The organism is Pectobacterium quasiaquaticum (assembly GCF_014946775.2).
GTDB lineage: Bacteria > Pseudomonadota > Gammaproteobacteria > Enterobacterales > Enterobacteriaceae > Pectobacterium > Pectobacterium aquaticum.
Genome location: NZ_CP065177.1, coordinates 689,821 through 747,491 on the forward strand (window position 1 = coordinate 689,821; position 57,671 = coordinate 747,491).

Consider the following 57,671-nt stretch of genomic DNA (forward strand, 5'->3'; position numbering starts at 1 on the left):
GTGGATAACGGCTACAACATGGTAGAAATCCAGCAGCGGCACAAATACCATCGTCCGGCAGGCGTGTCGTTTGGGCCGATTGATTTTAAAGCCTATGCGGAAGCATTCGGCGCAAAAGGGTTTGCGGTTGAATCTGCGGATGAACTGGTTAGCAAACTCCGTCAGGCGATGGACGTTGACGGCCCCGCCGTGATTGCGATCCCAGTTGATTATTCCGATAACCACTGGCTGATGGAGAATCTGAATATTAGCGTGTTGATTTAGCTTGTATCAATTTTGTGCCCGCTTATTTGTGCCCGCTTAGTAACGATGGCGGGCACAAAACAGAGCCTTGTTATAACGCGTTAATAAATAGACTGATACAGCGCTTTAATCTCATCGATATTCGTATCGCGCGGGTTGCCGCCGGTGCAGACATCGTCAAAGGCGGCCTGTGCCAGTGCCGGAATATCCTCTTCTCTTACTCCGACATCACGCAGTCTCGGTGGAATATCCACATCGTGGGAAAGCTGCCGCACGGCGTTAATCGCGGCTTCCCGCACGTGGGCTATCGGCATCTCAGCCGCGCCTTTTACCCCCATTGCCACGGCGATGTCTCGGAATTTTTCACCCGTATAATCCGCGTTGTAGGCCATGATATGCGGCAGCAGGATCGCGTTAGCAACGCCGTGCGGGGTGTTGTAAAACGCGCCGAGCGGATGCGCCATGCCGTGTACCAGCCCAAGCCCGACGTTCGAGAACCCCATGCCGGCGATGTATTGCCCCAGCGCCATCTCTTCCACGCCTTTCGGCTTCCCAGCAACGGAGTCGCGTAGTGAACGGCTGATAATCTCAATGGCCTTCAGATGCAGCGTATCGGTCAGTTCCCAGGCGGCTTTGGTGGTGAAACCCTCAATGGCATGCGTCAGGGCGTCAATCCCCGTAGCGGCTTTCAGCGAGGCAGGCATGCTCATCATCATGTCGGGATCGACGATAGCGACAATCGGAATATCGTGCGGATCGACACACACGAATTTGCGGCGTTTTTCTTCATCGGTGATGACGTAGTTGATGGTGACTTCTGCGGCCGTGCCGGAGGTGGTCGGGATCGCGATAATCGGGACGGCGGTGCGTCGGGTGGCCGCAACGCCTTCCAGACTGCGGACATCGGCGAATTCAGGGTTATTGATAATAATCCCGATAGCCTTACAGGTATCCTGCGGCGAACCGCCGCCAACCGCGATCAGATAATCGGCCTGTGATGCCTTGAAGCGCTCGACGCCCCTTTCCACAACGGCAATGGTTGGATTGGGAATCACCTCATCGTAGATATCGTAGGGTAAGCCTGCCGCATCCAGTTTCGCCGTGACGTTGGTCACGACGCCAAATTTAACCAAATCCTTGTCCGTCACCAATAGCGCTTTTTTGAACCCTCGCCGCTTCACTTCATCGACAATGTGGGCAATCGCGCCCGTGCCAAAGTAGGACGTTTCGTTAAGGATCATTCTGTTAGCCATCATCTATCTCCTAATCACGTTTGATTTTGATAAAGCGAAAAATACATGTCGCGCAATTCCTTGCTGTTAGTGTGGGATAAGTCGGTTCTCAGCGCCTTCCGTCAGGTGCCATGTCATCTTGTTTGCTGGCACTGAAGTAAAGACGCCTGAGAAACGGTTCACAGAATCGTGATGATGATGGTGGAAGGTAGGGAGTCAGGTAGGGAGTCAGGTTGGGAGTCGTTGTTGGTTTTTGATTGAAAAAATCTAATTTAGGTTTGTTTTTATCATTACATTATCTAATCCGAATGGCGTTTTTAGTTGGGTTTCAATGCCTGCATTAGCCAGTTTTAATGTCATTAATTTGTGTTTTACGCTGATTTAAATAATTTACATGCTTATTTTTGTTAATTATTAAGAATATTACGCTGCTTTGTTTTTTGTGGGTGGCTCGACTTTCTTTGTCTTCTATATAATTTATCTTATGTCTGAGAGAGTGGTTTAACCTGCGCGTCGGTGGTAAGTTCAGTCATAAGATATCGTTTGCGCAGTGTGTTTTATCGCCTGAACGCCATGCGCTGAAGAGGGATGAAGAATGGCAAAGCAGACCCCGTTGTACCAACAACATCTGGCCGATGGTGCCAAAATGGTGGATTTTCACGGCTGGATGATGCCGCTGCATTACGGTTCCCAACTGGATGAGCACCACATTGTGCGTCGGGAAGCCGGTATTTTTGATGTCTCCCACATGACCATCGTCGATTTGCACGGCGTGAGAACGCGTGAATTCCTGCGCTACCTGCTGGCGAATGATGTCGCCAAACTCACACAGCCAGGCAAAGCCTTGTATACCGGCATGCTGAATGCCTCCGGCGGCGTCATCGACGATCTGATCGTTTATTTTCTCACGGAAGACCATTTCCGACTGGTCGTGAACTCCGCGACCCGTGAAAAAGATCTCGCCTGGATCGGGCAGCACGCTGCACCGTTCGGGGTTGAAATCCATGAGCGCGACGACCTGGCGCTGGTCGCGGTGCAAGGTCCGCAGGCGCAGGAAAAAGTGCAAGAACTCCTGAAGGCAAAAGGCCTGAGTGATGCAGACGTGACTGCTGTTGCCAGCATGAAGCCGTTTTTTGGCAAGCAGGCGGGCGATTTCTTCGTTGCCACGACAGGTTATACGGGCGAAGCCGGTTATGAGATCGCGCTGCCGAATGAGCAGGTGGTCGATTTCTGGCAACAACTGCTGGCAGTTGGCGTGAAGCCATGCGGACTGGGCGCACGCGATACGCTGCGGCTGGAAGCGGGGATGAATCTGTACGGTCAGGATATGGATGAGGGCATTTCGCCGCTGGCCGCCAATATGGGCTGGACAATCGCCTGGCAGCCGGAGGATCGCGAGTTTATCGGGCGTGAAGCATTAACGCATCTGCGTGAAAAAGGGACCGATCAACTGGTTGGTTTAGTGCTGACGGAAAAAGGCGTATTGCGCAATGATTTACCTGTGCGCTTTACTGATAGTGATGGCGTGGTGCGAGAAGGGGTCATCACCAGCGGATCGTTCTCGCCGACGCTTGGCGTGAGCATCGCGCTGGCGCGTGTTCCGGTGGGGATTGGTGAGCAGGCGATGGTGCTGATTCGTAACCGCGAACTGCCTGTCCACGTGACCAAACCCGGCTTTGTCCGCGCCGGAAAAGCCATCGTTCAGTATTGAATAACTTCTTATGTCATACCCTAAATAATTCAGGTTGCAGGAAGGCGGCGACACAGTGAATCCCCAGGAGCTTACACAAGTAAGTGACTGGGGTGAGCGAGGAAAGCCAACGCACATGCAGCTTGAAGTATGACGGGTAGCGCACGGGATTAACGACTTTAGTAAAGGGGATGCAATGAGCAACGTACCAGTAGAATTAAAATACACCACGTCGCACGAATGGGTGCTGCACGAGGGCGACGGTATCTACAGCGTGGGCATTACCGAACACGCGCAGGAGCTTCTGGGTGACATGGTTTTTATCGATTTACCGGAAGTGGGCACGGTCGTCGCCGCAGGTGATGACTGCGCGGTGGCGGAGTCGGTAAAAGCGGCATCGGATATTTATGCGCCCATCAGCGGTGAGATCGTGGAAGTTAACGAAGATCTGGAATCCGCCCCTGAGCTGGTCAACAGCGCGCCTTATACCGATGGTTGGCTGTTCCGCATCAGAATTTCTGATGAGTCTGATTTGGACGAACTGCTTGATGCCGAAGGCTATCAGGCGTCGTTAGAAGAAGACGAGTAGTTATCGCGCCCCCGGTTTTGCTGAACCGGGGGCGTTTTGTTTTATTCGCCCGCGTCGTCTTTCAGCGCGGCAGCGATCACGATTGATGCAGGCACGATTGATCCAGGAAATTACTGTAATGACCCAGACACTCAGTCAACTCGAACATGACGGCGCGTTTATCGAGCGCCATATCGGTCCTTCCGTCAGCCAACAGCAGCATATGCTGTCGGTGGTGGGCGCGACGTCGCTGGATGCGCTGATCCGCCAGATTGTCCCGGTGGACATTCAATTGCCCAGCCCGCCAGCGGTGGGAGAGGCGGTGACGGAACATGAGGCGCTAGCTGAGCTGAAGGCCATTGCAGGACGCAATCAACGTTATAAAAGCTACATCGGCATGGGCTACAGCGCGGTGCTGATGCCGCCAGTGATTTTACGCAACCTGCTGGAAAACCCAGGCTGGTACACCGCCTATACGCCGTATCAGCCGGAAGTCTCTCAGGGGCGTCTTGAAGCGCTGCTGAATTTCCAGCAGGTCACACAGGATTTAACTGGTCTGGATTTGGCCTCTGCCTCGCTGCTGGATGAAGCAACCGCAGCGGCGGAAGCGATGGCAATGGCGAAGCGCATCAGCAAGCTCAAACAGGCCGAACGTTTCTTCGTTGCTGACGACGTGCATCCGCAAACGCTGGACGTGGTGCGTACCCGTGCGGAAACCTTCGGTTTTGAAATTGTTGTCGGTAAGGCGGAAGACGCGTTGAAAGACGATGCGGTGTTTGGCGTTCTGCTGCAACAGGCGGGGACAACGGGCGAACTGCACGATTACAGCGACCTGATGGCCGCTCTGAAAGCGCGTAAGGTCGTCAGCTGCGTGGCGTCGGACATCATGGCGCTGGTATTGCTGGCTGCGCCGGGCAAGCAGGGCGCGGATATCGTCTTTGGTTCAGCACAGCGCTTTGGCGTGCCGATGGGCTACGGTGGGCCACACGCGGCGTTCTTCGCCTGCCGTGATGAACATAAACGTGCCATGCCGGGACGTATCATTGGCGTGTCGCGCGATGCAGCGGGCAATACCGCGCTGCGCATGGCGATGCAGACGCGTGAACAGCACATTCGCCGCGAGAAGGCGAACTCCAATATTTGTACCTCGCAGGTGTTGCTGGCCAACATTGCGGGGATGTACGCGGTATTCCACGGGCCGGAAGGGCTCAAACGTATTGCCGGGCGCATCCACCGTCTGACCGATATTCTGGCGGCGGGATTAACGCAGGGCGGGCTGCTGCTGCGCCATCGCAGCTGGTTCGACACGCTGACTATCGAAGTCGCGGACAAGGAAGCGGTGCTGAGTCGGGCATCAAGTTTTGGTATTAACTTGCGCGGCGATTTGGCAAGCGCCGTGGGCATCACGCTGGATGAAGCGACCACGCGTGAAGATGTGCTGGCGCTGTTTGCTGTGCTGTTAGGCGACGATCACGGATTGGATATCGACGTACTTGATGCGGCCATCGGCCAGAAAGCGGCAACGATCCCGGCTGGACTGGTGCGCCACGACGCGATCCTGTCGCATCCGGTGTTCAACCGCTATCACAGCGAAACCGAAATGATGCGCTACCTGCACCGTCTGGCACGTAAAGATCTGGCGCTGAATCAGGCGATGATTCCGCTTGGTTCGTGCACCATGAAACTCAACGCGGCGGCGGAAATGCTGCCGATTACCTGGCCGGAATTTGCCGAACTGCATCCATTCTGCCCGCCGGAACAGGCGCTGGGCTATCGCCAGATGATCGAACAGCTCTCTGGCTGGCTGGTGCAACTGACGGGCTATGATGCGATTTGCATGCAGCCCAACTCGGGTGCGCAGGGTGAATACGCGGGGCTGCTGGCGATCCGTCGCTATCATGAAAGCCGCAATGAAGCCGGCCGTAATCTCTGCCTGATTCCTAGCTCTGCCCACGGTACGAACCCAGCATCGGCGCAGATGGCGGGGATGGACGTGGTGGTGGTCGCCTGTGATAAGCAGGGCAATATCGATCTGCACGATCTGCGTGAGAAAGCGCAGGCGGCGGGCGAACAGCTTTCCTGCATCATGGTGACCTACCCATCCACTCACGGCGTCTATGAAGAGACGATCCGCGAAGTGTGCCAGATCGTGCATCAATACGGCGGTCAGGTGTATCTGGACGGCGCGAACATGAACGCGCAGGTTGGCATCACCACGCCGGGCTACATCGGTGCAGATGTCTCGCATCTGAACCTGCATAAAACCTTCTGTATTCCGCATGGTGGCGGCGGGCCGGGCATGGGACCAATTGGCGTGAAAGCGCATCTGGCACCGTTTGTGCCGGGTCATCAGGTGGTAAAAATCGAGGGTGTACTGACGGAGCAGGGCGCAGTCTCTGCGGCACCGTTCGGCAGCGCTTCTATTCTGCCGATTAGCTGGATGTACATTCGCATGATGGGCGCGGAAGGGCTGAAACAGGCTAGCCAGATGGCGATCCTGAACGCCAACTACATCGCGACGCGCTTGCAGCAGGCCTATCCGGTGCTTTACACCGGCCGTGACGGTCGCGTGGCGCACGAGTGCATTCTGGATATTCGTCCGCTTAAAGAGAGCACCGGCATTAGCGAAATGGATATCGCCAAGCGTCTGATTGACTACGGTTTCCATGCGCCGACCATGTCGTTCCCGGTCGCGGGTACGCTGATGGTGGAGCCAACGGAATCGGAGAGTCAGGTCGAGATCGATCGCTTTATTAATGCGATGCTGGCGATCCGTACCGAAATCAACCGCGTCGCGCAGGGCGAATGGCCGCTGGATGACAACCCGTTGGTTAACGCACCGCACACGCAGGCAGAGCTGGTGGCCGACTGGGCGCATCCATACAGCCGTGAGCTGGCAGTCTTCCCAGCAGGCAGCGAACACAAATACTGGCCGAGCGTGAAGCGTCTGGACGATGTGTACGGCGACCGTAACCTGTTCTGCTCGTGTGTGCCGATGAGCGACTATTAATACGTTCGGTGTGAATATTGGCCTCGCATGTGTTTTAACGTATGCGAGGCTAAATTTATTTGGTTCTGAGGAGAATGTTAAACTGATACCATAAGGCGCGTTTGGTTTATTCAACCATTCCTCAATATTCAGCATCTCTTATTTATAATAAGAGAGTGAATTAAGCTGTCTTTCATTTAGCGACTGAAATTTGCTTTCCGTTATTTTTATAATGGTGGGTAATAGCTTCTTAATTCTTTCATGACCATCTGGCTTAATAATCGCAATCACTTGAATATGCAGAGGATGTATATTATGTATCGCAAACACTAAAAAATTATCACTTACTCTACGATGAAGAAGCTGTAATGCCGGCCACGGGTTCTCTTCTCCTGGAATACGAATATGAGCTTTGTAAATCCCAGAAAGGGTTGATTGAGGTGAACGTTCAAAACCGCCCATCTTTCCAAGATATGCAGAGACTTTGCCGTTGTTTTTATAATTTGCTAATGCTTTAGCAAAGAAATTTTCCAATTGACCTGCGGCGGCATCAACAATAATGCTTACGCGGTTTTCCATGCTGGCGGCTCCATGCCAAGTCTTTTGTGGCTGTCTTCAACTGACTTTTTGAAAGCAGCTAATTCTTCATCACTAAATTCCTCTGCTTCTTCGTATTCAAGAGGAAGAAACTGAGTGCCGAGAGTAGCTAAAGCCATAGTCAACTTCTTGTATTCAATGAACGTGTTGATCGCGTGGTTTTTCATTGTCATAAGCGTGGTGAGATGTGGCAGCCACGCTTTGTTATTTTCGGCAACAAAGAAGGTATAAAGAAGCCTCGTTATGCCATGATCTATTTGATTAACCTGATCGTTTAGCTTGTCGATGTCACTGCGCTGAATGTCTAGTGCCGCAATGTTCTCATCAGTTCCATTGCTAAGAATATCGATAAACTCTTTATATTTCTCACAGCTTCTTTCAACAGGGGCCATGACTCTGTAGATGACTTTCAGTGCATTGGAGGCTTGTTTTTTCGAGATAGAATTCCCGTGACTTCTATCAAAGTCAGATATGGATCGTTCAATAGGCTGAGATACGTTATTGAAAACGTTCTCTATCTTATCCGGCCCTTGGTTGACGATAGCCATAGCTTCAAGCCCTAGCATGATTGATTCCTTATCATTCTACAGGTTAAAAATGATACAGCAAAGTGAGTCACTCTTCCCAGCCGTATTTTTAGGGACTTCGAGCCTTCCCGCAAATCATCTGCCAAAACGGAGATAAATCATTCGCAGGCATATTTTCCCTACCCGAAAATAAATTGTCATTAAACTGACGCCCCACTGACACGCTAGCGTTCTAGGGTAAGGCCTCTGTGTTTCACACTGAGCGGCCTTTGAGTTATGCGTGCAAAATGCTTTCCCTATCTTGTGCTGTTGCCGACGCTGGTTTTTTTGCTTGCCTTCACCTATTTCCCTCTGTTGCGCTCGGTCATCGACAGCCTGTATGACACTCGGCTGAATGCCGATGCGCCGCTGTTCGTCGGGATGGATAATTTTGTGCGTTTGGTGCAGGACGCGGTGTTCTGGCAGGCCCTGCTGAACAACGTGCTGTATATCCTGATGACGGTGGTACCCGGTGTGCTACTGGCGCTGTTGCTGGCAGTGCTGCTGTGGGAAAACACGCGGCTTAACCGCTTGCTGCGTACCGCTTTCTTCTTTCCGATGATTATTCCACTGGTGAGCGCCGCGACGCTGTGGTTGTTCATCTTTATGCCGGGGCTGGGGCTGCTGGATTACTATCTGGCGAAAGTGTTCGGCCCGATGAACAACAACTACCTCGGTATGAGCGACAGCGCGCTGATAGCGGTGAGCGTCATTGGTATCTGGAAATTCGCTGGCTACTACATGCTGTTTTTTCTCGCTGGCCTGCAAGCGGTTTCTGCCTCCGCACGCGAGGCGGCGCTGATGGAAGGGGCTTCCCGGCGTCAGGTGTTTTTCTACGTCACGTTGCCGCTGCTGCGGCCAACCATCGCCTTTGTGGTCACCATCGCTTTTATCTACGCCATTACCCAGATCGACCACGTTGCCGTCATGACGCGCGGCGGGCCGAATAACGCGACAACCGTGCTGCTCTATTACATCCAGGATCTGGCGAATGACACGCACGATCTGGGTAAAGCCTCTGCGGCGACCTTCCTGACGCTGGCGATGCTGTTCGCCTTTTCCATTATGAATCTGAAAGTGCTGGAGAAAGGGGCGCATTATGAGCGTTGAAAATCAGATCGTTGAGGTTCGGAGCCTGAAAAGTCAGCGCCTTGAAAACCGAAGCGTGACTAACCCGCTTCGCATCACGACGCGGTTTACGCTGCCGCTGTTGCTGATGTGCGCCGCGCTGCTGTGGGTCAGCCCGTTTATCTGGATGCTGTCTTCTTCCGTCAGCACCAGCAGTTTTGGCGTGGACATGGCCTCGCTGCTGCCGCGTCTCCCGCTGACATTCGATAACTTCCGCGATGCGTGGGGCAGCGCCGACTGGTTACGGTTTTACACCAATACGCTGATCTTTGCGGTCGGCACGTTTCTGGTACAGCTGGTGACGATCACCACGGCGGGCTACATCTTTGCCTATCACGAATTCCGCGGCAAAACGCTGCTGTTCTACCTGTTGCTGATTCAGATGATGATCATGCCCGTCGTCATGATGGTGCCGAACATGATGACGCTCAAGCAGCTCGGCCTGCTCAATACCCTGACCGGCGTGATGATGCCGTATTTCGCCTCGGCGTTTGGCGTGTTTTTGATGCGTCAGGCGTTTCTGAATATCGCCAAAGAGATTGAAGAGGCTGCGTTAATGGAAGGCTGTCGCTGGTGGCAGGTGGTGTTTCACGTCCTGATTCCGATGACCTGGCCGTCGATTCTGGCTTTCGCCACGGTCAGCATTACCTACCACTGGAACGAATATCTCTGGCCGCTGATGGTGCTCAATGACCCCGACAAACAGGTTCTGACCATCGGGCTGGTCTCGTTCGCCATGGGTGCAGAGTCCGGCGGGCAGTGGGGATTGATCTGCGCGGGCACGCTGCTGGTGTGCTTGCCGCTGATGGTGGCTTTTGTGGTGTTCCAGAAGCAGTTCCTGAGCAGCTTCGGCTTCTCGGGCATTAAGTGAATCACGGATGAGGCCATGCGGGGAAGACGGGTTACTTAAGCCCGTTGTTAGGGGAAACACAGGGGGAGGCTCCCGCAGGGACGCCTCACCCCTGTGGTCGCCCCGTGTATCTCGGTGCTTAAACAATCGAACGATAGAGGTGGTGGTTATGTTGCTGGCACAGATTTCCGATCTGCATTTTCGCAGTGAGGGGCGAAAGCTCTATGAATTTATTGATATTAACGGAGAAAACGCCAAGGTCATTAACCAGCTAAACGCGCTGAACGAGCGGCCGGACGCGGTGGTGATTAGCGGCGACATCGTCAACTGCGGAAGCCCGCAGGAGTATCAGGTGGCACAGCGCGTGTTGCAGATGCTGGATTACCCGATGTATGTGATTCCGGGCAATCATGATGACAAGCAGCATTTCCTCAACGCGATGCGCCCGCTTTGCCCGCAGTTAGGCGATGAGCCTGAGAACATCCGCTATGCGGTGGATGATTTCCCGATGCGCCTGCTATTCATCGACACCAGTCTGGCTGGGCAGGCGAAAGGCCGGCTGACGCCGTCCACGCTGGGCTGGCTGGAGCAGCAATTGCAGGATCACTCAACGCGTGAAACGGCGATCTTCATGCACCATCCACCGCTCCCGCTGGGATCGGCGCACATGGATCGGATCGCCTGCGAAAACGGGAGTGAACTGCTGACGCTGATCGAGCGTTTCCCGCAGCTGACGCGGATCTTCTGTGGTCATACGCACCGCCTGATTATGACGCAGCATCGGCAGGCGATTATCGCCACCGTGCCGGGTACCGTCCATCAGGTGCCGTATTTCTACTATGACGATACGTCGTACTACAACCTGGAACCCGCCAGTGTGGTCATGCACCGCTACGTGCCAGTCACCGGGCTGGTGAGCTACAGCCAGTCGATTGCGTCGTACCCTGGGCCTTACCTCTACGATCCGCGTATCAGCTGTCCGGTGGATGCGTAATGGCCGTGATTCAGTTACGTAATATCAGTAAACGCTTCGAGCACACGCAGGCGCTGGCGTCGCTGTCGCTGGATATCGCTGACGGTGAGTTTCTGGTGCTGGTCGGGCCGTCTGGCTGCGGCAAAAGTACACTGCTGCGTATGCTGGCCGGTCTGGAAGACGTGAGCGATGGGCAAATCCTGCTGGGTGACGATGACATTACGACGTGGAGCCCGAAGCAGCGCAATTTCTCGATGATCTTCCAGAACTACGCGCTGTTTCCGCACCTGACGGTCGAGCAGAACATCACGTTTGGGATGCGGATGCGCGGTGAGCCGAAAGCGGAGTATCCACAGCGCGTGCAGCGCGTTGCCAGTCTGCTTCAGCTTGAGCCGCTACTGAAACGCAAGCCGGGGAAACTGTCCGGCGGTCAGCGCCAGCGTGTGGCAATGGCACGGGCGATCGTGCGCGATCCGCGCTTGTTTTTGATGGATGAGCCGTTGTCGAATCTGGATGCCCGCCTGCGCAGCGACGTGCGGGACGGCATTATGGATCTACATCGGCAGTTGAAAACAACCACCGTTTACGTCACGCACGATCAGATCGAGGCGATGACGATGGCGGACAGAATCGCTGTGCTCGATCGCGGCGTGCTGCAACAGGTTGGTACGCCGGAACAGCTGTATTCGCACCCGGCTAACGTCTTTGTCGCCGGGTTTATCGGCACGCCCGCGATGAATATGGTGACGCTGCCTTGTGCTGATGGGCAGGCATTTCTACAGGCATTGTCAGTGGCGCTGCCCGCCAGTGAAGAAACGCGTTTATTAACCCGTGTGCTACTCGGGATTCGCCCTGAGCATATTACCGAACACGCCGCGTCAGACGGCGACTTGTCATTGTCGGGAACGGTGAAGCAACGGGAGCTATTTGGCGCGGAGTATCTGATACATGTGGATACGCCGTTGGGGAATATTCGCTACCGTCGGCCAAATCGCGATGGCGTGCCGGATGTCGGCGCATCCATTGTGCTTCATTTTTCACCGCAGGATTGTCATTGGTTTTCCGGGCAAACCGCCCGTAATTTATCCCAGGAGAAAAGAAATGCGTAAGCCCCGTATGATGGCGCTGGCAATCGCCTTGCTGATGTCTGGTCCCGCGTTGGCGAAAGAGAGTATCGATTTCATGTTCCCCGCGCCGGTTGATGGCAAGCTGACGATGGAAATGACGCGCATCATCAAGGAGTACAACCAATCGCAGGATCAGGTTGAAGTGCGTGGGATCTTCACCGGCAATTACGACACGACCAAAGTGAAAGCGGAAGCGGCCGCCAAAGCGGGCGATCCGCCGGCGCTGGTGATTATGTCGGCAAACTTCACTGCCGATCTAGTCATCAAAGATGAAATTCTGCCGATGGACGAGCTATTCAAATACGGCAACGAAAAGGCCACGCCTTTCCTGACTAAAAACTTCTGGCCTGCGCTGCATCAGAACGCGCAGGTGATGGGCGTGACTTATGCGATCCCGTTCCACAACTCGACGCCGATCCTTTATTACAACGAAGACATGCTGAAGAAAGCGGGATTCAACGAACCGCCGAAAAACTGGGATGAAGTGATTGCGGTAGCGAAAAAGCTGACTGACCCGGCAAAAGGGCAGTGGGGCATCATGATTCCGTCTACGAACGATGACTACGGCGGCTGGATGCTGTCTGCGCTGACGCGTGCCAACGGCGGGGCGTATTACAATGCCGACTATCCGGGCGAAGTGTATTACAACACCGCATCAACCAAAGGCGCGCTCCAGTTCTGGCACGATTTGGTGTATCGCGACAAAGTGATGCCTGCTGGCGTGCTGAATTCCAAACAGATCAGCGCCGCATTTTTCTCCGGCAAGCTGGGTATGACGATGCTGAGTACCGGCGCGCTGGGCTTTATGCGTGAAAACACCAAAGATTTCCAGCTTGGCGTGGCGATGATGCCGGAAAAAGAGCGTCGTGGCGTGACCATCGGCGGAGCAAGTCTGGTGAGCTTCAAAGGGATTTCTGAAGATCAGAAGAAAGCGGCCTGGCAGTTTATGAACTATCTGGTCAGCCCGGAAGTGAGCGGAAACTGGAGTCGTTTTACCGGCTACTTCGCCCCGCGCATGGCGGCCTACGATCTGCCAGAAATGAAGGACTATCTGGCGAAAGATCCGCGTGCCACCATTGCGCTGTCACAGCTGCAATATGCGCATCCGTGGTACGCCACCTATGAAACGGTTGCGGTGCGTAAAGCGATGGAAAATCAGCTGGCGGCGCTGCTAAACGATCCGGCGAAAAAGGTCGATGACGCTGCCGCTGCCGCACAAAAAGAGGCGGATGGCATCATGAAGCCTTATGTGGATAAAACGGCGTTGCGGGACGTGAAATAGTCACATCGCGCCCCACGGCTTAACCGCCAACGGGGCGCGATAATGTTAGTTGCCTGTGCTTTTTGTCACCGCGGAAAGCCCGATCAGAATGGCGGTCTCCGGCGTTAGAACGGGGAGGGCAAGGCCAGCCTGCATCAGCCAGTCGCCGGAAACCACGATTGGCTGACGTAACCACGGTGGAAGCTCACGCATGGTGCCGCCGCCTTCACGCACCGTTTTGATTTCCGGGCCGTCCAGCAGCGTGACTTCATAGCGTGCGTCGGGCTGTAGACCGGGGAAGCGGAGCGTGCCCGCCAGCGAATAAGCCGGCATGCGTAGCTGAGCTACCTGGAAAACGGCATGCTGCCGATCGTTGCTCACCACGCCGGTGGCCTGCACCGTATCGTCCGGCATCTCGACCCGCCAGGTGGTGCCGCCGTGCAGCAGCGGGCGCAGCGTTTTGTGCAACTGGATGTAGTGGCGATAGCCTTCCAGCTCGTCGTCGTCAGCCTTCACGGGATCCAGCTCAATGCCCATGTGGCCGAATAGGGCGGTCAGGCCGCGAAACGCGATGGTATGACGTCGATAGGTGGCGTGGCAGCGGGCGTGCCCGATGTGTTGCCCCATGACTTCTGGTGGAAAGAAGTAGCTCATGCCGCGTTGGATAGTCTGGCGCTCCAGTGCGTCGTTGTTATCCGACACCCAGAAGCGCTGTGTACGTTCCAGTACGCCGTAGTCGATGCGGCCGCCGCCGGAGGCGCAGGATTCAAATTCGACATGGGGAAAACGCAGGCGCAGGGTATCAAGCAGACGATAGAACTGTCGGGTTTGCGCATCGGCGGCCAGACGCCCCTCATGGCCGGGTTGCACCAGTTCGCGGTTCATATCCCACTTCACATAATCGACCGGGTGCTCACCCAGTAGCCAACTCAGCCGCTCCAGCAGATACGCGAAGGCCTCGGGCTGGTTTAAATTCAGCACGTACTGATAGCGGCCTGTTGGCTGTGCGTAGCCAGGCAGTTGCAGCACCCAGTCAGGATGAGCGCGGAACAGGTCGGAATCGGGGTTGATCATCTCCGGTTCGACCCAAATGCCGAACTCCATCCCCAGGGCTTTGACGTGCTCAATCACCGGCATCAGCCCGTTAGGGTATTTTTCCTCGTCCAGATACCAATCGCCGAGCGCGGCTTGGTCGTGGTGACGCCCGCGGAACCAGCCGTCATCAATAATGAAGCGCTCTACGCCAACGTCGGCGGCTTTGCTCGCCATCTGCATGATGTACTCAGGGGAGTGATCGAAATAGATCCCTTCCCACGTATTGAGGTGTACCGGACGTGGTTTATCGCCGGAAAATTGGATCAGGGACTGGCGTAAGAAGGTGTGATAGCGCTGGCTCATGCCGTTTAAACCGGCATCGGAGAAAGCGGCGTAGACCCAGGGCGTCGTGAGGGATTCTGACTGCGTCAGCGTGATTTCGCCCGGCAGATACAGGGCTTCCGCCTGCACGACGCGACGGCCATCCGTTTTGATATCGGCACGCAGGCGATGGTTGCCGCTCCAGCCTAAATGCACGCCCCATACGGCACCATGCTGTTCGCTGAACGCGGACTCGCCGAGGATAAAGGCGGGGAAATATTCGTGGGAGCTTCTTCCCCGACGGCTTTCCTGAATAAAACCGCCGTGCTGCAACGTGAGGCGGTGAGCCTGAAACTCACGCAGCCAGCGGCCGTGGAATGCCATGACGTCGCTCGCCCGTTCCGGGACGGGCAGCGTGACGGCGAGGCGCTGTACTTGCCAGACATCCGCACGCAGATTCTCTAGCGTGTGGCGCAGTTGCAGAACGTCGGTCTGCGGATCCAGACGCAGTTCGCTGATCAGGCGAAGCCCGGCCTGTGCATCTTCCGCGGTAATGGTGAGCGTATTGCCCTGAACGTCAGCCAGCGTCGTCGTGAAGATCGGGGCGGCGTCATAGCCTGAACGGTGCCCCTCAATACCCGGTGAACCGAACTGACCACGCCCGTATTCCATCGACAGCGTCAGAGGAAGATCCACATCCAGACGACCATTAGCGACGGGGCGTTGCAGAGAAACGATATCTTCTGGTGAAAAACCGCGCAGCCGTGGCCCCCAGTAGAGAATTTCCGCCGCTGGGGCGCAGCGTACGATGACATCGCACTGCGCGCTGGTTAATTGAACAATATCAGGCTTCATGAGGAAGGCTCCAAATTACGACGACCAAATGATGAATAGTGGATCTTAGTAAGAACTTAAACGTTTAAGTCATCAACTTAAACGTTTAAGAAATGTGATGTTGTTAAAATAATCGTTAGAAAATGGAAAAAGGTTGCGATGAGGAGGTGAAGATCATCTTGCTGACGGTTGGCGTAGCAAACCAACCGATGACTTTATTAAACGTGGTCGATAACGGAATAGATTAGGCGGGAAAGCTCGTGTTACCGAGGCGTAACGTTGGCTGCCATAACACCTGTAAGTTTTCTACGGCTTCGCCCGCGATCAGTGCCTGCATCATGCTGGCAATCTGTTCGCCAACCTGCTCGCGAGTTGCCTGTTCGATAGCGGTCACGGTGATGTCGGTCAGGCTGTCTTGCGGCAGGCCGTCATACATCACTAATGCGATGGGGTGTGAACCGGAAAGCCGCCCCGCCTGCTGCAATGCCGCAACGGCACCGTCGCCGTGGACATTGCCATCCATCACCATCGCAGTGGGCGGCTCAGGCAGCGCCAAAAGGTCGAGCATGGCCTGATAGCCCGCGCGGCGCGTGGGGTTAACACAGCGCAGATAGGTGTCGTGAAACGGCAGGCCGTGACGTTGCAGGGCATCACGATAGCCCTGGCGACGCTGCATAATAAACGCCTGCGGGTGGTCTTCACTTAAGATAGCGATACGGCGATGGCCGAGCGCGATCAGGTGTTCGGTTGCCAGCATCATACCAGCGCGGTTGTCAAAATCGAACCAGGCGTAAGGGTGAGGGAGTTGGCTGCGCCCCAGCGCCAGAAAAGGCACGTTGTGGCGTTGCAGTAACGTCAGCCGCGCATCCTGTTCACACGTATGCGCGACGATCAGCGCATCGATACGGCGGCTGGCGATCAACCGGGCAGCGCCCTGACAGGCGTCTTGCTCGTCAGCCAGCAGGAGAAAATCGACCTCATGCTGTGCTAGCTTGCGGTTGATCGCGCCAATCATCTCGAAAAAGATATCGTTACTCAGGGAAGAGGCGTAGGGATAGACCAGCCCGACGGCGTTGCTTTTGCCCATTTTGAGGCGGCGTGCGTGCGTATTGGGACGATAGCCAATACGCGCCGCTTCTTCCTGAATACGCTGGCGCGTGGCGTCGGAGATATCCCGATGGCCGTTCAGCGCACGACTCACTGCCGCCACGGACAAACCCAGGTTATTTGCGATTGTTTTTAAAGACATCACCCTCTCCTGACGTGCATGCCCGGCGACGGGGCGTCTAGCGAGAAAACCGAATTATAGCAACCAGCCCTTGGCTTTGGCGTCTTCCAGATGTTGCTGGAGGTATTGCCACAGTTCCGGGTTGATCGTGGCGATGAATTCGGCGCGGTCAAGAACCTGTTCCAGACGGATACCGTTTTCTACCCAGCTTTGGCCGCCGTTAGACAGGTTCATCAGCATCGGCATGACGCGGTCAAGCACCAGAGCGAACTGGGCGCTGGGGGTTTCATTCGCTTCGTATTCTTCCCACAGATCGTGGAATTGCTGACGCTGTGGCTCGGGCAGCAGGCCGAAAATACGGACGGCGGCGGCGACTTCCTGATCGTGAATTGCCAGGCGAGCGGAAAGATCGTAAACGAGTACGTCGCCTGCATCGATTTCGACGATGTCGTGAATCAGCGCCATTTGGATCACGCGCTGGATATCCACGCCTTCACCGGCATAAGGTGCCAGCGCCATTGCCGCGACGGCAAAGTGCCAGCTGTGTTCGGCAGAATCTTCGTGACGTTCGCTGCCGATAATTTTGTTACGGCGCTGCACGCTTTTTAATTTATCGATTTCTATCAGAAAGCCGAAGACATCGGTCATAGAACCGAAATTCAGAGTAGATGGGGCAGATGACATGAAAAACTTACCTCTTGCAGTGAACACGATGCAGTAAAAATCATGCAGTGAAACGATATGTAGTGAAAACCAAAACGACATGTAGTGAAAACTACAGGAAGGCGCTGTGAGCGTCAGAACCGGATGACCGTTAACGCGAATAACCGGTAAAAACGGCAGAGCCCTTCAAAAAACAGGGAAATATCAACGCCGATCATTGTAGGGGATGTCGCCCGAGATTGACATGAATGATTACAGGCTAAGTGAGAGAGAAAGCCGGAAGTCAGGTGAGTGTAAATATTTTAGCTTACACGTGTACACTGAAACTATTCTCAGTTAATCTGCTCAAAGGTTAAACACCTGCGCGCCTGCATAAAAAGGGGAAACGCAAGGTGGATAACGTCAGCACACGACGTGTACTGTTGAATACTGTGGAATCGATTGATGTCAAAAAATGAACAAATGCCGGATTACTCTCTGGCAGAGGAAATTGCGAACAGCATAAGCCACGGAATCGGTGTGATTTTCGGGATTGTGGGGCTGGTTTTATTGCTGGTGCAGGCGGTCAACAATGACGCCGGCAGCGTGGCGATTACCAGCTACAGCCTCTATGGCGGCAGCATAATCCTGCTATTTTTGGCATCGACGCTGTATCACGCGATTCCGTCTCAGCGTATTAAGCCGTGGCTGAAGAAATTCGACCACTGCGCCATCTATCTGTTGATTGCCGGAACCTATACGCCGTTTTTGCTGGTAGGGCTGAATTCACCGTTGGCGCATGGCCTGATGGTCGTCATCTGGAGCATGGCGCTGCTGGGCGTGATCTTCAAACTGGCGTTTGCTCACCGTTTTGAAGTGCTGTCGTTAATTACCTACCTGGTGATGGGCTGGCTATCGCTGGTGGTGATTTATCAGATGGTGATGAAACTGGCGGCGGGAAGCGTGACGCTGCTGGCGGTGGGCGGCGTGGTGTACACGCTGGGGGTGATTTTCTATGCCTGCAAGCGCATTCCCTATAATCACGCGATTTGGCACGGATTTGTGTTGGGCGGCAGCGTCTGTCACTTTCTGGCGATTTATCTCTATATTTAACCTTACATGATTGCCAGCAACGTACGGCTTGCAGTGATAATGGGTAGATCGTAAAGACGCTGTGAATACCTCCCTGTACGCTCGAGCCGCGACATCCCTGTCGCGGACGCTTTACTCTTCTATCCCACTATCACTGTTATCGTTCTGAGAAGAAATTTGCCATCTTTATGATGTGGCTTAACGTGTCGAATTAATCCGTTATTTCATACGGTAGAGGCTGAACCGTGAGCTGGCTTTCGGTATCGTCACGGACGCGCAGGACGTTCTCTGCGGTGAGATCGTTATTCAGCACTGCCTGTACCCACACGTCACCGTTCTGCAATTGGCTGGCTGCCAACACCGTACCGGTACGACGCCAGTTCTCACCGAGCTGCAATTCGAGGTCATCCCCCGCCTGCGGCACCTGATTGGCCTTACCCGCCAGCCAATAAAGCGCACGCTTGTTGGCACCGCGATATTTTGCCCGAGCGACCATTTCCTGACCGGTATAGCACCCTTTGCTGAAACTAATCCCATTTAATGCCTGTAAATTAGTCGCTTGCGGGATGAACTGCGCACTGTTTGCGCTGTCAATGATGGGCTGACCTGCTTCAATATCCAGCGTCAGCCATTGACGGCTGTCATTCAGGCTGACTTTATCGCCGAGCTGTTCAAGCAGCGATGCACTGTGCTCAGGAGACAGTACCAACAAGAAACGTTCTGCAGGATGGGCGAAATGCAGTAAGGTAGCCCCTTCGTGCTGTACAACAGGGTGTTCAGCATCTGGAAGCTGGCTAAATACAGAGGCCAAAAGCTCGCGGATGCCCGCACCCGCCGCGCCCAGCAGGATGGCGTTGTCGTCCGGTGCGATGGTCGTTTTCGAGAAAACGGCGTATTTTTTCAGTTCGTTAAGCTGGGCGTCGCGTAAATTGCGGCGCTCAATAAAAGCAAAGCCTTCGCCGTGATGGAACAGACGCAGGTTGCTCCACATTTTTCCTTTTGCGTCGCAGTGGGCGCAAAGGGTGTGCCCATCGTCAGGCAGCGATCCGACATCCGCGGTGACCTGCCCCTGAAGATATTTGACGGTATCCGGCCCGACCATCGTGACCAGCGCCCAGTCATCCAGAGAGATGAGCGTAGCGGCTAGTTGAGCGGAAGCAAATGGGGGTTGTGATGCAAAAGGGCGTTGATGAGCCGTATGTTGATTAACCATATAGTACAATCCTGCGCTAAGGGCGATACCCGAATGACCTAATGGTAAAAGAGCGCTCAGGGTTTGCAAGTGGTTATTCACGAGCGTTATGGCATAGCACATCCTGATGCTGATGAGCGCACTCGGCGCGGCGCACACCAGTAAACTATGTCAAAATGTTACTATTAGTTGATACCCGCTACCGGAATCAGAGTACACTAGCGGCAAGCAGCGATAACAAGGTGGACATGAAATATGGAAATCGATAATAAATCACGCATTCATTGGGCATGCCGCCGTGGTATGCGCGAATTGGATATCGCGATCATGCCGTTTTTTGAGCATGACTATGACACACTTAATGACACGGATAAGCGCACGTTTGTACGCTTGTTACAAAGCGACGATCCCGATTTATTCAACTGGCTGATGAACCACGGTGAACCGGAGGACGGAGAGCTGAAACGCATGATTTCCCTTATTCAGACGCGAAATAAAGATCGTGGCCCAGTGGCGATGTGACCTTCGCGTTTCCTGGCGCATGCAACTGTTATCATTGGTTGTGCATGGCCTATTAGTATTGCTCATTCTGCTGGCACCGTGGCCGGACGGCTATGCATGGCTATGGCTATGCCTGGTCACGATGGTGATGTTCGGTTTTATCCGTAGCCAAAAGAATATCAAATCCCGACAGGGGGAAATCGTTCTGCTTAGCGAAACGACCCTGAACTGGCGGCAGCAGGAATGGCAGATCGTTAAACGACCGTGGCTGCTGAAGAATGGCGTATTGCTGTCATTGCAAGCGGTTAACGGTAAAGACAAACAACAGCTGTGGCTGGCATCGGACAGCATGGGCGATGACGAATGGCGTCACTTGCGTCAAATTCTTTTGCAGCAGAAACACTGGGCAAGATAGCAGCGCGTTGGACATGTTTTTATTCGGTCATCGTTTGGCCGTGCTTTGAAATTGATTGGATATAACTGATGACTAAGCCCGCAGTGCAAAAAAATGGTCTGCACCCTCGTAATCGCCATCGCGACCGTTATGATTTTCCCGCGCTCAAACAGAGTTATCCTGCGCTGATCCCGTTTGTAAAGGTGAATGCCTACGGTGATGAGTCCGTGGATTTTGCCAATCCTGAGGCGGTGAAAACGCTGAATCAGGCGCTGTTGCAGCATTTTTATCAGATTGAGCACTGGACGATTCCAGAGGGCTTTCTGTGCCCGCCAATTCCTGGCCGTGCCGATTATATCCACCATCTGGCTGACTTGCTGGCGGAAGATAACCGTTCGGTGGTGCCGCGCGATGCGTCCGTGCTGGATGTCGGCTGTGGTGCCAACTGTATCTATCCGCTGATTGGACATCGCGAGTACGGCTGGCGTTTTACTGGCAGCGAGATCAATCCGCAAGCGATGAAAGCCGCCAATGAGACGATTGAGGCGAACTCTGGCTTGAATCGGTCGATTCGCCTGCGTCGTCAGAAGAACAGCAAAGCGATACTGGCAGGGATTATTCACAAGAACGACACGTTTGATGCCGTCATGTGTAATCCGCCGTTCCATGCGTCTGCGGAGGATGCTCGTCAGGGATCGCAGCGCAAACTGCATAATCTGGGGCTGGATAAGCGCTCACCGCTGAATTTTGGCGGGCAGCAGGATGAGCTGTGGTGTGAAGGCGGCGAGTCCGCTTTTATTGGTCAGATGATCAAAGAGAGCGCCGGTTTCGCCCGTCAGTGCCTGTGGTTTACGTCGCTGGTGTCACGCAAAGAGAACCTGCCGGAGATTTATCGTGCGCTGGAAGCGGTTGATGCGGAGAAGGTCAGAACGATAGATATGGCGCAAGGCCAGAAGCAAAGCCGCTTTGTCGCGTGGAGTTTCCTTGATACCGCGGCGCGTACCCGCTGGTTACAAAAGCGCTAGGCTACTTCAACCTTTACGGATATCAATATTCGCGGATGCCGATCGCAACGGTATCCGCCTCACATCACCATTCGGCTCAGATTACAGCAGTGACGCCATTTCTTGCAGGATCTGTTCGCACCACTGTTCCAGCCGTTCATCACTGAGGTCGTATTGGTTCACTTCATCCAGCGCCAGTCCGACAAAGTGTTTGCCGTCGGCAGTCAGCGGTTTCGGGCTGGTGAATTCGTAGCCCTCTATCGGCCAGTATCCAACGAATGTGACACCCAGCGGCAGTAGTTGGTCATGCAACATACCCAGCGCATCAAGAAACCATTCGCTGTAGCCAAGCTGGTCGCCCATACCGTATAGCGCCACGACTTTGCCTTTGAGGTTTAGCGTCGCTAACTGACCCCAAATGTTCTCCCAGTCCTCCTGAATCTCACCGAAATCCCAGGTGGGGATGCCGAGAATCAGCGTACTGTAATCTTCCATACGTTGAGGGTCGACATCCTTAAGGTTGTGTAGATCCACCAGCGCTTCGCCCAGAATGTCGCGAATTTTTTCCGCTGCCATTTCGGTGTAGCAGGTGCTTGAGCCGTAAAACAGACCGATTTTCATATTCAGTTCTTTATAAACAATTTCTATCAATAAGGGCGCGTTCGCTTCTGATCACAGAGATGATCTGATGGGCGAAAGATGCCGCCGGATGTCGGTATTCTAAAAGGAGAACAGGAGTAAAGAAAGACGCAGTGAGGGCCGTAGCCCCCACCGAAGGGGATATTATCCCAGAGACTGGTGACGCGTTTCTTTGGTGAGAAGCAGTGCAATCAGCGTCAGCGACGCCATGGCAGCCAGATAAACACCGACGTAGAACAGGCCATAGTTAGCCGTCAACCACGCTGCGATATACGGTGCGACCGAGGCACCTAGAATCGACGAAACGTTATACGAGAATGACGCGCCGGTGTAGCGCACTTCCGTCGGGAACAGTTCCGGCAGCAGGGCACCCATCGGGCCGAACGTCAGTCCCATGATGCTCAGACCCAGCACCAGGAAGCCCATCACCAGCGCCTGATTACCTGAACCGAGCATATAAGGGAACAGCATGGCGAAGACGATCATAAGGCAGGTGATGGTAATCATGGTCTTACGGCGGCCAAAAGCATCCGCTAGATAGCCGGCTACCGGCACCATCAGACCAAAGCCGATCACCGCGATCATCAGCATCAACAGGAAACTGTTACGTGAGAAACCAAGCCCCTTAGGTTCTGGCGCTGTACCGTACGTCATGGAGTACACGGTCATGATGTAGAACAGCGTGTAGGTCGCCAGCATGATGAAGGTGCCGAGGATCGTGACTTTCATATGTTTGCTGAGCAGCGTGCCCAGCGGCATACGTACCTGCTTGCCGGCCTTGACCGCTTTGGTAAAGACGGGAGCTTCATGCAGAGAGATACGGACATACAGGCCAACCAGCACCAGCGCGGCAGACGCGACGAACGGCACGCGCCAGCCCCAGGTCATGAACTGCTCCTCCGTCAGCAGCCAGGACAACAGCAAGAAAGTGCCGTTAGCGAAGAAGAAGCCAATCGGCGCGCCAAGCTGGGGGAACGACCCATACAGCGCACGTTTATGGGACGGGGCATTTTCGGTCGCCAGTAGCGCCGCGCCGCCCCATTCACCGCCCAAACCCAGGCCCTGACCGAAGCGCGCCAGTGCCAGCAGAATCGGTGCAAAAATACCAATGGTTTCGTAGGTCGGTAACAGCCCAATCAGAACGGTTGAAATCCCCATGGTCAGCAGAGAAGCGACCAGTGTGACTTTACGTCCGACGCGGTCGCCAAAGTGACCGAAGACTGCCGAGCCAATCGGGCGAGCCACAAAGGCAATCGCAAAGGTGGCGAGCGACTGTAGCGTCGCTGCAGTCGGATCGCCTTGTGGGAAGAAAATGTGCGGGAAAATCAGCACCGCAGCGGTGGCGTAGATATAAAAATCGAAAAATTCGATAGCGGTGCCAATTAATGACGCAACAATCACTTTATTGCGTGAGTTTACGGGTGGTGCTTCCGCTTCGGCATCGAGAGTGGGAGTGATGGTGGTGGCTTGCATAATGTTTCTTTATTTTAACAACACGAACAGCCATTCTACGCACAGAAAAATCGGCTTTTCAACGTTGATTCAGTAAGGTCAATGCCAGTAGACGCGCGGCTTCAAGGAGCCTGTTCCGCTATATTGACGATACATAAGATATAATGTGCCTCGGCCTTATTTTTGCCGGAGAATGTTATGGCGATGTTGGTGTTCACGGAATATGTGAGATCGCGCACAATTCTGTTTTCGAGAGAATGCGGACTGGATGAAGGTGTAAAGTCGCCGCTTCATCGGCATACTATTACCAACCAGCGAAGAAGGACACGGCGATGCAAGAACACGATCAGGCGCTTATCGAACAGTTTCTCGATGCGCTGTGGCTGGAAAGAAATCTGGCAGAGAATACGCTGGCCTCTTATCGGTTGGATCTGCGAACGCTCGCGGAGTGGCTTGAACATCATGAAAACGGTTTGCTACAGGCTCAGTCGCTCGATCTTCAGGCGTTTCTCGCTGACAGAGTCGAGGGGGGCTACAAGGCGACCAGTTCAGCCCGCTTGCTGAGCGCGATGCGCCGCTTCTTTCAGTACCTTTATCGGGAAAAGCGTCGCAGCGACGATCCGAGTGCGGTGCTATCATCGCCAAAACTGCCGCAGCGTCTACCCAAAGATTTGAGCGAGGCGCAGGTTGATACGTTGCTCAACGCCCCAAGCATTGAACAACCGCTGGAATTACGCGATAAGGCCATGCTTGAGGTATTGTATGCGACGGGGCTGCGTGTTTCCGAGCTGGTTAGTTTGACGATGAGCGATGTCAGCCTGCGGCAGGGCGTGGTACGCGTGCTGGGGAAAGGCAATAAAGAACGTCTGGTGCCGCTGGGTGAAGAAGCGGTGTACTGGATCGAGTATTATCTGGAACATGGTCGTCCGTGGCTGCTGAATGGGCAGACGCTGGATGTGCTGTTTCCCAGCAATCGCGCACGGCAAATGACGCGCCAGACGTTCTGGCACCGCATCAAGCATTATGCGGTGCTGGCGTCCATCGACAGCGAGAAGCTCTCGCCGCACGTCTTGCGTCACGCGTTTGCGACCCATTTATTGAACCACGGCGCGGATTTACGGGTCGTACAGATGCTCTTGGGGCACAGCGATCTTTCCACGACGCAGATTTACACCCATGTCGCGACGGAGCGGCTGAAGCAGCTACATCAGCAGCACCATCCGCGCGCATAGGGATAACGTAACCACCAAGTCATGATACAGAGTAACAGGATGTTATCTGGCTGGCGGGATTTCCCGCTTACTATCACCGCGCATGGGTACAAGGCTATTTTGCTACGAACCATGTTGCGAAAACACAGGATTGATGAAATGAAAAAAGGGTTATTACTGCTTTCTTTGCTGGTGGCGACGGCGACTCATTTCGCCCATGCCGATGATGCTGCGATCAAGCAGACGTTAACGCGTCTGGATATGCAAGGGGCGGAAATCCTGCCTTCGCCGATGGTGGGTATGAAAACTGTCATTACCGATAGCGGTGTGCTGTACATCAGCGAAGACGGCAAGCATTTGCTGCAAGGCCCGCTTTACGACGTGAGCGGCACCATGCCAGTCAACACCACCAATAAAATCCTGATCGGCAAGCTAGATGCGCTACAAGAACAGATGATTGTTTATAAAGCCGCGCAGGAAAAACACGTTATCACCGTGTTCACCGACATCACCTGCGGCTATTGCCACAAACTGCATGAACAGATGAAAGACTACAACGCGCTAGGCATTACCGTGCGCTATCTGGCCTTCCCGCGTCAGGGCATGAAATCGCCGGCAGCGAAAGATATGCAGTCCATCTGGTGCGTGGCCGATCGCAATAAAGCGTTTGATAGTGCGATGAAGGGCGACGTGATCTCGGCTGCAACGTGTAAAACCGATATTGCCGCGCATTACCAACTGGGTATCCAGTTTGGCGTGCAGGGCACCCCCGCCATCGTGCTGCAAGACGGTATGGTCGTACCGGGATATCAAGGGCCGAAAGAAATGCTGGCGATGCTGGAAGCGCACAAAGCCTCGAAAAAAACCGGCGGTTAATGCTACGTGGATATGATTACCCAACTCCGCCGGCGTCCGCTGGCGGAGGACATTGATTTACCTGACACCGTTCCGCCTTTGCTGCGTCGCCTTTATGCGCAGCGCGGCGTGAAAGGTGCGCAAGAGCTGGAACGTAGCCTGAGTGGTTTACTCAATTACCGTTTGCTTAGCGGCATTGATAAAGCGATTGATTTGCTGCAACAGGCGCTCGCTGAAAAGCGCTGCATCGTCATCGTTGGTGACTTTGATGCCGATGGTGCCACCAGCACGGCGCTCGCCGTATTAGCGCTGCGCAGTATGGGCGGCGTGAACGTGAAATATCTGGTGCCGAACCGTTTTGAAAACGGCTACGGGCTAAGCCCGGAAGTGGTGGCGCAGGCTGCCGCGCTGGGTGCTGAAGTGATTGTGACCGTGGATAACGGAATCTCTTCTCACGCGGGGGTCGAAGATGCGCACCGGCGCGGTATCATGGTGCTGGTCACCGATCACCATCTGCCGGGCGAAATCTTGCCTGACGCCGATGCCATGATTAACCCCAATTTGCCTGACTGTCAGTTTCCCTCCAAGGCGCTGGCTGGCGTGGGCGTCGCGTTTTACCTGATGATGGCGCTGTTTGTGCGCCTGCGTGATAGTAACTGGTTTACGCAACCCATGTTTACGCAACAGAGGCTGGCTAAGCCGAATCTCACCGAATTACTGGATCTGGTCGCGCTGGGCACGGTGGCTGACGTGGTGCCGCTGGATGCCAATAACCGCATTCTGGTCGCTCAGGGGCTGAATCGCATTCGTGCGGGCGAGTGTCGTCCGGGCATTCGGGCGCTGTTGGAAGTGGCGAACCGCGATGCCAGCCAACTGGTCGCCAGCGATTTGGGCTTTGCGTTAGGCCCGCGGCTGAATGCCGCCGGACGGCTGGATGATATGACGGTCGGCGTTGAGCTGTTATTGAGTGACGATATTACTCAGGCGCGCATGCTAGCTAATGATTTAGATGCGTTGAATCAGGATCGTCGGGAGATCGAACAGGGGATGCAGGTCGAAGCGCTGCGCCTGTGCGAATCGCTGGAACGTACCCGCACCGAATTACCTTACGGTCTGGCAATGTATCATCCAGAGTGGCATCAGGGCGTTGTTGGCATTTTGGCATCGCGTATTAAAGAGCGTTTTCATCGTCCGGTGATTGCCTTTGCACCGGCTGGCGACGGCATGCTGAAAGGGTCAGGGCGTTCCATTGCCGGCCTGCATCTGCGTGATGCGCTGGAGCGGCTGGATACGCTGTATCCCGGTATGATGGATAAGTTTGGCGGACACGCGATGGCGGCAGGGCTATCGCTGCATGAAGATCGGTTTGAGGATTTTCGTCAGCGCTTCGGAGAACTGGTCGGCGAATGGCTCGATCCGTCTCAGCTTGAAGGCGTCGTCTGGTCTGATGGCGAACTGATGCTGCCGGAACTGGATCTGCTCTCAACGGCAGAAATGCTGCGCTACGCAGGACCGTGGGGACAGGCGTTTCCCGAACCGACGTTCGATGGCTGCTTCCGCATTCTGCAACCTCGCCTACTCAAAGAGCGCCATTTGAAAGCGATGTTTGAACCGATAGGCGCAACAGGCGCTGTGCCTCTGTTAGATGGCATCGCGTTCAATGTCGATACCACCATCTGGCCAGATCCCAGCATTAAAGAAGTGGAAATGGTGTACCGGCTGGATATTAATGAGTTTCGTGGTAAACGCTCGGTGCAATTGATGATCCAACATCTGTGGCCGCGTGAACCGAATACGGCGGGCAGAAAGTCTATAAAATAGGCCTTTTATCCGCTAGAATGGCGGGTTACACCATTCCGTTGTCAACGACTTAACGTAAGAATATAAAAAATCATGTTTGAAATTAATCCGGTAAAAAACCGCATTCAGGATCTGTCTGAACGTAGTGCCGTTCTTAGGGGGTATCTTTGACTATGATGCCAAGAAAGAACGCCTCGAAGAAGTAAACGCCGAGCTGGAACAGCCTGATGTCTGGAATGAGCCTGAACGCGCTCAGGCATTGGGAAAAGAACGTTCCTCGCTGGAAGCTATCGTCGATACCATCGATCAATTGACTCAGGGTCTGGAAGATGTGAACGGCCTGCTTGAGCTCGCGGTGGAAGAAGACGACGAAGAGACGTTTAATGAAACGTCGGTAGAACTGGACGCGCTGGAAAATAAATTAGGCCAGCTCGAGTTCCGTCGCATGTTCTCCGGCCAGTACGACAGTGCGGATTGCTACCTGGATATTCAGGCGGGTTCTGGCGGTACGGAAGCGCAGGACTGGGCCAGCATGCTGGTGCGTATGTACTTGCGTTGGGCGGAAGCCAAAGGATTTAAAACCGAAATTATTGAAGAGTCAGACGGTGACGTGGCCGGTACGAAATCCGCCACCATCAAGATCATCGGTGACTATGCGTTTGGCTGGCTGCGTACTGAAACGGGCGTACATCGTCTGGTGCGTAAGAGCCCGTTCGATTCCGGTGGCCGCCGTCACACCTCATTCAGCTCCGCGTTTGTCTACCCAGAAGTGGATGACGATATTGATATCGAAATCAATCCAGCCGACCTGCGTATTGACGTGTACCGTGCATCCGGTGCGGGTGGTCAGCACGTTAACCGGACAGAGTCCGCAGTGCGTATTACCCACATTCCGACCAACATTGTCACGCAGTGTCAGAATGACCGTTCCCAGCATAAAAACAAAGATCAGGCGATGAAACAGCTGAAAGCGAAGCTGTACGAGTTTGAGATGCAAAAGAAAAATGCTGAGAAACAGGCGATGGAAGACAACAAATCGGATATCGGCTGGGGCAGCCAGATTCGTTCCTATGTTCTGGATGATTCGCGCATCAAAGATTTACGTACCGGAGTGGAAACACGTAACACTCAGGCGGTACTGGATGGCGATCTGGACAAATTTATTGAAGCAAGTTTAAAAGCGGGGTTATAAGAATTCACATGGCTGAATCACAATCACAGGGTGCCGATCAGGCGCAAGATCTGAATAACGAATTAAAAACGCGTCGTGAAAAGCTGGTGGCGCTGCGTGAAACCGGGATCGCATTCCCGAATGATTTCCGCCGTGACAGCACGTCCGATCGTCTGCACGCTGAGTTCGATGCCAAAGAGAACGAAGAGCTGGAAGAACTGGGCATCGAAGTGACTGTCGCGGGCCGTATGATGACCCGTCGCATCATGGGTAAAGCCTCTTTCGTGACCTTGCAGGACGTCGGTGGCCGTATTCAGCTGTATGTTTCCCGCGACGATCTGGCGGAAGGCATCTATAACGAGCAGTTCAAGAAGTGGGATCTGGGCGATATTCTGGGCGCGCGCGGCAAGCTGTTCAAAACCAAGACGGGCGAGCTGTCCATCCACTGTACCGAACTGCGTCTGCTGACCAAAGCGCTGCGCCCGCTGCCGGATAAATTCCACGGTCTGGCCGATCAGGAAACTCGCTATCGTCAACGTTATCTGGATCTGATTGCCAACGACGAATCACGCAATACCTTCCGTATTCGTTCCAAAGTGATGGCGGCGATCCGTAGCTTCATGGTCGATCATGGCTTCATGGAAGTCGAAACGCCGATGATGCAGGTGATCCCCGGCGGCGCGTCTGCCCGTCCATTCATCACGCACCATAACGCGCTGGACATCGACATGTACCTGCGCATCGCGCCGGAACTGTACCTGAAGCGTCTGGTCGTTGGTGGCTTCGAGCGCGTGTTCGAAATCAACCGTAACTTCCGTAACGAAGGCGTTTCCCCGCGTCACAACCCTGAATTTACCATGATGGAGCTTTATATGGCGTATGCCGATTATAAAGACCTGATTGTGTTGACGGAGAACCTGTTCCGTACGCTGACGCAGGACGTGCTGGGCTCGACGACGGTGCAATACGGTGACCAGACATTCGACTTCGGTAAGCCGTTCGAGAAGCTGACGATGCGTGAAGCGATCTGCAAATACCGTCCTGAAACCAACGTTGCCGATCTGGACTGCCTGGAGAAAGCGACCGCGATCGCCCAGTCTCTGGGGATCAAGATCGAGAAAAGCTGGGGTCTGGGCCGCATCGTGACCGAGATCTTCGAAGAAACGGCAGAAAGCAGCCTGATCCAGCCGACCTTCATCACCGAATATCCGGCTGAAGTGTCACCGCTGGCGCGTCGTAACGATCAGAACCCGGAAATCACCGATCGCTTTGAGTTCTTCATCGGCGGCCGTGAAATCGGTAACGGCTTCTCTGAGCTGAATGATGCCGAAGATCAGGCAGAGCGTTTTGCTCAGCAGGTGAACGCTAAAGATGCAGGCGATGACGAAGCGATGTTCTACGACGAAGACTACGTGACTGCACTGGAGCACGGCCTGCCGCCAACAGCGGGTCTGGGTATCGGTATCGACCGTATGGTGATGTTGTTCACTAACAGCCACACCATCCGCGACGTGATCCTGTTCCCGGCGATGCGTCCGCAGAAATAAGACGCAGGGCGTAAAAAATAACCCTGACGTTGTCGTCATACTTTATTGAACCGGTGCAATTGCACCGGTTTTTTTATTATCGACAATGCAAAATTTTAGGGGAAACACGGGGATGAGGTTCCCGTAGGGATACCTCGCACCGTGGTAGCCCCGTGTATCTCGATCTCACCTCGATAGTATTATCATCTCATTTTACTTCCGCATTCTTGCCGTCATTCTGTGATTGTCGCCCAACGGGGGAAGATGCTATTTTCAGGCATTCATTCACTGCCGGAACACCCTCATGATGACGTACCGCGATGCCTGGTTCGAGCTGGCGCTGTTAACTAATGGCCGCAGTTTTCCACGACATACGCATGACGAGTTTGTCATCAGCGCCAATCTCAGCGGATTGGAAACGGTCTGGCTGGATGGAGAGACCTTTGTTGCCACCAACGATATGGTGACGACCTACAATCCCAATCAGCTACAAGGTAGCGATAACGCGTTTGATCGCTGGCAGTGCGCATCCTTGTACGTTCACCCACAGGCATTTGAGCATTATTTCCACCAAACCTTTCGGTTCTCACGGGGCTGGAATCCGTCGGCGCAGTTGGCGTCTGAGTTAAAACAGCTCGTCACCTCTGACTTGGACGATAGCACGCGTCAGGAGCGTATTATCCTGCTGCTGGCGGGGTTGATGGAAAATCAGCATCATGTTCCGTCTCAGGGACATGTCAAAGAAGCAGAGCGGATCACGCGGATTAAAGACGGGTTGCTGAACGATCTTAGCGATGTCCCCACGCTCGACCAGCTCGCGCAGCAGGAAAATCTGTCGGTCGCACATCTGGTGCGCTCGTTTAATCAGGCAGTCGGGCTACCGCCGCTGGCGTGGTTGATGCAGCGACGCATGTGTAAAGCGCGGGAGCTGCTGCGGCAGGGCGCTGCGATTAGTCAGGTTGCGGGCGATGTTGGGTTTGCCGATCAGGCGCATTTCACTAAAGCCTTCAACCGCTATAACGCGATGACACCGGGGCAGTTCCGCCGTATCAATTTTTGACAATACAGTATTTCCCTTGGGCTCTACACTCGCCTTATTGCTTAACGCTCGAAGGGAATACCATGCTGTTAGTTGTCTTCACGGGGATGCTGCTATCCCTGTCACTCTGTCTCGATCTGGGAATGGTCAATACCGCGATTATTAACCGTGGGCTGCGACACGGCGCGCGCTCGGCGTTTTATATCGGGCTGGGTTCCTGTTTCGGCGATCTGTTTTATGCCACGCTGTCGGTGCTGGGTCTGGCGGTGGTCTTTAACCTGACGCCCGTCCGCTGGGTGTTATGGATTGGCGGCGGGCTGATTCTGATTTGGATGACATTCAACATGGCGCGCGCGGCATGGCGTGACTATCAGGTTAAGCGCTTCGCCGACCTGTCTGCGACAGCGAATGCGGCGGATTTTACTGCCCCACCTGCCCGATATACCGAATTTCTCAGCGGCGTCGGCATGGCGCTGGCGTCACCGACGGCGTTACTGTGGTTTGCGGCGATCGGCGGCACGATTATTGCGCAGTCTACCGATGGCTCTGCTTTCATGATTACTCTGTTTCTGCTGGGCTTTTTCGTCGGCGGCGTACTGTGGACGTTTTTCCTCGCGGCGCTGGTGAAGTATGGTCAACGCCTGCTAAAAGAACGGATCTCATTCTATTGCAGCCTGATTTCTGCGCTGCTATTTGCTTACTTTGCCTGGCACGTCATTTCCAACGGCTATGAGACGCTGTTTCTACCGCTCTCCACAGCTGCATAACCGGCTAAAACATCAGCACTTTGCCGGGTTTTTTACTTGCTCGGCAACGGCATAGCGCTATAATGCCAGTCGCTTCTGTGTGCGAGTGTAGTTCAATGGTAGAACGGCAGCTTCCCAAGCTGCATACGAGGGTTCGATTCCCTTCACTCGCTCCAATCATACTTCTCTCATCGTCCACCCAAGTCCATCAAATCCAGTAACTACAAGGCTTTCCACGATTTCTCAGTCGTTCAGGGAAAACCCGCGTCTATCTAAATCTACAGCCTAGTGTGTATAGTTATGTGTGTAGGACATGAGGACATCTGAAATACTATACGCGTCACTCCAATACTCGGAGGTAAACTATACAGATGCTGCTTACAGGTTTTGAACTCAGCAGCGCCAAGGTCTACATTAGAAATGATGGTCATGGCCTCCCTAACCTAACGGACCGAAGGGACAGCGTGATTGTTATAAATTCATTAGCCTATTGATGTATCTGGCCGTTTATCTTTTATTGGCTTCAACACATCTACTCGTCTGTAAGCCCCGTTCTGCAAGGGATTGCCGGAACTGCTGTGCGTTCCTTTTCTCGCCTGATTTTTTACCACGTCACATAAAATAATAACGTGTCTTTAAATTCAAAGAGATAACGTGATTTTTGCGGGTTTCAAAACCAGAAAAAAACGGCAAAACTGAAAAATTTTATGATCCGAAACCGCAGGCGGGTGCGGTGTAGCGCCGATTTTGTGGTGTGAGTGTTTATTTGGTGTGGGTGAATGGAAAGCTGTTTTTTTTGCTAAAAAAACCATAAATGCCGACTAAGTATCTATCTTTGTGGCGATAAGAACGTGATCGCTTCGATCATGCCATGTGGGATGAAAGCCCAAACTTATGGGGTCGGATAATTCTACATTATCAGGATTGCCCCAAATTGTATCGGCTACAGCCTGCATTGCCTGGATATCACCTTGGTACACGTATCTTGCACCAGTTGCGTTGGTTTTAAATTCCAGTTTGCCATCGACTACGGTTAGGAGGGTGATCTCAAGGCTGCTTTCCTTAGGGATACCGAATAACCAAAGTAGCATTCCTGCTTCTGTTTGGTGTGTATCACTAATCACAGCGCCATAGTGCTCGATAATCGTTTTATATACAGCTGTTGATACACCGCCTAACTGATAGTCAGCATCAACGTAGGCTGACTCAACTTGAGGAATGCGGGTACCCAAATCAAGCGGTGGCGTTAACTCGAAAGATAATACATAACTGGCTATATGTTCGTCGGATAGTTCATCCTTAACATAAAGCATTGCCATTTCATTGTGGTAATCTTCAAGCAAAGCACGGTAATGTCTGCCACTCTTGCTGGTAAATTGCAACCAAACAAAATGACCGGAATCCATATCAATAGAATCCGGCCAGTATAAGGTTTTATCGTGTTCAGCTATCAAATTTGGCGACATTGATGCATGTGGCTCGACTGAGTAAAAAAGGACTCCAACGCGCGTTGAGAGAAATTTACATTCAAATTTTTCAAGTCATGCCAAAGAGAAGCTTGATTAACAGGGATCATCTGCCCATTTTTTTCAATGGTCACCTCAACAACTGGCTTCACTTTTGAATAAGTTGGCGTATTTTCCCAGTCTGAACGTAGCACCATAAGTACTGGTCGTTCTTTACGGTTTTTCATGCTTCTCACTTCAAAATCACCCAAAACGCCGGGTACAGAAAAACGCCCGATACGCTCAGTTCTGTTGGCGATAGTGTGCGGCGAATGTGTAATCATATTCTGCCCTCATGGAGTGAAGAGACTTGGTTATAGTTTAAACACAAAGATGGATGACGTCTACTGGTGTCTACTCGCGTACTCTGGTGTCAAGAGTACGCGAGTAGACTGTCTGTTTTTGTCTTGTAAGCAAACAGATTGCTCAGTTGCAGCAAGACATTAAACTACAGCCGAATTTCAGTAGCAGTGCGATGAGAAAGAAGAAATAGATGTGTATAGAAATATGAGTAAAGTACTTTTTATAATACATTAAATTGTAATAATTACATTGTCTTATATTTTCTATTCGATTCCCTTCACTCGTTCCAAGTTCTCTTATCTCATCGTCTACTCAAGTCCGTCAAATCTAGTAATAGCTGGGTTTATCACTAATCTTTCAGTGGGTTATATAAATTACTCGCCTATCTAAATCACTATCTCACCCTGCGGGATGCACTTATCAGCAATATCCGTTTTTTCTATCCTAACTCACTGACACACAATGAAGTTCAGCCACAGGAAAGTGTATCATTCAAATTTGCTTCTATTGAATGGGAGCATGTTATTGCAAGAACAAGCGCTTACATGCTTTGGCAAAATGTAGCCTATTGATATTATACTAAAGGCCGATTTACTTTCGGCCTGATTTTTTTGAACCATATTTTATGTTGATAAATATGATTATTACAATTGAAAACAACATCAGTTTCATCCAGTGTTCTGGAATAAACGAAACATAAAAAAACCATAATGCTATGGTTATAGCAACTAAAACCTCAGTGATTATAAAATTTTTTATCATATATTTTAATGTTTTTTTTAAATTCATTGCTTTATAACTCCATTAATTAAGTTGATTATTTCTTCTTCATTTTTATAATTTGTTAAATTATATGGTGAGAGGATTGGTTCTATTAAAAAGTATAACATTTCTAAATTTTGTGAATAAAATAAAGCATATAATGCGGGATTAATATCCCGTAAATGACGGGCTGACATGGCTGCTTTCTGAACTTTTCCGTAAAATGCTGTTACTGTTATAGCCCAATAAGATGTTTGATTTATTGTTTTGCGTAAAGATGCTTGGAAATTAAGCGTCGTGCTAATAAATTTAGCTAGTGCATATGATATTGATTATTTTATCGCCCTGTTTGTGGAAAATTCAGAAGCTATACCTAAAACTGCTTTGGCTATCTTTTTTTGTTTATTTTCATCAAAATCTTTCATTAAATTATCGATATAAATCTTCACCATATCCAGAATAACATCATCTCTTTTAAATACTTCTTTTATTGCGCTAACCATTCTGGAGTCTTCATACTGTAATTCTTGACATACATCGTTATATTTCTCAAAGAGACATGATGAATACCAGCTTGTTCTTTCCATGCCACTATATAGATCAGTTGTTAAACTTATTGAGTTGCTCTTTAATTTCTTTGTTATGTCATCTAAATGGGTTGCGAGAATTTTGTCAGATTCCATTTTGTATTTTAAATATTCTGATAGTTGCATGTTGTGTCCCTTTTATTAGGCCTGTTCTCTCCTTTTATGCAGATAGTTTACCCGAATAACAGGCATGACTTCAATGTATTTGCTGGGCTGGTAATTTGCATCCTACTAATTATAGAGTGAAAATATTGTTTTTTTAGAAAAGACGACAATATATCCTTATATAAATAAAATTTAGTAGTTGTCGAATGTGACGAAAGCTCGTAGCAATTAAACTACCGGCTCATGCTTGCCCTGATGTTGGACTGTATTTTATTTAAAATACACCACTCTTAATTCCACTTGCACTTGCACTTGCACTTGCACTTGCACTGGCACTGAACAAAGGGAAGAGATCACTTTTGTTCACTATCATTTACTCGGTTTCACCACCATCGTCGTCCAGTAGGGTAAATCCCAGGTACCGCCGAGACGGATCATGCGGCACGATCCTGTGATAGACATGCGGCTCAGTTGGAACGCTTTGCCATCCCATGTCCAGGCGTCATCACTCATACAGTCTGCGAGCCCGCGTCCTTTCTGTACCGAGGTAATTTCACCGTTTTCGTAACCCGTTCCACTTGGCGTGACGAGCTGTGGCTGAGTTTGCATGGCGTTATCGATGACCCAGTAGGCGTAGCCTTCGTTATAGGCCGCGCGCCAGCAAAGAGTACTGAGCAGCGACATACTGTCATTCAATGGAATGCGTTCAATCGGTTCTGCTTTTTGATAATCCTGCGGTGGGAAGCTGTCGCAGTCATCTGCCTTTAACGTCTTAAGTAGCGTTTTCTGGATGGCCGCTTGTTCTGCGTCTGTCAGATTCCGTGAGGGTTCCTGTTTGGTTGCTGCCGCGTAGATAACGGGGGCAGTTACAGCAGATAACTCACTGCTTTTATTTCCTTTTTTGGTGATGGCATCCGTTGTCCCGATGCGACCTTGTTTCTCATCCATCTTTAACAGTACCGCGTAGGCACCCGCGCCAGACAGTTCGGAAACGATGTCATTGTGGTGAAACGCCACTTTCCCGCTTCCTTTTAGTGCCTGTAGTACGAGGGGAATCTGTGTCTCATTGAGCTGCCAGAGGTTGTCTCCGGTTGAGATGAGTTGTCCTTTATCCACACCGTCAATGGTTAGCGTGAGTGTGGTGCTTTTAGGAATTGCCTGGTATACCTCTGCGAGTATGACGTCGGCCGTTATTGGCGTATTTTGCCCAGCATGACGCGTGAGAAGCAGTGAGACTCCGGGAATATCCCCCTCTTCTCCCGTGTACTTCTCTTCTGGCGAGTAGCCGGCAGCCCGACACGTTAGCGTGTTATCACAGACCACTTCCCAGTCTTTATGAAAGAAAGTGCTATCAGCGAAGGTTGTGGCAAACGCCAGAACAGGAATCCCCGTGATCAGTGCCGTTAGCATAGAGAGGCGGGAAGGGAAAGAAAAAGTCATTTTCTATCAAGTCCTTGATTACGCGGTAGCTTGCTGCCTGCCTATTTTCGCTGCCAGAAAGCCAGTCGCTTTTTTGGTATATGCTAAGATGTTAGCGTTAGACGGCGTAATATTGCGAATATTTCTTGTCCGACCACTCCTTTATTAAACGTGAATCGGGTATGATGCCGCTGCCGTTAGCCGTTCATCGGCTGCTCAAAAATCCCCTCAGTGTTATCAGCATGTTTATCCTGCTTTTTAACCTCACGCGCGATAACGGTCAGAAACGGTTTTCCACACAATTGAAACGATCCCTATAAATAAGTGTCATGATAGATGTAGCGCGATGAGAACGACTCTTTATGCGGTACGCTGTTAATCACTTAAAGACGAGTATCATGAAAATTAAGCAAACATTTACCAGGGCACTACTCCACCCGCGCTATTGGATGACTTGGTTTGGCCTTGGCGTGCTGTTTTTATTAGTTCAACTCCCTTATCCGCTACTGATGAAACTCGGGAGCAGTGCAGGTCGTCTATCCCGTATCTTTCTTAAACGCCGGGTGTCGATTGCCAGACGCAATCTTGAATTGTGCTTCCCTACGATCTCCGACGGCGAAAGAGAAGCGATGATCGACAATAACTTCGCTTCGCTCGGGATGGCATTGGTTGAAACCGGTATGGCCTGGTTTTGGTCCGATCGCCGCGTGCGCCAGTGGTTTGATGTTTCAGGGCTGGAGCATTTACAGCGCGCTACCACAAGAGGTCAGGGCGTAATGGTGATTGGTATTCACTTTATGTCGTTGGAACTGGGCGGTAGGGCGATGGGGCTGTGTCAGCCAATGATGGCGATGTACCGTCCGCACAATAATAAAGCGATGGAAATGGTACAAACCTGGGGACGTTCTCGTTCCAACAAAGCGATGATCGACCGTAAAGATCTGCGTGGCATGGTGCAAGCGCTAAAACGGGGTGAAGCGGTATGGTTCGCTCCCGATCAGGACTACGGCCCTAAAGGCAGCGTTTTTGCCCCGTTCTTTGCGGTGAAAAATGCGGCAACCACGAACGGCACATACACGATTAGCCGTCTCGCAAAACCGGCGATGATGACGACAGTGCTGATTCGCAAACCCAATGCCTTGGGCTATCAACTGGTGATTCAACCTGAATTACAGGATTATCCTTATCACGATGAACAGGCCGCGGCGTGTTACATGAATAAGGTGATTGAGAAAGAAATCATGCGTGCGCCTGAGCAGTATCTCTGGCTGCACCGTCGTTTTAAAACGCGCCCGGCAGGGGAAGTGTCGCTTTACGCCTGAGGACAGTGTGGATGTTGGATGTACGTTGTGTTAAATGACGTAAGCGTTTGAAATTGGATGGTGCTTCAGCGCCATCCAACATATTGGCAAAAGAGTCCTTACGCATGATGCACAAACAAAAATGGCTACCGGATGGCAGCCATTTTAGGGTGGTTAACGTACTTAAGTACGATTAACGGAAGATAGCGTGGGGGTTAACACCGCGATAGGTTTTGCCCAACGCTTTTAATATTTGATTGATTTTGCGGACAACGCGCATCTTTTTTATCCCCACGATTCTTAAATAATTATTGGTTGAAAGTACCAAAGTTGATGTTGATGTTTTCAAACATAGCGATGATTTTGTTCAGCAGTTTCATGGTCATTTCCTCAGTGGTTAGTTGATTTGTTTTCTGTGATGCTGTTCACGTTTTTAAGAATACTCGCACTGATACGGGGGGTCAACTTTTTTGTGATGCGAATCACAAAAAAATGAACATTCAGTCTGTGAAGAGTAAACCGCTGTTTTGATTTCCGTCTAAGAACCCTTTCTGCTTTTTCTTCATACTGACCCACTTTCAGCGAGTTGCCTGATTGAGCATTACCTGTACTGGCTTGGTGCTTCCTTAGACAGATGAAGTGAGATAGGTAAATTGTCTCGATTAGCAGTTGAAATAAGCGCGGGTGAAGCGGGATAATCACGCGCTTCACATTGCTTGGCGCCGTTTTGTCCAGCTTGTTTTAGTACCACCTGTTTAATACAGCGGTGTTTTATAGGTCAATATCTAGATACGACAACGTTTTCCTGCTTTTCACCCAGCGAGTTAATCGTTTGCGTGCGGGGCTATATCCTAAATAATTCGAGTTGCAGGAAGGCGGCAAGCGAGGGTCAAATTCGTCGGGAACGAATTTGACCAGCCAAAGGCTGGCCTTCGGTGAGAGACAGGATGTCTCTCATTTAATCCCGATGAGCTTACTTGAGTAAGTGATTCGGGTGACTGAATGCAGCCAACGCACGTGCAGCTTGAAGAATGACGGGTATATACGGTTCATGATGCGCCAGCGATGTTGGTGCATTCGCGGGGCAAGGCCGCAGGAACCGTCAAAATCGATCTTAAATAATAATGGCATTTCAGGGGATACCACCATGTCAAACACCACCCGTCAGGCAGGCTCGCAAGGCACGCTTGATGCTTTTTTCAAAATCACACAGCGCGGCAGTAACGTGCGTCAGGAAGTGTTAGCTGGCCTGACGACGTTTCTGGCGATGGTTTACTCCGTGATTGTGGTTCCGAGTATGCTGGGCAAGGCTGGCTTCCCGCCTACCGCCGTGTTCGTTGCAACCTGTCTGGTTGCCGGGCTGGGGTCGCTGCTGATGGGATTATGGGCCAATCTGCCAATGGCGATTGGTTGCGCGATTTCGTTGACGGCGTTCACCGCGTTCAGCCTGGTGCTGGGTCAGCAAATTAGCATTCCTGTCGCGCTGGGAGCGATCTTCCTTATGGGGGTGCTGTTCAGCATCATTTCTGTCACGGGCATCCGCTCCTGGATCTTGCGTAACCTGCCGATGGGCGTGGCGCATGGCACGGGAATTGGTATCGGCCTGTTCCTGCTGATTATTGCCGCCAACGGTGTCGGTCTGGTGGTAAAAAACCCCATTGATGGCCTGCCAGTCGCGCTGGGTGATTTCACTTCTTTCCCCGTCATTATGTCTCTGCTGGGGCTGGCGGCGACTATCGGTTTAGAGAAACGTCGCGTACCGGGCGGTATTCTGCTGGTTATCATCGCGATCTCTATTCTGGGGCTGATTTTTGACCCGAAGGTAAAATACGCGGGCTTCTTTGCGCTGCCGAGCCTGACAGCGGCTGATGGTTCGTCGCTGATCTTCAGTCTGGATATCATGGGCGCATTGCAGCCGATGGTTCTGCCGAGCGTGCTGGCGCTGGTGATGACTGCTGTGTTCGATGCCACGGGGACGATCCGTGCCGTTGCCGGACAGGCGAACCTGCTGGATAAAGACGGGCAAATCATCAACGGTGGTAAAGCCCTGACCGCAGACTCCGTGAGCAGCATTTTCTCCAGCCTGGTCGGGACGTCGCCGGCTGCGGTTTACATCGAATCCGCAGCGGGCACGGCAGCCGGTGGTAAAACGGGCTTAACGGCAACCGTAGTCGGTGTACTGTTCCTTCTGCTGCTGTTTGTGTCTCCGTTAGCGTATCTGGTACCGGGCTATGCCACTGCACCCGCGCTGATGTACGTCGGCCTGCTGATGCTGGGCAACGTCTCCAAACTGAACTTTGATGACTTCGTGGATGCGATGTCTGGTCTGGTCTGTGCCGTATTCATCGTGCTGACCTGTAACATCGTGACCGGTATCATGCTGGGCTTTGGCGCGCTGGTATTAGGCCGCATCTTCTCTGGTGAATGGCGCAAACTTAACATCGGCACCGTGGTGATTGCTGTCGCGTTAGTGGTGTTCTACGCTGGTGGTTGGGCGCTGTAATCCTTTCCAACAGACCTTCTGGCACCGTCCAGAAGGTCTGTCATTCCTCATCTTTCCTTCTTCTCTCATTACCTACGCCAAACACGATTTTATGTGCCTTTTTATTGGCTTTAGGTTTAAGTTTTTTGTGTGATAATCAACTTGGTTATTAACCTCGGTTTTTCGGCTAAAAGTCTATTTTCATACCGAGCTAAATGCGTTAGACATGGAAGAGCAGTTTACTCGCTAACAGGCAGAATTTTTTGATTTAGGAGTACGTCTAAGGAAAGCATGGAAATATTTTTTACGATTCTTATTTTGACCCTGGTTGTATCCCTGTCTGGGGTTGTTACCCGCATTTTACCTTTTCAAATCCCTTTGCCTTTAATGCAAATCGCGCTGGGTGCCATCCTTGCCTGGCCTCAGTTCGGCTTGCACGTTGATTTCAATCCCGAGCTGTTTATGGTGCTCTTCATTCCGCCGTTGCTGTTTGCCGACGGCTGGAAAACACCGACGCGTGAGTTCCTGAGGCACGGTCGTGAAATTATTGGTCTGGCGCTGGTTTTGGTTCTGATTACCGTGGTGGGCATCGGCTATTTCATCTACTGGATGGTGCCAGGTATGCCGCTGATTGCAGCCTTCGCGCTTGCCGCCGTGCTGTCGCCAACGGATGCCGTTGCGCTGTCTGGTATCGTGGGTGAAGATCGTATTCCGAAAAAGCTGATGGGCATTTTGCAGGGCGAAGCGTTGATGAACGATGCGTCCGGTCTGGTGTCGCTAAAATTTGCTGTCGCGATTGCGATGGGCACGATGGTGTTTACGGTTTCCGGTGCCACGCTGGCGTTCATGCAGGTGGCGCTGGGCGGTCTGCTGGCGGGCGTCGGCGTGACCTGGCTATTCGGTAAATCGCTGCGTATTATCAGCCGCTGGAGCGGTGGCGATGCCGCAACGCAGATCGTGTTGCTGCTGCTGTTGCCTTTTGCGTCGTATCTGATTGCGGAACACATTGGTGTGTCGGGCATTCTGGCCGCGGTAGCCGCGGGGATGACGATGGGTCAATCGGGTGTCATTCGTAGCGCGCCGCTGACGATGCGGCTACGTGCGAACGGCGTATGGTCGATGTTGGAATTCGTGTTTAACGGCATGGTGTTCATCATGTTGGGCCTGCAATTGCCGGGCATTCTGGAAACTTCGGTGACGCAGGCTGAACTGGATCCAACGGTTGAAACCTGGATGCTGTTTACCGATATCGCGATCATCTATGGTGCTTTGCTGCTGCTGCGTTTCTGCTGGCTGTGGGTGATGAAAAAATACAGCATGCACATCCAGAAAAAGCGCCCGATGATCTTTGCTGAGTTTTCCACGCGCGAGCTGTGGATTGCGTCTTTTGCGGGCGTGCGAGGGGCGATTACGCTGGCGGGCGTGCTCTCTATTCCTCTGCTGCTGACGGACGGCACCGCGTTCCCGTCACGCTATCAACTGGTGTTTATCGCCACGGGCGTTATTCTGTTTTCTCTGCTGTGTGGCGTGCTGGCGTTGCCGTTTCTGTTGCGTGGTGTGGTGGTCGCGGACAAGACCGCGCATGCTAAAGAAATCCGCATGGCGCGTATGGCGGTGGCAGAAGTGGCGATCAAAAGTATGCACAAAATGGAGGAGCGTCTGGCCGCCGATCGGGAGGAAAACATTGATGAGCAGGTGCTGAAAGAAGTCAGTGCGCGCGTCATCGGTAATCTGCGCCGACGGCTCATTGATAAAGACGACCCTGAAAATGGCCTGCTGATTGAGAATCTGGAACGGCGTTTTCGCCTGACTGCGCTGAATTCTGAACGTGCAGAGCTGTATCACCTGCGTGCCACGCAGCAAATCAGCAATGAGACGTTGCAAAAAATGCTGCGCGATCTCGATCTGATGGAAGCGCTCCTTATCGAAAACGAGTAAGGCGCGGTGAGGCGATCCTCGTTACCGCGTTGATTTCTTTCTCTTCTCTATCCTTTTTCACCCTCCCCATGGCGTAAGTAATGGGGAGGTTTTTTATGCGTCCAGTCTAAGAACGACGTCAGGCGATTGTAAACTGCTTGTCACTAAATGATAATGATTGTTATTATCTGTAGGACTTTTCTCATAAGTGAAAAGCAGAGAAGTAAAAACCAGAGAAGTAAAAAATTAGAAGCAAAAAACGAGAAGCAAAAAACGGCCCGCACGGTATCAACATCGTGTGGGGTGAATAGCTGTTTGAAGGACCAGATAAAATAAACGGACATTAACCCTGAATTAATTAGGTAATAAGCCACGTTTATAGGGGAAAATTATGCGTGTATTAGTGGTTGATGATGATTCTGTGCTGTGCCATTGGCTGGGGTCTAAATTACATTCCCACGGCCATTCTTGCCGAATGGTGCACGATGGCGCACACGCATTAAAAGCAATCAAGGATGAAGTTTATGATGTCGTTCTGCTGGACAGAATGTTACCCATCATGGATGGATTTACGGTATTACGTGAATTACAAGGCTCACGTCATCCGCCTATTATGCTGCTCTCGGCGCTGGATCGTGATGTCGATCGGGTGATGGGCTTAGAGCTTGGTGCGGAGGATTATCTCGGCAAGCCTTTTAATTTTAATGAGCTTAGATTACGTCTGGATATTATGGCGCGGCGCGGTAAACACCATGTCGATAATCCTTCCATGCTGACCTTTGAAGACCTGCAGCTTGACCGTATGCAGCGTATTGCATGGCGCGGCGGTAAGCGTATCGATTTGACCGATAAAGAAATCAAATTACTGATTATATTAATGGAAAATCCGGGGCAGGCGATTACGCGTACGATGCTGTTAGAGCGCGTATGGGGCTACAATTTTGATCCGCAGACCAATCTGATCGACGTTCATATGTCAAAGCTGCGGGCAAAAATTGATAGAGGCTTCCCGCATCCATTAATTAAAACGCTAAGAGCGATGGGCTACGCACTAGGCGCGGTAGATAAGGACAAAACCGATGTTGGCAGCCACGCTGAATAAAATAAAAATAAAGAAGCTCGGGCAGCGCTGGCAGGTAAAAATAAAACACTGGCAATTACTGGGGGCAAGCCAATACCCTGGCTTTTTATGCACCTCTAATTTTCGCCAGGCAATAACCATTGTTTTTCTGTTCTTATTGATGATGCTGATGTGTATTGTCGGCTTCAGTTCATTAAGTGAAACGCTGATTAGAACGCATGTCCGTGAAGTTATTCTGGGTAATATTTACGACTACTCGATGCAGTCGCGTTTAACGAATGTCGATAGCCTGATTACGCAATTACGGCAGGATAATCGAGCGAAAGGGGATGAATTACCGCTGTTTCTGGTGATGGATAAACACGGTGATATTCTGTATCACAATCATCCCTTAAAAATGCATCCTTTACCCCCCTATTCTACCAATACGCACCCTCTGGAAATCCGACAGCATACCGATTGCCAGATGGATGTCAGCTGTCTTAAAGCCGAAATTTCCACCCCAGACGATCCTAATCTGATCGGTTTGTCCGTGATGTTAGATGACGGGGGCGTGCTGTTTACTGCTTACAACATTCGACCCATGTTAGAGCGGGTGAGGACAATCCCGCTTGTGGCGGGGGCGGGACTGTTTGTCGTGCTGCTTTTCTGCCTGTTTATCAGCCGTCATTTCAGCTTACGCCGCTTGCGCAGCGTGGAGAAAATCCGTGCAGCGCTACATCGCTACAGCAGCGGTGAGCAACAGGTGCGTATGCCGCTGTCGCCTTACGACGATGATTTTGACAGCCTGAGTGCCGATATTAACCAGAATCTGGAACGGATTGAGCGCTTGATGGAGCAGGTGCGCAGCACCTCCAGCCATGTCGCGCATGAACTGCGTACGCCGCTGACGCATCTGCAAAATCGCTTGTTCAACCTGACGGAGCGGGCAGGGCTGGATAACGACATTCGTGATGAGTTGAATCTGGCGGTGGGCGAGGTGCATAAAATCCTCGGGCTATTCCGTACCGTGATGCGTATCGGTGAAATCGAAAGTGGGCGCTGTGTACACCAGTTTGAGAACATTGAAGCACGCCAGTTGCTGGAAGAAATTGCCGAATATTATCAGCCGCTGGCGGAAGAGCGCGGCTGTCGCTTGAAGATTGAAATAAAAGCCGGTATTCAGCTCTTTGGCGACCGAGCGCTGTTGTTTCAGGCGCTGGCCAATCTGGTCGAGAACGCGCTGAAATACGCAGCACAGGGAAAATACATCACGTTGAGCGTGACGCTGTATCGTGGCTGGATCGCCCTGAGCGTTGCTGACCGCGGTCCGGGCATTCCGCCTGCGCTGCATGCCAAAGCGCTACAGCGTTTTCAGCGGCTGGATACTTGGTTTCAGTCCGGTTACGGGTTGGGATTATCTCTGGTGCAGGCAATTACCGACCTGCACGGTGGCAAACTCTATCTGGACTCCTCAGAGCCGGGCCTGAACGTTTATCTGTGCCTTAATCGCTGCTAATCCTCTTTTTTTCTTGATGAATACGATGCGTGGTGAGTGGGTTTACCCTGCTTACCGCGACTATTTTTTTCTTGATCGCTTATGAATATCCCTGCAAAAAACATGAATATTTATTAATTTCTCCTGCAATGTAAATTGTTTTAATTATTGATTTATATTGATAATTTTTTGTATGGAAAGATTAACGAATATTAATGTTCCACTGCTTGCTCTGCTTGATAATAAGTCTCATTATTAATCTTATTATCATCATGGCTCCCCCCGAATTTCTGAGTAGGTCATGATTTCTTTGTCTGCGGATTAGAGAGTCTTCCCATGAAAAATATTAAAGTAAAACTGCGTTCTTTCCTGCGTGACGAGAGCGGTGTAACGGCTATCGAATACGGCATTCTTGCAGCGGCAATGGCAGCAGCCATCGGCGCGATTTTCGGCGGCGACGGTATCTTCGTGAAAGCGCTGAATGAGAAATTCAGCCAAATCGCCGATCAAATCACCGGTACGGGTACCAGCGGCGGTACATCCGGCGCAGCGAAATAAGTACGGGATGGCGGATTACGCGCACTGGCCGCAGACGGCACTTCTGATGGGGTGCCTGCTGTGGTGTATCAGTACCGACCTGTTAGTACGCAAAATTACGAATCAGGCGGTACTGATTTTATTGCTGGGCTGGCTGTTTTTCAGCGCTTCACATGTCCTGCAATCCGGCGCGTTAGATATGTTGGCACTACAGAAAACGCTCTGGGCGCTGCCAGGCGCGGCGGCAGTACTGGTTGTGGGTTTTTTGCTTTTCCTCACCGGCAGATTAGGTGCTGGGGATGTCAAGCTGATGAGTGTGCTGTGCCTGTGGGTTGGGCAAGGACACCAGATCGTTTTCGTCATGGTGACGGCGCTGGCGGGCGGTGTTCTGGCGCTCAGTTTGCCGCTGCTGAATACCGTACCCACAGCGGTGGCGATGGGCATTCAAACTACCAACCGGATATTCAAGAGTCGGTTGCCTATGCCACCCGCGCTGCCCGCCGATCTTTCTCAAGGCATACCTTACGGCGTCGCCATTGCGTTTGGCGCGATGTATGTCCTGATTTTTCCCTTGTTTTAATTCTGTCGCAGCTTTAAGACACATACGGCTTAGGTAGGCAAGTTGAAATGAAAGTGAACTCTACATACGTACTGTCAGGCGCGCTCGTTCTGGCAGGCATTGTTGCGCTGATGGTGCGTAGCCATCTCTCTTCTGAACCCCCTGCGCCGCCTCCGATTGTGGTTAAAGCACCGGAAAAAACGGCTGTTTTGGTGGCCGCGAAAGATCTGCATCCCGGTGACTTTCTGGATTCATCCTCCCTGCGCTGGCAGGAGACAGATGAATCGGTTTCTCGTTCATTTAACTTTGTTCGCGGTAAAGACAGTCAGTCGCTACTGTTCGGCTCAACGTTGCGTGAAACAGTGGCAGAAGGTGCGCCGTTAAACAGTAATGTATTAGTAAAGCCTAATGAGCCGGGCTTTGTTGCTGCTGTGCTGCGTAAAGGGATGCGTGCTATCTCCGTTCCTACCAGCGCTATTGCGAGCAATGCTGGGTTAGTGTCCGCTGGCGATCGTGTTGATGTGATCCTCAGCATGAAACGAGACGATCAGTCAGAGCTACCTGCAAGCCGTAATCAGCCTGTTGTGATGCCGCTGCTGGCATCACAAACGATCGTACGCGATTTACGTGTATTGGCGCTGAACGATAAAACCGGTACGCCGATATACCCACGCTTTGATACCGCGGAAGACGGTACGGTGCTTGATGCCACTGCCAAAAGCCGTGAGTCTGCCGTGCGTTCTCGTCCTGCAACTTATCAAACCGTGACGCTGGAAGTGACGCCTCAGCAGGCTGAAGCGCTGGCAGTTGCCAAAGAACTAGGCATTCTGCATTTGGCACTGCGCAGTGCCGATCTGGATGATGTTGTCGATCTGGCCACAGGGCGACCACATGTGACCACAGTTCCGCTGGCGACCGATATCTACGGAGCGCTATCTGCCGGATCCGGCGGACACAAAGTGAAAATCTATCGCGCTGAGCAAAAAGACGTGGTGACGTTCCCCTCCCGATAGGAAGAACACGCCATCTGACAGCCTGCGGGGTGCCGCAAGTTGCTCATGGAACAATAAAGCCCATTACGGAATTAAGTAAATGACGATGTTTTCGCTGTTTTTGAAATCGGACTTTCGGGGTACGTGCAAACGATTGCTGGCCGCTGGCCTGTTTAATGCAGTATTGCCTGTCACGCTGACGACGATGATGTCGCCTGCGACCACGTTGGCTGCCGGTGTATCGGTAGCGCCAGTCACCGATGAGGTGCGACTGACCGTGAATCAGGGACGGTTACTGCACCTCAATGCGCTGCCGGACAGCGTGCTGGTGGCCGATCCGAATATTGCCAGTTTTGAACTGCCTTCACCGGGTAATCTATTTGTCTACGCTAAAAGCGTCGGCACCACCACGCTCTACGCGATGGATGAAAATGGCAATGTGATCAACGCCATTCGTCTGGTGTCTGAGCATGATTTGAAAGCGCTGGGTGAACGCATGAAGCGTGAATTCCCCGGTGCGGATATCCAACTGGAAGCCTCGATTCCCAGCGGCGTGATTGTGCGCGGTAGCGTCGATACCCCGCAGGATGCCAAGCGCGTGATCGACAGCATACAGGCTTATATCAGCGCGTCCTCCGGCGGCGGCGGGCAGGGTGGGGGAGGCGGTGGCGAAAGACTACCTGGCTCCAGCGAATCCTCTGGCAAAGTGATCAACCAGCTAAAAATCAAAACGCCTTCGCAAATCAATATTCAGGTGCGTGTAGTGGAAGTGTCCCGCAAGTTAACCAGTGAACTGGGCTTCAACTGGGCGGCATCACTGAGCACCGGTAGCGGCAACATGACCGCAGGCAGCGGATCGCGTCTTAATTTGTTCAACGCCACGACCGGGAGATTTGCTAACCCAACAGATTCTGGCTTCCTGAACTTCGGCCGTTCCAGACTGAGCGGGTTGTTAACCGCGATGAACCAGCAGGGCATGGCGACCGTGTTGGCTGAACCTAACCTGACGGCGATGTCAGGGGAAACCGCGGCGTTTGCCGCAGGCGGGGAAGTGCCAATCGTTCTGATCACCAACAACAGCGTCAGCATCGATTACAAATCCTATGGTGTGATTCTGCGCATGACGCCAACGCTGCTGTCAGCCAATCGCATCAGCCTGCACATTGCACCGGAAGTCAGTGAGCTAACCGACGTCGGTTCCGTACAGCTGGAAGGCGGATCGCGCATTCCGGCCTTAACCGTACGCCGTGCGGATACCACGGTAGAGCTAGCCAGTGGCCAGAGCTTTGCGCTGGCGGGCATGCTGCGTAGCGCCGGTAGCCAGACGATCAACGGCGTGCCGGGATTAAGCAGTGTCCCGATGTTTGGCCGCCTGTTTGAAAGCGAAGCCACCAGTCAGGAAGAAACGGAATTGGTGATTATCGCGACCGCCTATGTCGTTGAGCCGGTTAACGCGGGCGATCTGCAGACTCCGGGACAAGGCGTGAAAATGCTGGATTCATCCATGCCGCGCTCTGCATCTATCGGCTATCTCTACTGAGTCCGCGAGGGGCAATAAAACATGAAAACGATCAACAACAGTTACCCTCTGCTTCGCCCACTGCACCTGCGTGCAGCGGTGCTGACCGCCGTTGTTCTGCTGGCAGGATGCGGATGGAATAAGCCGATTAACGACGTGCGTATGCAGCGCTTCGATCAGCCTGGGCTGCAACCGATTGCCGTCCAGCCTTCATCGGTATCAGTACCGTTACTGGTTGCACCGAACGGGCGCGGGTTCCTGCCGGAATCCCTGAAACAGCTGAATATCATGCTGAAGGATCAGGGACGGCTCTCCGCACAGACGCTGACGCTTATCCCGCACAGCACAAGCGGTGAGCAGATGGCAGGGCGACTGGCTACCGTGCTGAAAAACGCCGGTGCTAATCCACAGAATGTGAAGCAGATGCGCCGTTCTACGGCGAGTGGACAGAATGGCGATCTGGAAGTGATCTCCGAAGCGCTGGTGGTCAAAACCACCCGCTGCACGATCAACGACCCCAATCAACTGATGGTGAAGCCCTATGAGGCAATGGGTTCTCTCGGCTGCGCCACGCAAAACAATCTGGCGATGATGGTCGCCGAACCACGCGATCTGATTCAGGCCAAAGCGCTGGATAGTGCGGATGGCGTGGCGGCGGTCAATAGCATCGAACGCTATCACAAAGATGAGGTGAAAGAGCTCATCGACATTAACTTTGAAGAAGATTAAGGGCGTGACATTCCATGAGTGAAATTACCCCTAACGATGGTGAAGAACTGGCGCTGCCGCTGGTGGCGTTCGCCAATGACGTACGCGATGTAGCCGATATCGGCGATCTCTTTACTCGCCTTAAACAGCCGGATGTGCCGGTGATGTCCGGCGGTATCGCTGCGGCGCGTCAATGGTGTGAACTGAATGTCCCGCCACGTATTTTGCTGGTGGATCTGGAAGGGGCGCACTGGCCGCTTCCGGCACTCGAAGAGCTGCTGAGCGTCTGCGGCCCCACCAGTCAGGTGATTGCGACGGGCAAAGAACAGGATGTCGGCTTATACCGCGCCCTGCTTCAGGCGGGCGTGGTGGATTATCTGGTGAAGCCGTTCACGCTGGATCTGCTGGCGGCAACGCTGGCGAAGTGTGAAGGCCAACAGGCTGGACCGGAATATGCCCGCATGGGCAGGACGATTGCGGTCGTCAGCGCCAGCGGCGGAAGTGGTGCCAGTACCGTGGCGATGGGGCTGAGCCGCCTGCTGTCCGGCGAGCGTCATTTGCCTGTGGCACTGGTGGATTTTGACCGTCGTAACGGCGACCAACTGCTGTTACATGGGCAAACCGATGACGCGGGTTTGGCGGCGGTGTTGGGAACGCAGGAACTGGATACCCGACTACTGCAACGCGCCATGCTGCGCGTGGATACCCGTCTGCACCTGCTGGCACAGAAGCCAGAGCTGGGAGAATTGGCCCCGGTTGACGTCGATAACGTGCTGAATCTTGGCGGTGCGCTGTGCCGCATGTTCAATCAGGTGATTTGGGATCTGCCCAGCAGCTACCCGACCGGTGCGCTCGATGTGCTGACCTACGCGGATCTGCGCATCATCGTGACGGAATTGATGCTTCAGGATGCGCGTAATGTACGGCGCGTGCTGAATGAGATCGGCGACGAAAGCGAAGGGCAACGTCTGTTGCTGGTACATAACCAGAGCCGTTTTGCTACGACCGCGCCGTTGAGCCGCGATCAGTTCGAACAATTTACCGGCCGGAAGATTGATGTCGTGCTGCCGAATGCGGGCCACGCGTTATCGCAGAGCCTGACGCTCGGCGCATTGAATCTGGCCGCGGCACCTGCTTTCCAGCAGGGATTACGTCAACTGGTCGATCTGGCCTGCGGCGTACGCGCCAGACCAGCGGAAAAACGCTGGTTCTCGCGTTGGTTAAAACGTGCCTGATGATGTTCAGCGTTCACCGTTTTTCAAAGGGTTACAGACTGTTTTTTGGGGTTCAGGACTATGTTGATTCGCAAGAATAACCTGCAAAAAAGTGAAGCGGGAAAAAGCACGCCTCAGCCTGCGCCTGCTGCCAATGTAGCAGAACTGAAAACGCGCCCGGCTGCGGAGAACCGCACACAGCCTGCGGTGAATACCTCTTCTGGATCGGCACCGGCTGCCCGCCAGACGGACAACCGAAACAGCCAGCGTCGGATTATCCGCGCACAGCTCTACGATCAGATCGACGCGGGTAAAGCGGCGATGATGGGACGCGACAAGCTGTTAGTGCAGATCGAAACGGTGATCCGCCGCATCTGTGATGAGCAGCGCTTGCAGCTTTCTCGTCAGGAAGAGGAAACCATCGCCGCCGAAATGCTGGATGAGATGACTGGGATCGGGCCGATCCAGCCGCTGCTGTCGGATGACACGGTCAACGATATTCTGGTCAACGGTGCCGGTCAGGTGTTTGTCGAGCGTTTTGGCAAACTGGAACTGTCGCCGATTACCTTCATTGATGAAGAGCATGTGTTTAACACCGCGCAGCGTATTGCCGCCGCGGTGGGTCGTCGCATCGACGAAGCCAGCCCGATGGTGGATGCACGTCTGCCGGACGGTAGCCGCGTCAACGTCATTACCTATCCGCTGGCGATCGACGGCACCACGATCTCGATCCGTAAATTTATGCGCCGCAACCTGTCGCTGGAAATGCTGGCAGAGCGCCGCTGCATGTCCTACGCGATGGCGGATGTCCTGAACAAAGCGATGCAGGCGCGCGTTAACGTGATCGTCTCGGGCGGAACGGGGGCGGGTAAAACCACCTTACTGAATGCGCTGTCGCAGAAGATCGGCAGTACCGATCGCATCATCACCATCGAAGATGCCGCCGAGCTGCAATTGCAGCAGGAGCACGTGGTGCGGCTGGAAACCCGTCCTGTTAGCGCCGAAGGTACGGGGCGCGTCGACCAGCGCGATCTGATGCGTAACGCCCTGCGTATGCGCCCTGACCGTATCATTCTGGGCGAAGTGCGCGGCGGCGAGAGCTTTGACATGTTGCAGGCGATGAACACCGGTCACGACGGTTCGCTGTGTACGGTGCACGCCAATACCTCGCGCGATGCGATACAACGTTTGGAAAACATGGTGATGATGGCGAACATGCAACTGCCGCTGATGGCGATCCGCCGCCAGATCGCCAGTGCGGTGCACCTGATCGTTCAGATCGAGCGTATGCGTGACGGCATGCGCCGCGTGGTGTCCATTACCGAAGTGTGTGGCATGGAGAACGAAGTGATCCAGCTTCAGGATCTGTTCAGCTTCAACATTCAGGGGATGGATGGACAGGGTCTGTTGACGGGTGACTATGTTCAGCACATTCAGCGCCCGCAGTTCTACAGCGATAAAGCGCATCTGTTCGATGCGCAGTGACGGGCAGAGGAGACGCGATGAGTGATTTACGCCTGAATCTGATCACGTTGCTGGTGTTTGGCAGCGTGCTGATGCTGCTATTGGCGGTCAACGCTTGGAGAAAATCACGGCAGCAGCGCATGCAGCGTGAACAACGCTGGCAGCAGATTTTGAACGAGGTCAGCCCGTCGGCCGCCGCCGTAGCGTCTGATTCCATTCTGCGTGATGAGATCAGAACGCCGCTGATGGGTGTCCCGGTCATTGGGCGCTGGCTGGCGATCCTCTGGGCGCAGATGACGTTCATCGGCTGGAAAAAGAACCTGCTCCAGCGCTCCCTTTCGCTAGGGGCGGTGAGCCTGATTCTCGGCATGATTCTGGGGCAACGCACCCTGCTGCCGCTCACGATGGGGCTGATATTTACGCTGATGCTGTTTATCAGCATTGGCATGCTGCTATTCCGTTCGACGCTGCAAAAACACCTGAAAGCGCTGCGCGAGAGCCTGCCGGAAGCGATTGATGCCATTACCCGCAGCTGCCGTGCTGGTGTGCCGGTGGCGAATACCTTCGCGATTGTCGCCGAACACCTCACTGGGCCGCTGGCGAATGAATTCAAGACGATCGATCACTGGCTGAGGCTGGGGATTCCGCTGCGTCAGGTGATCCAGGCCTCGGCAACACGGGTGCCGATGTCCGAATACCGTTTCTTCGTGGTGATTTTGATCATCAATCAGGAAGCGGGTGGGCGACTGGGGGAAACGCTGGAGCGTCTGTCCGCGACGCTGCGTGAACGTCGGGAACTGCAACTGAAAGTGCAATCCAAAACGTCTGAAGCGCGCGCGTCCGCCAAGATTGTCGCCGCACTGTTCCCCGGCTGTCTGGCTTATCTATACATGAAGTCACCGGAGGATTTCAGTTTCTTGTTTTCCGATCCGGTGGGAACGTCGGTGCTGATTTATGCCTTGTGCAGCGTCTCGGTCGGCATGTTGATCACGCACGTGATGGTTAAGCGAATAGGGTAAAGGGAGAGCCATTCATGACTGTTTTTGACGATCCCTTACTGCTGCTGGCGCTCGTGCTGATGGTGGCTGGGATTTACCTGGCACGTACACAGCATAAAGCGCAGCAATACAAGCGGTTGGAAATTCGCATGCGTGGGCATCTGCCCGTTGCCTCTGCAGAGGTGGCTTCTCAGGAAAATATTCTGAGAGGCCAGGGAACCGCATTATCCCCTTGGTTAGAAAAAATCTTGCAGCCGGTTGCCACGCAGGGCGAACGTCTGTCGGGATCGGATCGCGATCGCCGCAATCTGCGCCGCCTGCTGGATCTCGCTGGGCTCCGCCGCAACGAAGCGGTGGGCTGGCTGGTCATGGGAAAATTTGTCGCTGGGGCGCTGTTCGCTATCGCGCTGGTATGGGGATGGTTACCACCCGCTGACCGTGCAGGCCTGACGGGCGTTGCGGCGGGGCTGATCGGCTTCTTTGTCGGTTCGATGGTGCCGGAATGGTGGCTGAAGTGGCGTGCAGCAAGCCGGGGTGAAAAGCTGGCGCGTGCGGTGCCGGATGCACTGGATCTGATGGTGGTCTGCGCCGAAGCCGGCCTGCCTATCGGACGCGTGTTGCAGGTGGTATCGAAAGAGCTGGGGCTGTCTTCACCGGAAATGGCGGATGAACTGCACTACACCGCCGCCGAATTACAGATCCTGTCGGATCGTACGTTAGCGATGAAGCATCTGGCAGAGCGTACCCGAGTCAGCGAGATCGAAAGCATGGTGGCGACGCTGATTCAGGCGGAGCGCTACGGTACGCCGCTGTCTCAGGCGCTGCGTACGATCGCGGATGAAAGCCGCAAGACGTTGATTCTGGGGCTGGAAGAGAAGGCCGGTAAATTGCCTGCGCAACTGAGCGTGCCGCTGATGGCGCTGATCTTGCCACCGATTATCGCCATTATGGCATCGCCTGCACTGGTGCGTGTGATCCGCCTGCTGGCGCAGTAGTTTTTTATTTGCAAAACATTGATTTTAAAAAACATCGACTCCCTCTATGAACTGGGAGTCGCAACGGTTACAACCGATGGAGTTATCGAAGATGGTCGATCTGGTAGCAAAACTTAAGCGCGGCGCGCCCATGCTGGCACTGCTGATTGTCAGTACCGTGCTGGCGGGATGCGGCAGCTCGATGGCGATTAAGGGCAGCAAAGATGAAGGCCTGCGTTTGGCACGTCTGCTGCGCGATCAGGGGCGTGTTGAAGCGGCGACGGAAGTGTACGCGCGCCTCGACAGCCGCGATGCGCTGAAAGGCGCAGAGATGCTGGAGTATGCCAGCGTGGCGGCTCTGGCGCGTTCACCGCAGCAAACGCTGGAACTGTACGGACGAGCACGTCAGGCGCTGGGTGGCGATACCAACAAAATGACGCCGGAAGAAGCGCTGGCGGTGTGTTTGGGAATGGGTCGTGCGCAGCTGGCATTAGGGCGAAATGCGATGGCGCAAACCGACTTTGCCTGTGCGCTGAAAGCACAGCCGAATGACGCGGGCGCACTCAATGGAATGGGCGTGGTGATGGATGCCTCAGGCAAACACGCCGAAGCGCGTCAGCTGTTTGAAAAAGCCTTGCAGATAAACCCGGCAGATGTCGCGGCACTCAATAATCTGGCGCTCTCATGGCTGGCAAGTGGCAACGCAGACAAGGCGATTTCTCTGCTGCGTTCGGTGGATGAGAGTAATGCAACCGGCAGATTGAATCTGGCACTGGCCTACCTCTCTGGCGGCAGAGACGCTGAGGCGCGTTCGGCGCTGGCGACCATTGCACAGCCACAGCGTATTGATGGCCTGATTGACGAGCTGAATCAACGTTTACAGCAGATGCAGCAGGATAAATCCCGTGGTGAAGCGCTGCTGTTATCCAGCCGTCAACGCCTGCAATTGAGTACGCCTGAGTAATGGCGTGGCTGCGTAATCTCGGCCTGTGGCGTGATAACGGCGTCGTGCAAAGCAGAGTACGACGCATCGTGCCGCGCCATGAGCGCCACTGGCGCAGCACGCGCGGTGTGATCGCGACGGAAGTGGCGTTTCTGGTGCCGGTGGTGCTGGTCGGGGTGATGATGCTGTTTGAACTGGCGCGTATCGGGCTGGTCATTGCCGCTGGAAGCGCCGCGCTGGACAAAGCCGTGCAGGCTTTCCGCCTCGATAATCTCGCATCGGACAGCGCGGAACAGATGGGAACCCGTCTAAAGGCGCGCATGGTTGAAGCGGGATACGGCTACCTCAAGGAAGACGATTTAACCGTCAGCGTGTTGCACTTCGACAATCTGAGCCAGCTTGGCGGGCTGACGAACGGCAATGGCAGTCAGGACAACCCGAACGGTGAGGAAACGACAACGCTGCCGGTGTGGTCCGTGACGGTGCAGATTAAAAAGGCGTTTATTACGCCGCTGCCGGAGGTGTTAACGCTAGGGGACACTTTCCGCTATCAGTACAAACATGTGTTTGGGACGGAACTGCGCAATGACTGATCGTTTACTGAAACCCAGTCGTTTACTGAAACCTAGTCTTTTACTGAAAACCAGTCGTTTCCTGAGCGGGATGCGCCGCTTCTGGTTTTCTCGCCGAGCTTCTACCGCGGTAGAAACGGCGTTAGCGTTCCCGATTGTGTTGGCGATTGGGTCGCTGTGCGCGGATATCTACACCGTCGGGCTTGAACGTACGCGCATGGAACAGCGTGCGGGCGCTATCGCATCAATATTAGCGATGCAGCAGGAACTGGATGAAAGCGGACTACAGGGGTTGCTCGAGACGGTGTTGCCAACGGAAGGTTTAGGTAATTACCAGCTATTAATTAGCAACGTGCGCCAGACCGGTGAGCTGCACTGGCAGTTGAGCAGAGGCACGGCAGAAGCGCTGTGTACGGAAAGTGAAACGCTGCCTGGTGAAGAATATCTTCCTGAATTGCCGGAAAGAGACCGCGAAGAGGGCAGCAAGAATATCTCCATGATCGTGGTTGAGATCTGCCGTCAGGGAAAGGATGTGGGTCTGCTGGGCGGCCTATCGCTGGGCGGGCTGCTGCATGCATCGTCAGTCAACCGGGTCGCTATCGACGTGGTTGAGCTTGATGAGGTACTCAGAAAAGAGGCCGGTCTAGAAGAAAAAGATCAATAGCGACGGATTTTATACCGGACATTTTTATACCGGACATAGAAGCGGCAAATAGACCGCAAACGGCAGCGAGCTTCTCGTTACTGTAATAATGAAACACTTAAAAATTTATAGGCATATGAGCAATGTCGTTTTTATTTTCCCGTTTTATGGGCGGGTTGAGTACGCGCTGAATCCAGGAATACAGGATAGGAAGGAATGAAAAAAACCTTACAGAACAGAAGAGTAAAAAAAGACGCTACCGGAATTACTCTGTTCTGGCGTGAACGCTTGTCTGCCTTTATGCATCAGGAAAAGGGCGCGGGCACCGCATTCTATGCACTGGGTGCGATGGCGTTATTGGTGACGGCGGCTTTTATTGTTGATACCTCCACGGCAACCGGTGATGCCACGCAGATCAAGCGCGCGACGGATGCCGCTGCGCTGGCCGTCGGGCATCAGGCGACCATTAATGGCGAAGAGTATAGTCAGGAAGAGACCAATAAGCTGGCGTATGACTACGTCAAAAATAATCTGGGGATGAATAGTGCTCTGAGTGAAAAACTGGCAGCAGGTGACGTGTCCGTTATTGAAGGGCGCAACAGCGAGACGCGTAAAACTTATACCGTCACCGTCGCCTTCGAAACCAAGCCCAGTTTGCTGAGCCTCGGGGCGAGGAAACAAGAAGTATACTCGACTGCCGAAGTCATCAACCGCCCGACCGAAATTGCCTTTGTCATGCCGGTGACGGGGGATATGAGTGAGGGGGATATCCGTTCGCTGAAAAGTGTTAGCCGCAGTTTCGTTGAGCGGATGCTGAGCAGCGCAGACGGCAAACGTGACAACCTGTGGCTGTCGCTGGTGCCGTACAGCCAATCGGTGAATGTGTACGATGCGGAAGACGCCAACCGGATTCGCCGTTGGTCTACACCGAGTGCACTGAATCCGCCAGAACTGCGTTCACTGTTTGCCAGTGGTGTTGTCAGCAGCTTGGTCGACCGTCGCTTCCCCGATCGTCGTGCCAATTTGCTGTGTATGTATCGCGGGTTGGGGCGGGAAGAAAACTTCTTTTGGGATGAACCGCCCGTTGGGCAATTTCGTGTGTACTACCGTCACGATTTGCCGCAAAACGGTAGCCCCGGCGCACCGCCGATCTCCTGGCGCGGCCCCAATCCCGATCTCTATCCATGGAATAACGGTTCCGACGCAGTCGATACCCGCTTTATCGTCGCGGACAAAGGGTGTCCGAATGCTGCACTAATGCCGCTGACCAATGAAGAAAGTAAGCTGAATCAGCGTATCGAACAGTTTTCTGCCCGCTTCAACGTGAACTACGCCATCGGTATGTCGTGGGCGGGCGCGGCGCTGTCGCCCAATATGCGCGGCTCAGACGGCTGGGGTGATGCCACGCTGCCGCTGGATTTCAATCTGGACGGTAACGGTGATGGTCAAAAAGTGATCGTGATGATGGCGAATACCGTGGGCGATTGGTTCGACACCGACAGCTACAACTTCAATCGCAATGCATTCAGTGGTCAAACCGGCTCGGATCCCGCCCGTACCTTTGCTGCGCAGCGCTTCCGCGATCTGTGCGCTAGCTTCCGCGCGCGCAACATCAAATTTTATTTTGTCGGCATTCGTCCCGGCGATCCTGAAGACTTTGGCCGCAACCTGTTTGACCGCGAAGCGACGCCGGGCCTGCTGGT

51 protein-coding genes and 1 tRNA gene (2 of these 52 only partly in view) are annotated in these 57,671 nt (G+C 53.1%); 39 read left to right on the forward strand and 13 right to left on the reverse strand.

Annotation, left to right across the window (positions count from 1 at the left end; genetic code table 11):
- On the forward strand, positions 1-264 hold the final stretch of the coding sequence (gene alsS, locus IG609_RS03225) for an acetolactate synthase AlsS (RefSeq protein WP_193397399.1). 1,416 nt of this gene lie to the left of the window's left edge; only the last 264 of its 1,680 coding nucleotides appear in the window; the start codon falls outside the window, past its left edge; the stop codon is at positions 262-264.
- Between the two features lie 80 nt (positions 265-344).
- Here alsS and fucO read toward each other — a convergent pair whose 3' ends face one another.
- A complete protein-coding gene (gene fucO / locus IG609_RS03230) occupies positions 345-1,496 on the reverse strand; it encodes a lactaldehyde reductase (RefSeq protein WP_193397472.1) in 1,152 nt (383 codons plus the stop codon).
- A 574-nt stretch (positions 1,497-2,070) separates the two neighbouring features.
- Here fucO and gcvT point away from each other — a divergent pair.
- From gcvT to gcvP, 3 genes are all read left to right on the forward strand, one after another.
- On the forward strand, positions 2,071-3,186 hold the full coding sequence (gcvT, locus tag IG609_RS03235; RefSeq protein ID WP_193397398.1) for a glycine cleavage system aminomethyltransferase GcvT: 1,116 nt from the start codon (positions 2,071-2,073) through the stop codon (positions 3,184-3,186).
- A 175-nt stretch (positions 3,187-3,361) separates the two neighbouring features.
- Positions 3,362-3,754, forward strand: a complete 393-nt coding sequence (gene gcvH / locus IG609_RS03240; RefSeq protein ID WP_039274123.1) for a glycine cleavage system protein GcvH — start codon at positions 3,362-3,364, stop codon at positions 3,752-3,754.
- A 118-nt stretch (positions 3,755-3,872) separates the two neighbouring features.
- A complete protein-coding gene (gcvP, locus tag IG609_RS03245; RefSeq protein WP_193397397.1) occupies positions 3,873-6,743 on the forward strand; it encodes an aminomethyl-transferring glycine dehydrogenase in 2,871 nt (956 codons plus the stop codon).
- Positions 6,744-6,881: 138 nt separating this feature from the next.
- Here the strand turns inward: gcvP and IG609_RS03250 are convergent, their stop codons facing one another.
- Together IG609_RS03250 and IG609_RS03255 are read right to left on the reverse strand one after the other, a co-directional pair.
- Positions 6,882-7,301 (reverse strand): type II toxin-antitoxin system YafO family toxin, encoded by a 420-nt coding sequence (locus tag IG609_RS03250; protein WP_075277835.1) that lies wholly within the window; start codon positions 7,299-7,301, stop codon positions 6,882-6,884.
- Positions 7,286-7,885, reverse strand: coding sequence for a hypothetical protein (locus IG609_RS03255; RefSeq protein WP_193397396.1), 600 nt, complete (start codon positions 7,883-7,885; stop codon positions 7,286-7,288). The genes IG609_RS03250 and IG609_RS03255 overlap by 16 nt, the downstream gene beginning before the upstream one ends.
- Before the next feature lie 237 nt (positions 7,886-8,122).
- On the opposite strand from IG609_RS03255, the gene IG609_RS03260 reads away from it, so the two are divergent.
- The 5 genes from IG609_RS03260 to IG609_RS03280 all read left to right on the forward strand — a co-directional run bounded on the left by IG609_RS03260 (position 8,123) and on the right by IG609_RS03280 (position 13,245).
- Complete coding sequence (locus tag IG609_RS03260) at positions 8,123-8,995, forward strand: carbohydrate ABC transporter permease (protein ID WP_193397395.1); 873 nt, start codon at positions 8,123-8,125, stop codon at positions 8,993-8,995.
- Positions 8,985-9,884, forward strand: a complete 900-nt coding sequence (locus IG609_RS03265) for a carbohydrate ABC transporter permease (protein ID WP_193397394.1) — start codon at positions 8,985-8,987, stop codon at positions 9,882-9,884. Before IG609_RS03260 ends, IG609_RS03265 begins: the two co-directional genes overlap by 11 nt.
- Before the next feature lie 148 nt (positions 9,885-10,032).
- On the forward strand, positions 10,033-10,857 hold the full coding sequence (locus tag IG609_RS03270; RefSeq protein ID WP_193397393.1) for a phosphodiesterase: 825 nt from the start codon (positions 10,033-10,035) through the stop codon (positions 10,855-10,857).
- Positions 10,857-11,945, forward strand: coding sequence for an ABC transporter ATP-binding protein (locus tag IG609_RS03275; RefSeq protein ID WP_193397392.1), 1,089 nt, complete (start codon positions 10,857-10,859; stop codon positions 11,943-11,945). Before IG609_RS03270 ends, IG609_RS03275 begins: the two co-directional genes overlap by 1 nt.
- Positions 11,938-13,245, forward strand: a complete 1,308-nt coding sequence (locus tag IG609_RS03280) for an ABC transporter substrate-binding protein (protein ID WP_193397391.1) — start codon at positions 11,938-11,940, stop codon at positions 13,243-13,245. The genes IG609_RS03275 and IG609_RS03280 overlap by 8 nt, the downstream gene beginning before the upstream one ends.
- Before the next feature lie 45 nt (positions 13,246-13,290).
- Here IG609_RS03280 and IG609_RS03285 read toward each other — a convergent pair whose 3' ends face one another.
- The 3 genes from IG609_RS03285 to IG609_RS03295 all read right to left on the reverse strand — a co-directional run bounded on the left by IG609_RS03285 (position 13,291) and on the right by IG609_RS03295 (position 17,326).
- Positions 13,291-15,435, reverse strand: a complete 2,145-nt coding sequence (locus tag IG609_RS03285) for an alpha-galactosidase (RefSeq protein WP_193397390.1) — start codon at positions 15,433-15,435, stop codon at positions 13,291-13,293.
- 223 nt (positions 15,436-15,658) lie between these two features.
- Positions 15,659-16,663, reverse strand: coding sequence for a LacI family DNA-binding transcriptional regulator (locus IG609_RS03290; protein WP_193397389.1), 1,005 nt, complete (start codon positions 16,661-16,663; stop codon positions 15,659-15,661).
- A gap of 54 nt (positions 16,664-16,717) precedes the next feature.
- Positions 16,718-17,326 carry an HD domain-containing protein gene (locus IG609_RS03295; RefSeq protein ID WP_193397388.1) on the reverse strand — a complete coding sequence of 203 codons (609 nt, stop codon included), beginning with the start codon at positions 17,324-17,326 and terminating at the stop codon, positions 16,718-16,720.
- Between the two features lie 423 nt (positions 17,327-17,749).
- Between IG609_RS03295 and trhA the strand changes: the two genes are divergently transcribed.
- On the forward strand, positions 17,750-18,397 hold the full coding sequence (gene trhA / locus IG609_RS03300; protein WP_010279833.1) for a PAQR family membrane homeostasis protein TrhA: 648 nt from the start codon (positions 17,750-17,752) through the stop codon (positions 18,395-18,397).
- A 190-nt stretch (positions 18,398-18,587) separates the two neighbouring features.
- Here trhA and ygfZ read toward each other — a convergent pair whose 3' ends face one another.
- Positions 18,588-19,589 carry a tRNA-modifying protein YgfZ gene (gene ygfZ, locus IG609_RS03305; protein WP_193397387.1) on the reverse strand — a complete coding sequence of 334 codons (1,002 nt, stop codon included), beginning with the start codon at positions 19,587-19,589 and terminating at the stop codon, positions 18,588-18,590.
- 234 nt (positions 19,590-19,823) lie between these two features.
- Here ygfZ and sdhE point away from each other — a divergent pair, with 234 nt between their 5' ends.
- From sdhE to rlmF, 3 genes are all read left to right on the forward strand, one after another.
- Positions 19,824-20,090, forward strand: a complete 267-nt coding sequence (sdhE, locus tag IG609_RS03310; protein ID WP_005971623.1) for an FAD assembly factor SdhE — start codon at positions 19,824-19,826, stop codon at positions 20,088-20,090.
- A gap of 19 nt (positions 20,091-20,109) precedes the next feature.
- Positions 20,110-20,484 carry a protein YgfX gene (locus IG609_RS03315; RefSeq protein ID WP_226373417.1) on the forward strand — a complete coding sequence of 125 codons (375 nt, stop codon included), beginning with the start codon at positions 20,110-20,112 and terminating at the stop codon, positions 20,482-20,484.
- 68 nt (positions 20,485-20,552) lie between these two features.
- The gene (gene rlmF, locus IG609_RS03320) at positions 20,553-21,488 is read left to right on the forward strand and encodes a 23S rRNA (adenine(1618)-N(6))-methyltransferase RlmF (RefSeq protein WP_193397385.1); all 936 of its coding nucleotides are present in this window, start codon (positions 20,553-20,555) and stop codon (positions 21,486-21,488) included.
- A gap of 81 nt (positions 21,489-21,569) precedes the next feature.
- Here rlmF and fldB read toward each other — a convergent pair whose 3' ends face one another.
- Both fldB and IG609_RS03330 read right to left on the reverse strand, forming a co-directional pair.
- Complete coding sequence (gene fldB, locus IG609_RS03325) at positions 21,570-22,088, reverse strand: flavodoxin FldB (protein WP_193397384.1); 519 nt, start codon at positions 22,086-22,088, stop codon at positions 21,570-21,572.
- Positions 22,089-22,250: 162 nt separating this feature from the next.
- Positions 22,251-23,579, reverse strand: coding sequence for an MFS transporter (locus IG609_RS03330; protein WP_014914180.1), 1,329 nt, complete (start codon positions 23,577-23,579; stop codon positions 22,251-22,253).
- Positions 23,580-23,890: 311 nt separating this feature from the next.
- Here IG609_RS03330 and xerD point away from each other — a divergent pair, with 311 nt between their 5' ends.
- From xerD to IG609_RS03370, 8 genes are all read left to right on the forward strand, one after another.
- Positions 23,891-24,790, forward strand: a complete 900-nt coding sequence (xerD, locus tag IG609_RS03335; RefSeq protein ID WP_193397383.1) for a site-specific tyrosine recombinase XerD — start codon at positions 23,891-23,893, stop codon at positions 24,788-24,790.
- A gap of 138 nt (positions 24,791-24,928) precedes the next feature.
- Entirely contained in the window at positions 24,929-25,645 is a 717-nt protein-coding gene (gene dsbC / locus IG609_RS03340; RefSeq protein WP_193397382.1) for a bifunctional protein-disulfide isomerase/oxidoreductase DsbC, read from the forward strand.
- Between the two features lie 6 nt (positions 25,646-25,651).
- Entirely contained in the window at positions 25,652-27,445 is a 1,794-nt protein-coding gene (gene recJ / locus IG609_RS03345) for a single-stranded-DNA-specific exonuclease RecJ (protein ID WP_193397381.1), read from the forward strand.
- 72 nt (positions 27,446-27,517) lie between these two features.
- Positions 27,518-28,616 (forward strand): peptide chain release factor 2 gene (gene prfB / locus IG609_RS03350; RefSeq protein WP_193397380.1). Its coding sequence is split into 2 segments (ribosomal slippage): positions 27,518-27,592 and positions 27,594-28,616, totalling 1,098 coding nucleotides; the frame shifts between segments, so codons are not numbered across the junction.
- Positions 28,617-28,624: 8 nt separating this feature from the next.
- Entirely contained in the window at positions 28,625-30,142 is a 1,518-nt protein-coding gene (lysS, locus tag IG609_RS03355) for a lysine--tRNA ligase (protein WP_193397379.1), read from the forward strand.
- 283 nt (positions 30,143-30,425) lie between these two features.
- Entirely contained in the window at positions 30,426-31,181 is a 756-nt protein-coding gene (locus IG609_RS03360) for an AraC family transcriptional regulator (RefSeq protein WP_193397378.1), read from the forward strand.
- Between the two features lie 62 nt (positions 31,182-31,243).
- On the forward strand, positions 31,244-31,927 hold the full coding sequence (locus tag IG609_RS03365) for a LysE family translocator (RefSeq protein WP_193397377.1): 684 nt from the start codon (positions 31,244-31,246) through the stop codon (positions 31,925-31,927).
- 81 nt (positions 31,928-32,008) lie between these two features.
- Positions 32,009-32,082: transfer RNA gene (locus IG609_RS03370), tRNA-Gly, on the forward strand.
- Between the two features lie 645 nt (positions 32,083-32,727).
- On the opposite strand, the gene IG609_RS03375 is transcribed toward IG609_RS03370, so the two are convergent.
- The 4 genes from IG609_RS03375 to IG609_RS03395 all read right to left on the reverse strand — a co-directional run bounded on the left by IG609_RS03375 (position 32,728) and on the right by IG609_RS03395 (position 36,608).
- Positions 32,728-33,372 (reverse strand): hypothetical protein, encoded by a 645-nt coding sequence (locus tag IG609_RS03375; RefSeq protein ID WP_193397376.1) that lies wholly within the window; start codon positions 33,370-33,372, stop codon positions 32,728-32,730.
- Entirely contained in the window at positions 33,357-33,695 is a 339-nt protein-coding gene (locus IG609_RS03380; protein ID WP_102118019.1) for a hypothetical protein, read from the reverse strand. Before IG609_RS03380 ends, IG609_RS03375 begins: the two co-directional genes overlap by 16 nt.
- Positions 33,696-34,808: 1,113 nt before the next feature.
- The gene (locus IG609_RS03390; protein ID WP_226374177.1) at positions 34,809-35,189 is read right to left on the reverse strand and encodes a hypothetical protein; all 381 of its coding nucleotides are present in this window, start codon (positions 35,187-35,189) and stop codon (positions 34,809-34,811) included.
- Between the two features lie 348 nt (positions 35,190-35,537).
- Positions 35,538-36,608: a DUF1176 domain-containing protein gene (locus tag IG609_RS03395; RefSeq protein ID WP_193400695.1), complete on the reverse strand. Its 1,071-nt coding sequence runs from the start codon at positions 36,606-36,608 to the stop codon at positions 35,538-35,540.
- A 377-nt stretch (positions 36,609-36,985) separates the two neighbouring features.
- On the opposite strand from IG609_RS03395, the gene lpxP reads away from it, so the two are divergent.
- The 18 genes from lpxP to IG609_RS03485 form a co-directional block, all read left to right on the forward strand.
- Positions 36,986-37,909, forward strand: coding sequence for a kdo(2)-lipid IV(A) palmitoleoyltransferase (lpxP, locus tag IG609_RS03400; RefSeq protein ID WP_193397374.1), 924 nt, complete (start codon positions 36,986-36,988; stop codon positions 37,907-37,909).
- Between the two features lie 1,126 nt (positions 37,910-39,035).
- The gene (locus IG609_RS03405) at positions 39,036-40,391 is read left to right on the forward strand and encodes an NCS2 family permease (RefSeq protein WP_193397373.1); all 1,356 of its coding nucleotides are present in this window, start codon (positions 39,036-39,038) and stop codon (positions 40,389-40,391) included.
- Between the two features lie 270 nt (positions 40,392-40,661).
- A complete protein-coding gene (locus IG609_RS03410) occupies positions 40,662-42,308 on the forward strand; it encodes a Na+/H+ antiporter (protein WP_193397372.1) in 1,647 nt (548 codons plus the stop codon).
- 370 nt (positions 42,309-42,678) lie between these two features.
- Positions 42,679-43,389 carry a response regulator transcription factor gene (locus IG609_RS03415; protein WP_102117422.1) on the forward strand — a complete coding sequence of 237 codons (711 nt, stop codon included), beginning with the start codon at positions 42,679-42,681 and terminating at the stop codon, positions 43,387-43,389.
- Positions 43,367-44,866, forward strand: a complete 1,500-nt coding sequence (locus IG609_RS03420) for a sensor histidine kinase (protein ID WP_193397371.1) — start codon at positions 43,367-43,369, stop codon at positions 44,864-44,866. Before IG609_RS03415 ends, IG609_RS03420 begins: the two co-directional genes overlap by 23 nt.
- 315 nt (positions 44,867-45,181) lie before the next feature.
- Positions 45,182-45,403 carry a Flp family type IVb pilin gene (locus IG609_RS03425; protein WP_193397370.1) on the forward strand — a complete coding sequence of 74 codons (222 nt, stop codon included), beginning with the start codon at positions 45,182-45,184 and terminating at the stop codon, positions 45,401-45,403.
- A gap of 7 nt (positions 45,404-45,410) precedes the next feature.
- Positions 45,411-45,962, forward strand: a complete 552-nt coding sequence (locus IG609_RS03430; protein WP_193397369.1) for an A24 family peptidase — start codon at positions 45,411-45,413, stop codon at positions 45,960-45,962.
- Positions 45,963-46,009: 47 nt separating this feature from the next.
- Complete coding sequence (gene cpaB, locus IG609_RS03435) at positions 46,010-46,954, forward strand: Flp pilus assembly protein CpaB (RefSeq protein WP_193397368.1); 945 nt, start codon at positions 46,010-46,012, stop codon at positions 46,952-46,954.
- 79 nt (positions 46,955-47,033) lie between these two features.
- Entirely contained in the window at positions 47,034-48,473 is a 1,440-nt protein-coding gene (locus tag IG609_RS03440) for a type II and III secretion system protein family protein (RefSeq protein ID WP_193397367.1), read from the forward strand.
- A 21-nt stretch (positions 48,474-48,494) separates the two neighbouring features.
- Positions 48,495-49,181: a CpaD family pilus assembly protein gene (locus tag IG609_RS03445; RefSeq protein ID WP_193400693.1), complete on the forward strand. Its 687-nt coding sequence runs from the start codon at positions 48,495-48,497 to the stop codon at positions 49,179-49,181.
- Between the two features lie 14 nt (positions 49,182-49,195).
- Positions 49,196-50,395, forward strand: coding sequence for a CpaE/TadZ family protein (locus tag IG609_RS03450; protein ID WP_193397365.1), 1,200 nt, complete (start codon positions 49,196-49,198; stop codon positions 50,393-50,395).
- Between the two features lie 60 nt (positions 50,396-50,455).
- Complete coding sequence (locus tag IG609_RS03455; RefSeq protein ID WP_193397364.1) at positions 50,456-51,859, forward strand: TadA family conjugal transfer-associated ATPase; 1,404 nt, start codon at positions 50,456-50,458, stop codon at positions 51,857-51,859.
- Between the two features lie 17 nt (positions 51,860-51,876).
- Positions 51,877-52,857: a type II secretion system F family protein gene (locus IG609_RS03460; protein ID WP_193397363.1), complete on the forward strand. Its 981-nt coding sequence runs from the start codon at positions 51,877-51,879 to the stop codon at positions 52,855-52,857.
- A 14-nt stretch (positions 52,858-52,871) separates the two neighbouring features.
- Positions 52,872-53,831 (forward strand): type II secretion system F family protein, encoded by a 960-nt coding sequence (locus IG609_RS03465; protein ID WP_193397362.1) that lies wholly within the window; start codon positions 52,872-52,874, stop codon positions 53,829-53,831.
- Positions 53,832-53,922: 91 nt separating this feature from the next.
- Entirely contained in the window at positions 53,923-54,774 is an 852-nt protein-coding gene (locus IG609_RS03470) for a tetratricopeptide repeat protein (RefSeq protein ID WP_193397471.1), read from the forward strand.
- On the forward strand, positions 54,774-55,346 hold the full coding sequence (locus tag IG609_RS03475; RefSeq protein ID WP_193397361.1) for a hypothetical protein: 573 nt from the start codon (positions 54,774-54,776) through the stop codon (positions 55,344-55,346). The genes IG609_RS03470 and IG609_RS03475 overlap by 1 nt, the downstream gene beginning before the upstream one ends.
- Entirely contained in the window at positions 55,339-55,989 is a 651-nt protein-coding gene (locus tag IG609_RS03480; protein ID WP_193397360.1) for a TadE/TadG family type IV pilus assembly protein, read from the forward strand. The genes IG609_RS03475 and IG609_RS03480 overlap by 8 nt, the downstream gene beginning before the upstream one ends.
- 195 nt (positions 55,990-56,184) lie before the next feature.
- A protein-coding gene (locus tag IG609_RS03485) for a Tad domain-containing protein (RefSeq protein WP_193397359.1) crosses the window boundary here: on the forward strand, positions 56,185-57,671 show its 5' portion. 145 nt of this gene lie beyond the right edge of the window; the window shows 1,487 of its 1,632 coding nt (coding positions 1-1,487); it begins with the start codon at positions 56,185-56,187; its stop codon lies beyond the right edge, outside the window.

Excerpts from the sequence above, each read along its gene's own strand:
- fucO (WP_193397472.1), bottom strand. The coding sequence starts at position 1,496 with ATGGCTAACAGAATGATCCTTAACGAAACGTCCTACTTTGGCACGGGC.
- gcvT (WP_193397398.1), top strand. The coding sequence starts at position 2,071 with ATGGCAAAGCAGACCCCGTTGTACCAACAACATCTGGCCGATGGTGCC.
- gcvH (WP_039274123.1), top strand. The coding sequence starts at position 3,362 with ATGAGCAACGTACCAGTAGAATTAAAATACACCACGTCGCACGAATGG.
- gcvP (WP_193397397.1), top strand. The coding sequence starts at position 3,873 with ATGACCCAGACACTCAGTCAACTCGAACATGACGGCGCGTTTATCGAG.
- IG609_RS03250 (WP_075277835.1), bottom strand. The coding sequence starts at position 7,301 with ATGGAAAACCGCGTAAGCATTATTGTTGATGCCGCCGCAGGTCAATTG.
- IG609_RS03255 (WP_193397396.1), bottom strand. The coding sequence starts at position 7,885 with ATGCTAGGGCTTGAAGCTATGGCTATCGTCAACCAAGGGCCGGATAAG.
- IG609_RS03260 (WP_193397395.1), top strand. The coding sequence starts at position 8,123 with ATGCGTGCAAAATGCTTTCCCTATCTTGTGCTGTTGCCGACGCTGGTT.
- IG609_RS03265 (WP_193397394.1), top strand. The coding sequence starts at position 8,985 with ATGAGCGTTGAAAATCAGATCGTTGAGGTTCGGAGCCTGAAAAGTCAG.
- IG609_RS03270 (WP_193397393.1), top strand. The coding sequence starts at position 10,033 with ATGTTGCTGGCACAGATTTCCGATCTGCATTTTCGCAGTGAGGGGCGA.
- IG609_RS03275 (WP_193397392.1), top strand. The coding sequence starts at position 10,857 with ATGGCCGTGATTCAGTTACGTAATATCAGTAAACGCTTCGAGCACACG.
- IG609_RS03280 (WP_193397391.1), top strand. The coding sequence starts at position 11,938 with ATGCGTAAGCCCCGTATGATGGCGCTGGCAATCGCCTTGCTGATGTCT.
- IG609_RS03285 (WP_193397390.1), bottom strand. The coding sequence starts at position 15,435 with ATGAAGCCTGATATTGTTCAATTAACCAGCGCGCAGTGCGATGTCATC.
- IG609_RS03290 (WP_193397389.1), bottom strand. The coding sequence starts at position 16,663 with ATGTCTTTAAAAACAATCGCAAATAACCTGGGTTTGTCCGTGGCGGCA.
- IG609_RS03295 (WP_193397388.1), bottom strand. The coding sequence starts at position 17,326 with ATGTCATCTGCCCCATCTACTCTGAATTTCGGTTCTATGACCGATGTC.
- trhA (WP_010279833.1), top strand. The coding sequence starts at position 17,750 with ATGTCAAAAAATGAACAAATGCCGGATTACTCTCTGGCAGAGGAAATT.
- ygfZ (WP_193397387.1), bottom strand. The coding sequence starts at position 19,589 with ATGGTTAATCAACATACGGCTCATCAACGCCCTTTTGCATCACAACCC.
- sdhE (WP_005971623.1), top strand. The coding sequence starts at position 19,824 with ATGGAAATCGATAATAAATCACGCATTCATTGGGCATGCCGCCGTGGT.
- IG609_RS03315 (WP_226373417.1), top strand. The coding sequence starts at position 20,110 with ATGCAACTGTTATCATTGGTTGTGCATGGCCTATTAGTATTGCTCATT.
- rlmF (WP_193397385.1), top strand. The coding sequence starts at position 20,553 with ATGACTAAGCCCGCAGTGCAAAAAAATGGTCTGCACCCTCGTAATCGC.
- fldB (WP_193397384.1), bottom strand. The coding sequence starts at position 22,088 with ATGAAAATCGGTCTGTTTTACGGCTCAAGCACCTGCTACACCGAAATG.
- IG609_RS03330 (WP_014914180.1), bottom strand. The coding sequence starts at position 23,579 with ATGCAAGCCACCACCATCACTCCCACTCTCGATGCCGAAGCGGAAGCA.
- xerD (WP_193397383.1), top strand. The coding sequence starts at position 23,891 with ATGCAAGAACACGATCAGGCGCTTATCGAACAGTTTCTCGATGCGCTG.
- dsbC (WP_193397382.1), top strand. The coding sequence starts at position 24,929 with ATGAAAAAAGGGTTATTACTGCTTTCTTTGCTGGTGGCGACGGCGACT.
- lysS (WP_193397379.1), top strand. The coding sequence starts at position 28,625 with ATGGCTGAATCACAATCACAGGGTGCCGATCAGGCGCAAGATCTGAAT.
- IG609_RS03360 (WP_193397378.1), top strand. The coding sequence starts at position 30,426 with ATGATGACGTACCGCGATGCCTGGTTCGAGCTGGCGCTGTTAACTAAT.
- IG609_RS03365 (WP_193397377.1), top strand. The coding sequence starts at position 31,244 with ATGCTGTTAGTTGTCTTCACGGGGATGCTGCTATCCCTGTCACTCTGT.
- IG609_RS03375 (WP_193397376.1), bottom strand. The coding sequence starts at position 33,372 with ATGTCGCCAAATTTGATAGCTGAACACGATAAAACCTTATACTGGCCG.
- IG609_RS03380 (WP_102118019.1), bottom strand. The coding sequence starts at position 33,695 with ATGATTACACATTCGCCGCACACTATCGCCAACAGAACTGAGCGTATC.
- IG609_RS03390 (WP_226374177.1), bottom strand. The coding sequence starts at position 35,189 with ATGCAACTATCAGAATATTTAAAATACAAAATGGAATCTGACAAAATT.
- IG609_RS03395 (WP_193400695.1), bottom strand. The coding sequence starts at position 36,608 with ATGACTTTTTCTTTCCCTTCCCGCCTCTCTATGCTAACGGCACTGATC.
- lpxP (WP_193397374.1), top strand. The coding sequence starts at position 36,986 with ATGAAAATTAAGCAAACATTTACCAGGGCACTACTCCACCCGCGCTAT.
- IG609_RS03405 (WP_193397373.1), top strand. The coding sequence starts at position 39,036 with ATGTCAAACACCACCCGTCAGGCAGGCTCGCAAGGCACGCTTGATGCT.
- IG609_RS03410 (WP_193397372.1), top strand. The coding sequence starts at position 40,662 with ATGGAAATATTTTTTACGATTCTTATTTTGACCCTGGTTGTATCCCTG.
- IG609_RS03415 (WP_102117422.1), top strand. The coding sequence starts at position 42,679 with ATGCGTGTATTAGTGGTTGATGATGATTCTGTGCTGTGCCATTGGCTG.
- IG609_RS03420 (WP_193397371.1), top strand. The coding sequence starts at position 43,367 with ATGTTGGCAGCCACGCTGAATAAAATAAAAATAAAGAAGCTCGGGCAG.
- IG609_RS03425 (WP_193397370.1), top strand. The coding sequence starts at position 45,182 with ATGAAAAATATTAAAGTAAAACTGCGTTCTTTCCTGCGTGACGAGAGC.
- IG609_RS03430 (WP_193397369.1), top strand. The coding sequence starts at position 45,411 with ATGGCGGATTACGCGCACTGGCCGCAGACGGCACTTCTGATGGGGTGC.
- cpaB (WP_193397368.1), top strand. The coding sequence starts at position 46,010 with ATGAAAGTGAACTCTACATACGTACTGTCAGGCGCGCTCGTTCTGGCA.
- IG609_RS03440 (WP_193397367.1), top strand. The coding sequence starts at position 47,034 with ATGACGATGTTTTCGCTGTTTTTGAAATCGGACTTTCGGGGTACGTGC.
- IG609_RS03445 (WP_193400693.1), top strand. The coding sequence starts at position 48,495 with ATGAAAACGATCAACAACAGTTACCCTCTGCTTCGCCCACTGCACCTG.
- IG609_RS03450 (WP_193397365.1), top strand. The coding sequence starts at position 49,196 with ATGAGTGAAATTACCCCTAACGATGGTGAAGAACTGGCGCTGCCGCTG.
- IG609_RS03455 (WP_193397364.1), top strand. The coding sequence starts at position 50,456 with ATGTTGATTCGCAAGAATAACCTGCAAAAAAGTGAAGCGGGAAAAAGC.
- IG609_RS03460 (WP_193397363.1), top strand. The coding sequence starts at position 51,877 with ATGAGTGATTTACGCCTGAATCTGATCACGTTGCTGGTGTTTGGCAGC.
- IG609_RS03465 (WP_193397362.1), top strand. The coding sequence starts at position 52,872 with ATGACTGTTTTTGACGATCCCTTACTGCTGCTGGCGCTCGTGCTGATG.
- IG609_RS03470 (WP_193397471.1), top strand. The coding sequence starts at position 53,923 with ATGGTCGATCTGGTAGCAAAACTTAAGCGCGGCGCGCCCATGCTGGCA.
- IG609_RS03475 (WP_193397361.1), top strand. The coding sequence starts at position 54,774 with ATGGCGTGGCTGCGTAATCTCGGCCTGTGGCGTGATAACGGCGTCGTG.
- IG609_RS03480 (WP_193397360.1), top strand. The coding sequence starts at position 55,339 with ATGACTGATCGTTTACTGAAACCCAGTCGTTTACTGAAACCTAGTCTT.